The 56,493-nt window shown below is 69.9% G+C and carries 55 protein-coding genes and 3 tRNA genes (1 of these 58 only partly in view); 36 read left to right on the top strand and 22 right to left on the bottom strand.

The window, feature by feature from the left end:
- The 8 genes from dnaA (at position 1) to NFX31_RS00040 (ending at position 10,499) form a co-directional block, all read left to right on the top strand.
- A complete protein-coding gene (dnaA, locus tag NFX31_RS00005) occupies positions 1–1,401 on the top strand; it encodes a chromosomal replication initiator protein DnaA (protein ID WP_045250218.1) in 1,401 nt (466 codons plus the stop codon).
- Between the two features lie 522 nt (positions 1,402–1,923).
- Positions 1,924–3,063, top strand: a complete 1,140-nt coding sequence (gene dnaN, locus NFX31_RS00010; RefSeq protein ID WP_045250219.1) for a DNA polymerase III subunit beta — start codon at positions 1,924–1,926, stop codon at positions 3,061–3,063.
- Positions 3,063–3,515, top strand: a complete 453-nt coding sequence (locus tag NFX31_RS00015) for a GNAT family N-acetyltransferase (RefSeq protein WP_091477894.1) — start codon at positions 3,063–3,065, stop codon at positions 3,513–3,515. Before dnaN ends, NFX31_RS00015 begins: the two co-directional genes overlap by 1 nt.
- 54 nt (positions 3,516–3,569) lie before the next feature.
- Positions 3,570–4,769, top strand: coding sequence for a DNA replication/repair protein RecF (recF, locus tag NFX31_RS00020; RefSeq protein ID WP_262956393.1), 1,200 nt, complete (start codon positions 3,570–3,572; stop codon positions 4,767–4,769).
- Entirely contained in the window at positions 4,762–5,253 is a 492-nt protein-coding gene (locus tag NFX31_RS00025; protein ID WP_045250222.1) for a DciA family protein, read from the top strand. The genes recF and NFX31_RS00025 overlap by 8 nt, the downstream gene beginning before the upstream one ends.
- A 118-nt stretch (positions 5,254–5,371) precedes the next feature.
- On the top strand, positions 5,372–7,456 hold the full coding sequence (gene gyrB / locus NFX31_RS00030; protein ID WP_091477892.1) for a DNA topoisomerase (ATP-hydrolyzing) subunit B: 2,085 nt from the start codon (positions 5,372–5,374) through the stop codon (positions 7,454–7,456).
- Positions 7,457–7,521: 65 nt separating this feature from the next.
- On the top strand, positions 7,522–10,101 hold the full coding sequence (gene gyrA / locus NFX31_RS00035) for a DNA gyrase subunit A (protein ID WP_045250223.1): 2,580 nt from the start codon (positions 7,522–7,524) through the stop codon (positions 10,099–10,101).
- Positions 10,098–10,499 (top strand): DUF3566 domain-containing protein, encoded by a 402-nt coding sequence (locus tag NFX31_RS00040; RefSeq protein ID WP_045250224.1) that lies wholly within the window; start codon positions 10,098–10,100, stop codon positions 10,497–10,499. Before gyrA ends, NFX31_RS00040 begins: the two co-directional genes overlap by 4 nt.
- 81 nt (positions 10,500–10,580) lie before the next feature.
- Here NFX31_RS00040 and NFX31_RS00045 read toward each other — a convergent pair whose 3' ends face one another.
- The gene (locus NFX31_RS00045) at positions 10,581–11,294 is read right to left on the bottom strand and encodes a VIT1/CCC1 transporter family protein (protein WP_045250225.1); all 714 of its coding nucleotides are present in this window, start codon (positions 11,292–11,294) and stop codon (positions 10,581–10,583) included.
- Between the two features lie 171 nt (positions 11,295–11,465).
- Between NFX31_RS00045 and NFX31_RS00050 the strand changes: the two genes are divergently transcribed.
- The 5 genes from NFX31_RS00050 to NFX31_RS00070 all read left to right on the top strand — a co-directional run bounded on the left by NFX31_RS00050 (position 11,466) and on the right by NFX31_RS00070 (position 14,680).
- Positions 11,466–12,791: a sensor histidine kinase gene (locus NFX31_RS00050; protein ID WP_262956394.1), complete on the top strand. Its 1,326-nt coding sequence runs from the start codon at positions 11,466–11,468 to the stop codon at positions 12,789–12,791.
- Entirely contained in the window at positions 12,779–13,480 is a 702-nt protein-coding gene (locus NFX31_RS00055) for a LuxR C-terminal-related transcriptional regulator (protein WP_045250226.1), read from the top strand. Before NFX31_RS00050 ends, NFX31_RS00055 begins: the two co-directional genes overlap by 13 nt.
- The gene (locus NFX31_RS00060; protein WP_262956395.1) at positions 13,477–14,412 is read left to right on the top strand and encodes a DUF4097 domain-containing protein; all 936 of its coding nucleotides are present in this window, start codon (positions 13,477–13,479) and stop codon (positions 14,410–14,412) included. The genes NFX31_RS00055 and NFX31_RS00060 overlap by 4 nt, the downstream gene beginning before the upstream one ends.
- A 55-nt stretch (positions 14,413–14,467) precedes the next feature.
- Positions 14,468–14,541, top strand: a tRNA-Ile gene (locus NFX31_RS00065).
- A 66-nt stretch (positions 14,542–14,607) separates the two neighbouring features.
- Positions 14,608–14,680, top strand: a tRNA-Ala gene (locus tag NFX31_RS00070).
- Between the two features lie 66 nt (positions 14,681–14,746).
- Here NFX31_RS00070 and yczR read toward each other — a convergent pair.
- Complete coding sequence (gene yczR, locus NFX31_RS00075) at positions 14,747–16,171, bottom strand: MocR-like transcription factor YczR (RefSeq protein ID WP_262956396.1); 1,425 nt, start codon at positions 16,169–16,171, stop codon at positions 14,747–14,749.
- Positions 16,172–16,232: 61 nt separating this feature from the next.
- Here yczR and yczE point away from each other — a divergent pair, with 61 nt between their 5' ends.
- From yczE to NFX31_RS00090, 3 genes are all read left to right on the top strand, one after another.
- Complete coding sequence (yczE, locus tag NFX31_RS00080; protein WP_338101479.1) at positions 16,233–16,979, top strand: membrane protein YczE; 747 nt, start codon at positions 16,233–16,235, stop codon at positions 16,977–16,979.
- A gap of 34 nt (positions 16,980–17,013) precedes the next feature.
- The gene (locus tag NFX31_RS00085) at positions 17,014–17,835 is read left to right on the top strand and encodes a phosphatase PAP2 family protein (protein WP_045250228.1); all 822 of its coding nucleotides are present in this window, start codon (positions 17,014–17,016) and stop codon (positions 17,833–17,835) included.
- 348 nt (positions 17,836–18,183) lie between these two features.
- The gene (locus NFX31_RS00090) at positions 18,184–18,525 is read left to right on the top strand and encodes an avidin-fold protein (RefSeq protein ID WP_245762949.1); all 342 of its coding nucleotides are present in this window, start codon (positions 18,184–18,186) and stop codon (positions 18,523–18,525) included.
- 29 nt (positions 18,526–18,554) lie between these two features.
- Here NFX31_RS00090 and NFX31_RS00095 read toward each other — a convergent pair whose 3' ends face one another.
- Positions 18,555–19,130, bottom strand: a complete 576-nt coding sequence (locus tag NFX31_RS00095; protein WP_248700411.1) for an Lrp/AsnC family transcriptional regulator — start codon at positions 19,128–19,130, stop codon at positions 18,555–18,557.
- Between the two features lie 131 nt (positions 19,131–19,261).
- Between NFX31_RS00095 and NFX31_RS00100 the strand changes: the two genes are divergently transcribed.
- The 5 genes from NFX31_RS00100 to NFX31_RS00120 all read left to right on the top strand — a co-directional run bounded on the left by NFX31_RS00100 (position 19,262) and on the right by NFX31_RS00120 (position 24,662).
- Positions 19,262–20,851, top strand: a complete 1,590-nt coding sequence (locus tag NFX31_RS00100) for an ABC transporter substrate-binding protein (protein ID WP_262956397.1) — start codon at positions 19,262–19,264, stop codon at positions 20,849–20,851.
- Between the two features lie 79 nt (positions 20,852–20,930).
- Positions 20,931–21,998, top strand: coding sequence for an ABC transporter permease (locus NFX31_RS00105; RefSeq protein WP_248700412.1), 1,068 nt, complete (start codon positions 20,931–20,933; stop codon positions 21,996–21,998).
- A complete protein-coding gene (locus NFX31_RS00110) occupies positions 21,995–22,918 on the top strand; it encodes an ABC transporter permease (RefSeq protein ID WP_045250231.1) in 924 nt (307 codons plus the stop codon). Before NFX31_RS00105 ends, NFX31_RS00110 begins: the two co-directional genes overlap by 4 nt.
- 35 nt (positions 22,919–22,953) lie before the next feature.
- On the top strand, positions 22,954–23,811 hold the full coding sequence (locus NFX31_RS00115; protein ID WP_262956398.1) for an ABC transporter ATP-binding protein: 858 nt from the start codon (positions 22,954–22,956) through the stop codon (positions 23,809–23,811).
- Positions 23,808–24,662: an ABC transporter ATP-binding protein gene (locus NFX31_RS00120; RefSeq protein WP_262956399.1), complete on the top strand. Its 855-nt coding sequence runs from the start codon at positions 23,808–23,810 to the stop codon at positions 24,660–24,662. The genes NFX31_RS00115 and NFX31_RS00120 overlap by 4 nt, the downstream gene beginning before the upstream one ends.
- An 84-nt stretch (positions 24,663–24,746) precedes the next feature.
- Here the strand turns inward: NFX31_RS00120 and NFX31_RS00125 are convergent, their stop codons facing one another.
- The 4 genes from NFX31_RS00125 to NFX31_RS00140 form a co-directional block, all read right to left on the bottom strand.
- On the bottom strand, positions 24,747–25,868 hold the full coding sequence (locus NFX31_RS00125) for a M24 family metallopeptidase (protein WP_091477885.1): 1,122 nt from the start codon (positions 25,866–25,868) through the stop codon (positions 24,747–24,749).
- 187 nt (positions 25,869–26,055) lie between these two features.
- The gene (locus NFX31_RS00130) at positions 26,056–26,736 is read right to left on the bottom strand and encodes a DUF3349 domain-containing protein (protein ID WP_258955356.1); all 681 of its coding nucleotides are present in this window, start codon (positions 26,734–26,736) and stop codon (positions 26,056–26,058) included.
- Complete coding sequence (locus tag NFX31_RS00135; protein WP_045250235.1) at positions 26,733–27,023, bottom strand: hypothetical protein; 291 nt, start codon at positions 27,021–27,023, stop codon at positions 26,733–26,735. The genes NFX31_RS00130 and NFX31_RS00135 overlap by 4 nt, the downstream gene beginning before the upstream one ends.
- A gap of 17 nt (positions 27,024–27,040) precedes the next feature.
- Positions 27,041–28,237, bottom strand: a complete 1,197-nt coding sequence (locus NFX31_RS00140; RefSeq protein WP_262956400.1) for an inorganic phosphate transporter — start codon at positions 28,235–28,237, stop codon at positions 27,041–27,043.
- Between the two features lie 218 nt (positions 28,238–28,455).
- Here NFX31_RS00140 and NFX31_RS00145 point away from each other — a divergent pair, with 218 nt between their 5' ends.
- Positions 28,456–29,277: a cytochrome c oxidase assembly protein gene (locus NFX31_RS00145; RefSeq protein ID WP_082072250.1), complete on the top strand. Its 822-nt coding sequence runs from the start codon at positions 28,456–28,458 to the stop codon at positions 29,275–29,277.
- Positions 29,278–29,325: 48 nt separating this feature from the next.
- Here the strand turns inward: NFX31_RS00145 and NFX31_RS00150 are convergent, their stop codons facing one another.
- A complete protein-coding gene (locus NFX31_RS00150) occupies positions 29,326–29,784 on the bottom strand; it encodes a DUF1801 domain-containing protein (protein WP_045250236.1) in 459 nt (152 codons plus the stop codon).
- Positions 29,785–29,938: 154 nt separating this feature from the next.
- Here NFX31_RS00150 and NFX31_RS00155 point away from each other — a divergent pair, with 154 nt between their 5' ends.
- A complete protein-coding gene (locus NFX31_RS00155) occupies positions 29,939–31,537 on the top strand; it encodes an amidohydrolase (protein ID WP_045250237.1) in 1,599 nt (532 codons plus the stop codon).
- Between the two features lie 38 nt (positions 31,538–31,575).
- Positions 31,576–32,004: an NUDIX hydrolase gene (locus NFX31_RS00160; protein ID WP_045250238.1), complete on the top strand. Its 429-nt coding sequence runs from the start codon at positions 31,576–31,578 to the stop codon at positions 32,002–32,004.
- A gap of 2 nt (positions 32,005–32,006) precedes the next feature.
- Here the strand turns inward: NFX31_RS00160 and NFX31_RS00165 are convergent, their stop codons facing one another.
- The 3 genes from NFX31_RS00165 to NFX31_RS00175 are packed head-to-tail and all read right to left on the bottom strand — an operon-like array spanning position 32,007 to position 33,539.
- The gene (locus NFX31_RS00165) at positions 32,007–32,492 is read right to left on the bottom strand and encodes a hypothetical protein (RefSeq protein WP_045250239.1); all 486 of its coding nucleotides are present in this window, start codon (positions 32,490–32,492) and stop codon (positions 32,007–32,009) included.
- A 46-nt stretch (positions 32,493–32,538) separates the two neighbouring features.
- Entirely contained in the window at positions 32,539–33,033 is a 495-nt protein-coding gene (locus NFX31_RS00170) for an aminoacyl-tRNA deacylase (protein ID WP_248700415.1), read from the bottom strand.
- Positions 33,030–33,539 carry a DNA helicase gene (locus tag NFX31_RS00175; protein WP_262956401.1) on the bottom strand — a complete coding sequence of 170 codons (510 nt, stop codon included), beginning with the start codon at positions 33,537–33,539 and terminating at the stop codon, positions 33,030–33,032. Before NFX31_RS00175 ends, NFX31_RS00170 begins: the two co-directional genes overlap by 4 nt.
- Positions 33,540–33,669: 130 nt before the next feature.
- Between NFX31_RS00175 and NFX31_RS00180 the strand changes: the two genes are divergently transcribed.
- Together NFX31_RS00180 and NFX31_RS00185 are read left to right on the top strand one after the other, a co-directional pair.
- Entirely contained in the window at positions 33,670–34,227 is a 558-nt protein-coding gene (locus NFX31_RS00180; protein ID WP_262956402.1) for a peptidylprolyl isomerase, read from the top strand.
- Positions 34,228–34,261: 34 nt separating this feature from the next.
- Positions 34,262–35,152, top strand: a complete 891-nt coding sequence (locus NFX31_RS00185) for a rhomboid family intramembrane serine protease (RefSeq protein WP_045250242.1) — start codon at positions 34,262–34,264, stop codon at positions 35,150–35,152.
- A gap of 263 nt (positions 35,153–35,415) precedes the next feature.
- On the opposite strand, the gene NFX31_RS00190 is transcribed toward NFX31_RS00185, so the two are convergent.
- Positions 35,416–35,655 (bottom strand): cell division protein CrgA, encoded by a 240-nt coding sequence (locus NFX31_RS00190; protein ID WP_045250243.1) that lies wholly within the window; start codon positions 35,653–35,655, stop codon positions 35,416–35,418.
- Between the two features lie 71 nt (positions 35,656–35,726).
- Between NFX31_RS00190 and NFX31_RS00195 the strand changes: the two genes are divergently transcribed.
- Together NFX31_RS00195 and NFX31_RS00200 are read left to right on the top strand one after the other, a co-directional pair.
- Entirely contained in the window at positions 35,727–36,509 is a 783-nt protein-coding gene (locus NFX31_RS00195) for a class E sortase (protein ID WP_045250244.1), read from the top strand.
- On the top strand, positions 36,509–36,682 hold the full coding sequence (locus tag NFX31_RS00200) for a hypothetical protein (protein ID WP_045250245.1): 174 nt from the start codon (positions 36,509–36,511) through the stop codon (positions 36,680–36,682). The genes NFX31_RS00195 and NFX31_RS00200 overlap by 1 nt, the downstream gene beginning before the upstream one ends.
- Positions 36,683–36,716: 34 nt before the next feature.
- On the opposite strand, the gene pknB is transcribed toward NFX31_RS00200, so the two are convergent.
- From pknB to NFX31_RS00235, 7 genes are all read right to left on the bottom strand, one after another.
- Positions 36,717–38,417, bottom strand: coding sequence for a Stk1 family PASTA domain-containing Ser/Thr kinase (pknB, locus tag NFX31_RS00205; RefSeq protein WP_262957226.1), 1,701 nt, complete (start codon positions 38,415–38,417; stop codon positions 36,717–36,719).
- 65 nt (positions 38,418–38,482) lie between these two features.
- Positions 38,483–40,195, bottom strand: a complete 1,713-nt coding sequence (locus tag NFX31_RS00210) for a serine/threonine-protein kinase (protein ID WP_045250246.1) — start codon at positions 40,193–40,195, stop codon at positions 38,483–38,485.
- Positions 40,192–41,655: a peptidoglycan D,D-transpeptidase FtsI family protein gene (locus NFX31_RS00215; RefSeq protein ID WP_262956404.1), complete on the bottom strand. Its 1,464-nt coding sequence runs from the start codon at positions 41,653–41,655 to the stop codon at positions 40,192–40,194. The genes NFX31_RS00210 and NFX31_RS00215 overlap by 4 nt, the downstream gene beginning before the upstream one ends.
- Positions 41,656–41,686: 31 nt before the next feature.
- Entirely contained in the window at positions 41,687–43,075 is a 1,389-nt protein-coding gene (locus NFX31_RS00220; RefSeq protein ID WP_091477880.1) for an FtsW/RodA/SpoVE family cell cycle protein, read from the bottom strand.
- A complete protein-coding gene (locus tag NFX31_RS00225; protein ID WP_091477879.1) occupies positions 43,072–44,322 on the bottom strand; it encodes a PP2C family protein-serine/threonine phosphatase in 1,251 nt (416 codons plus the stop codon). Before NFX31_RS00225 ends, NFX31_RS00220 begins: the two co-directional genes overlap by 4 nt.
- Before the next feature lie 9 nt (positions 44,323–44,331).
- Complete coding sequence (locus tag NFX31_RS00230) at positions 44,332–44,850, bottom strand: FHA domain-containing protein FhaB/FipA (RefSeq protein ID WP_045250250.1); 519 nt, start codon at positions 44,848–44,850, stop codon at positions 44,332–44,334.
- Positions 44,843–45,541, bottom strand: a complete 699-nt coding sequence (locus tag NFX31_RS00235; protein WP_045250251.1) for an FhaA domain-containing protein — start codon at positions 45,539–45,541, stop codon at positions 44,843–44,845. Before NFX31_RS00235 ends, NFX31_RS00230 begins: the two co-directional genes overlap by 8 nt.
- A gap of 181 nt (positions 45,542–45,722) precedes the next feature.
- Between NFX31_RS00235 and NFX31_RS00240 the strand changes: the two genes are divergently transcribed.
- A tRNA-Leu gene (locus NFX31_RS00240) sits at positions 45,723–45,806 on the top strand.
- Positions 45,807–45,873: 67 nt separating this feature from the next.
- Here the strand turns inward: NFX31_RS00240 and NFX31_RS00245 are convergent.
- On the bottom strand, positions 45,874–46,071 hold the full coding sequence (locus NFX31_RS00245) for a hypothetical protein (protein ID WP_262956405.1): 198 nt from the start codon (positions 46,069–46,071) through the stop codon (positions 45,874–45,876).
- A 382-nt stretch (positions 46,072–46,453) separates the two neighbouring features.
- Here NFX31_RS00245 and NFX31_RS00250 point away from each other — a divergent pair, with 382 nt between their 5' ends.
- Positions 46,454–48,208: a lipase family protein gene (locus NFX31_RS00250; protein WP_262956406.1), complete on the top strand. Its 1,755-nt coding sequence runs from the start codon at positions 46,454–46,456 to the stop codon at positions 48,206–48,208.
- Positions 48,209–48,236: 28 nt separating this feature from the next.
- Here NFX31_RS00250 and NFX31_RS00255 read toward each other — a convergent pair whose 3' ends face one another.
- Positions 48,237–49,022 (bottom strand): DNA/RNA non-specific endonuclease, encoded by a 786-nt coding sequence (locus tag NFX31_RS00255; protein ID WP_045250253.1) that lies wholly within the window; start codon positions 49,020–49,022, stop codon positions 48,237–48,239.
- 201 nt (positions 49,023–49,223) lie between these two features.
- On the opposite strand from NFX31_RS00255, the gene NFX31_RS00260 reads away from it, so the two are divergent.
- The 6 genes from NFX31_RS00260 (at position 49,224) to NFX31_RS00285 (ending at position 56,234) form a co-directional block, all read left to right on the top strand.
- Positions 49,224–51,326: an MDR family MFS transporter gene (locus tag NFX31_RS00260; RefSeq protein WP_262956407.1), complete on the top strand. Its 2,103-nt coding sequence runs from the start codon at positions 49,224–49,226 to the stop codon at positions 51,324–51,326.
- A 46-nt stretch (positions 51,327–51,372) separates the two neighbouring features.
- Entirely contained in the window at positions 51,373–51,990 is a 618-nt protein-coding gene (locus NFX31_RS00265; RefSeq protein ID WP_052674251.1) for a TetR/AcrR family transcriptional regulator, read from the top strand.
- 191 nt (positions 51,991–52,181) lie between these two features.
- Entirely contained in the window at positions 52,182–54,257 is a 2,076-nt protein-coding gene (locus tag NFX31_RS00270) for an MDR family MFS transporter (protein WP_248700418.1), read from the top strand.
- Positions 54,258–54,314: 57 nt separating this feature from the next.
- Positions 54,315–54,923, top strand: a complete 609-nt coding sequence (locus NFX31_RS00275; protein WP_052674252.1) for a TetR/AcrR family transcriptional regulator — start codon at positions 54,315–54,317, stop codon at positions 54,921–54,923.
- The gene (locus tag NFX31_RS00280; RefSeq protein ID WP_262956408.1) at positions 54,920–55,504 is read left to right on the top strand and encodes a GNAT family N-acetyltransferase; all 585 of its coding nucleotides are present in this window, start codon (positions 54,920–54,922) and stop codon (positions 55,502–55,504) included. The genes NFX31_RS00275 and NFX31_RS00280 overlap by 4 nt, the downstream gene beginning before the upstream one ends.
- 526 nt (positions 55,505–56,030) lie before the next feature.
- Positions 56,031–56,234: a cold-shock protein gene (locus tag NFX31_RS00285; RefSeq protein WP_045250254.1), complete on the top strand. Its 204-nt coding sequence runs from the start codon at positions 56,031–56,033 to the stop codon at positions 56,232–56,234.
- A gap of 123 nt (positions 56,235–56,357) precedes the next feature.
- Here NFX31_RS00285 and NFX31_RS00290 read toward each other — a convergent pair whose 3' ends face one another.
- Positions 56,358–56,493: the 3' portion of an HAD hydrolase-like protein gene (locus tag NFX31_RS00290; protein ID WP_262956409.1), read on the bottom strand. The gene runs 539 nt beyond the window's last position; the window shows 136 of its 675 coding nt (coding positions 540–675); the start codon falls outside the window, past its right edge; it ends in the stop codon at positions 56,358–56,360.

Here is a 56,493-nt window from a genome sequence, read left to right on the forward strand (position 1 = left end):
ATGTCCGCATCCGCAGCGTCCGACGTCCCGATCTGGGACGAGCTGCTCGCCGAGCTGGCCGGCGACGAGCGCGTCACCGCCCCGCTGCAGGGATTCCTCAACCTCGCCGTCCCCGCCGGCGTGATGACCGCCACGCTCTACCTCGAGGTGCCCAACGATCTCACCGCCGGGCAGATCAACAAGCGGCTGCGCCTGCCGATCATGGAGGCCCTCGCGCGCATCGGCGACGAGGTCACGTCCTTCCGGGTCACGGTCAACCACGACATGGTGGATCAGCAGACCGTGCCGATCCCCGTGACGGACTTCGCATCGGCCCGCCAGGAGCCCGCTCGCGTCGAGTCGCCCATCGAGCAGCAGCCCACGCCGATCCGCCACGAGTCGCGCCTCAACCCGAAGTACGTCTTCGACAACTTCGTCATCGGGCAGTCCAACCGCTTCGCCCACGCGGCGGCGGTGGCCGTGGCCGAGGCGCCGGCGAAGGCCTACAACCCGCTCTTCATCTACGGCGGTCCGGGCCTCGGCAAGACCCACCTCCTGCACGCCATCGGCGACTACGCGCAGTCCCTGTACGCCGGGGTCAAGGTGCGCTACGTGTCGAGCGAGGAGTTCACGAACGACTTCATCAACTCGATCGCGAACAACCGCGGATCCGCCTTCCAGGCGCGGTACCGCGAGGTCGACATCCTCATGATCGACGACATCCAGTTCCTCCAGGGTCGCGCGGAGACCCAGGAGGCGTTCTTCCACACGTTCAACCAGTTGCACGACCACAACAAGCAGGTCGTCATCACGAGCGATGTGCCGCCGAAGCACCTCACCGGCTTCGAGGAGCGGATGCGCAGCCGCTTCGAGTGGGGCCTGATCACCGACGTGCAGGCGCCCGACCTCGAGACGCGCATCGCGATCCTCCGCAAGAAGGCGCAGAGCGAGCAGCTCCACGTGCCGGACGACGTGCTGGAGTACATCGCGACCAAGGTGTCCTCGAACATCCGCGAGCTCGAGGGCGCGCTCATCCGCGCGACCGCCTTCGCGAACCTGAACCGCTCGGCCCTCGACATCGCCACCGCCCAGACCGCGCTGCGCGACATCGTCGACCAGGACGAGGACAGCATCGTCTCGCCGACCGACATCATCACCACCACGGCGAACTACTTCAAGCTCACCGAGGACGACCTCTACGGCTCCAGCCGGTCGCAGCAGATCGCGACCGCACGCCAGATCGCCATGTATCTGTGCCGCGAGCGCACCAATCTCTCACTCCCCAAGATCGGCCAGCTCTTCGGCAACCGCGACCACACCACTGTGATGTACGCGTACAAGAAGATCAGCGAGCTCATGAAGGAGCGTCGCGCGATCTTCAACCAGGTGACCGAGATCACCGCGCAGCTCAGCCGGCGCTGAGCCCGGTCTCGGCTCGCACACCCCGGCACGGATCCCCGCTCATCGGCCCCAGGACGGCCGTGAGCGGCTTCGACGCGCCCGGAGGGCGGATTCTGGCATGCGCCCCGTCCGCGCGTCCACATGTGGATAACTTGGGGATATCTCCGCGATCGGACGGCATGGATTCCCCACATCGGACCCCGATCTGTGGATAACTCGGGGACGGCGAGGAAGCGACCCCGCCCCGAGACCCCACTGTTTCCGCAGGATCTCCACAAGTGACAGACGTGTAGTTCCCTACAGCCGCACAGCATCCCCAGACTTATCCACAGTCTCCACAGGTGTTAACACCGTTAAGAACTCCTTTCGAATCTCCGGCCATCGATCACCTCCCGGTGCCGGGCTGGGGACGGATCCGGATCCGAGGGCCCTCGACCTGGACGCGACGCTTCGTGGCATTAGCATGGGATCCCCTGGTGTGTGCCAGCGGACGGAGGGCGCCATCGGCGCGACCCTTCGGAATCAGTCGACGAAGGAGCACCGGTGAGGTTCCAGGTCAATCGCGATGTGTTCAGCGAAGCAGTGTCCTTCGTCGTCAAGCTCCTGCCGCAGCGCAACCCGCAGCCGATCTTGGCCGGTGTGCTGATCGAGGCGGGCGACGGCGGTCTCACCCTGTCGGCGTTCGACTACGAGGCGTCCGCCCGCACCACGATCGAGGCCACGGTCGACGAACCGGGCACGATCCTCGTGCACGGGCGACTGCTCTCCGACATCGCCAGCCGACTGCCCAATGCGCCCATCGAGATCTCGGTCGAGGAGGACGGCGGCATCGCCGTCCGCTGCGGATCCGCGCGCTTCACGCTCGCCGCCATGCCGGTCGAGGAGTATCCGTCGATCCCCGAGGTCTCGGGCACCAGCGGACTGGTGCCCGCGGAGGAGTTCGGCACCGCGATCGCCCAGGTCGCCTTCGCCGCGTCCCGCGACGATGTCACGCCTGTGCTCACGGGCGTCCAGCTCGAAGTCGGCGACAACACGCTGAGCCTGGTCGCCACCGACCGCTACCGCGTGTCTCTGCGCGACGTGCCGTGGGACGGCGAGGGCGGCGAGCAGACCGCACTGGTCCCGGCGCGCACGCTCCAGGAGGTCGGGAAGACCTTCGGCCACGCCGGCACGATCCAGATCTCGTTCTCCGGCGCCGGCGATCGCGAGATCATCGCCTTCACCGCGGGCAACAAGACCGTGACCTCGCTGCTGATCAAGGGAAACTTCCCCCCGGTCAGGCGACTTTTCCCGGAGCAGACCGACCACCACGCGGTCGTCAGCACCGCCGACCTCATGGAGGCGGTCCGCCGCGTCGCCCTCGTGCTGGACCGCTCGGCTCCCCTGCGATTCACGTTCGATACGTCGAGCGTCACCATGGACGCGTCGGGCGGGGAGCAGGCCCGTGCCTCCGAGTCGGTCGACGCCCACCTGAACGGCGAGGACGTGACCCTCGGCCTCAACCCGCAGTACCTGCTCGAGGCGCTCGGCGCGGTCAAGAGCGAGTTCGTGCGTGTGACGTTCACCTCCTCCGACAACGCCAACAAGCTCAGCCCGGTTCTGATCACCAGCCAGACCTCGGTCGACCAGGCGGGACTCGACTCGTTCAAGTACCTCCTGCAGCCGAACCTCCTGCTGCGCTGATGCGCCTGGACCCGATCGATCCCGCCCTCGCGGCGCGGATCGTCGCCCGGGACGAGCGTGCCGGCGACGACTGGCACGCGGAATACCCGTTCGAGGACGAGCGGGATCCGCTGCGCGCGCTCGCGGCGCGGGAATCCGCGGATCCGGTGTTCACGATGTACGTCATCCGCGATGACGAGGGCGTCGCCGTCGGAGGTTTCGGGTTCTTCGGTCCGCCCGACCAGAGCGGCACGGTCGAGTTCGGCTACGGCCTGGTGCCCTCGGCGCGGGGTCGGGGGCTCGCGACCGCGGCGGTCGCCGAAGGCCTGCGGATCGCGGCGGCGCACGGAGCTGTCCGCGCGATCGCGGACACCGAGGAGACGAACTCCGCTTCGCTCGCGGTGCTCGCCCGCTCCGGCATGACCGAGACGCGACGCGAGAACGGCTTCGTCCACGTCGCGCGCGAGCTCTGATCGCGGGCGCTCCGCCCGGTCCCGCTGTCGGAGCCCGCGGGTAAGGTTGCTCGGGTGATTGTGGAGCACCTCAGCCTCGTGGACTTCCGCAATTACGCGACCGCCGAACTCACGCTGCACCGCGGTCCGAACGTGCTCGTCGGGCGCAACGGCCAGGGCAAGACCAACCTCGCCGAGGCGATCGTCTTCCTCGCGACCCTGGGCTCCCACCGGGTCTCCTCGGACGCCCCCATGGTGCGCGACGGCCACGAGGCTGCGATCGTCCGCGCGCGGCTCGCGCACGGTGCGAGAAAAGTCCTGATCGAAGTCCAGATCAATCGGCAGGGATCGAACAAGGCGCGGGTCAACGGCGCCCCGGGACGCACCGCGGACCTCCCCCGCTACGCCCATGTCGTGCTCTTCGCTCCGGAGGATCTGCAGATCGTGCGCGGCGATCCGTCCTCGCGGCGGCGCTTCGCCGACCAGCTGCTGATCCAGCGCACCCCGCGCATGTCCGCTGTGCTCGCCGACTACGACCGGGTGCTGCGCCAGCGCACCGCGCTGCTGAAGTCGGCCCGGGCGCGCGGGATCAAGGCGGAGGCCCTCAGCACGCTCGACGTCTGGGACGACAAGCTCATCGCGCTCGGCTCCGAGATCATCGACGCGCGCTCCCGCCTCGCGGCGGACCTGCAGCCCGGCGTGGCGGACGCGTACGCCGCGATCGCCGGCGAGGATCACGATCCGCGGCTGCACTGGGCGCAGTCGATCCGCGGGGGCGACCCCGAGGAGGGGGACGACGCCGAGGATGCCGCCGGTTCCGGCACCACGGCGGAGCTGTTCCGCACCGCCCTCTCGGCGAAGCGACCGGCCGAGCTGGAGCGTGGCCTCACCCTGGTCGGTCCGCATCGCGACGATCTCGTGCTGCGGGTGCGGGACCTGCCGGTCAAGGGATACGCCTCGCACGGGGAGTCCTGGTCGATCGCACTCGCGCTGCGACTCGCCTCGGCGGAGCTGCTGCGCGCGGAGTCGCCGGCCGGGGACCCGGTGCTGATCCTCGACGACGTCTTCGCCGAGCTCGACGCCGAGCGTCGCCGGCGGCTGGCCGGGATCACCGCCGGGTACGAGCAGGTGCTGGTGACCGCCGCTGTGGAGGAGGACATCCCCGAGGTGCTGCACCGGCACGTGGTGCGCATCTCCGCCGGCACCATCACCGACGAGCGCGAGGCCGTGCCCGCCGACCCCGACCTCGACGACGCGGAGGCGCACGATGGCTGAGCACGGCGAACCCGAGATCCCGGAGACCGTCGCGACCTACCTGCGCCTGCGCGGGCTCAAGCCGAGCTCGAAGAACTGGAAGCGCAAGAAGCGGATCGTCGACGACGAGAACGCGCCGTTCACGCCGGGCCGGGATCCGGGATCGCTCGGCGACGTGCTCGCGAAGCTCACCCGCGACGCGGGCTGGGAAGCGGCGCTGAGCCGTGAGGACCTGGTGCTGCAGTGGGCGGAGCTGGCGGGGCCGGACACCGCCAAGCACTCCGAGCCGGTGTCGCTCGAGGGCGGGATGCTCACCGTCAAATGCGACTCGACGGCGTGGGCGAAGAACCTGCAGTACATGCGCGCGGTCATCATCACGGAGATCGGCCGGCGATACCCGGAGGCCGGAGTCGAGAACATCCGCTTCGTCGGACCGGACGTCCCTTCCTGGAAATGGGGCCCCAGAGTCGCTCCAGGGCGCGGTCCGCGCGATACCTACGGCTAGGACATGATCCGTCCTGCTCCACCGTCGTTAAGGCGCGCAGAAGCGCGTACAACGAGACAGGAAGGGGTCTTTCCGATAGACTGAGAGCCTAGATCTTCGATGTGGAGCCTCCCCTCAGATGACGCCTGAAACCCCCTCTGACGCGAACGAATCGACCCAGACGGGGGCTGAAGCACCCGGATCCGCGACGACTTCGAACGACTCCGGTGCTCCCGCGGCCCAGGCGGCGGAGTACGGCGCCGACTCGATCCAGATCCTCGAGGGTCTCGAGGCCGTGCGCAAGCGCCCCGGCATGTACATCGGATCCACGGGTCCGCGCGGACTCCACCACCTCGTGTACGAGATCGTGGACAACTCCGTCGACGAGGCCCTCGCCGGCTACGCCGACACGATCCTGGTCACGCTGCTCGCCGACGGCGGTGTGCGCGTGGTCGACAACGGTCGCGGCATCCCCGTCGACCCGCACTCCTCCGACCCGACCAAGTCGACGGTCGAGGTGGTGCTGACGATCCTGCACGCCGGCGGCAAGTTCGGCGGCGGGGCCTACGCGGTCTCGGGCGGACTGCACGGCGTCGGCTCCTCCGTCGTGAACGCGCTGTCCACGCGCTTCGAGGTCGAGGTCAAGCAGAAGGGCTTCGTCTGGCGGCACAGCTTCGCCGACGGCGGCGCCCCGCAGCAGCAGCTCGAGAAGGGCGAGGCCACGACCGAGACCGGAACCGCGATCACGTTCTGGCCGGACGGCACCATCTTCCAGGAGACCGTCGAGTTCGACTACGACACCCTCCGCACCCGGTTCCAGCAGATGGCGTTCCTGAACAAGGGCCTGCGCATCGAGCTGCACGACGAGCGCGAGGGCGCGACGGTCGACGAGGAGGTCGACGGCACCGTCGTGACCCGCCAGCGCGCCGACGTCTTCTTCTACGAGCGGGGACTCGTCGACTACGTCGAGTACCTGAACCACGTGCGCAAGGCCGATGTGGTCAACGACGAGATCATCGCTTTCGAGTCCGAGGACACGGCGCGCAAGATCTCCCTCGAGGTCGCGATGCAGTGGACCACCGGCTACACGGAGAACGTGTTTACCTACGCCAACACGATCAACACGCACGAGGGCGGCACCCACGAGGAGGGCTTCCGCGCCGCGCTGACGACGCTCGTCAACCGCTACGCGCGCGCCAACAACATCCTCAAGGAGAAGGACGACAACCTCACGGGCGACGATGTGCGCGAGGGACTCACGGCCGTCATCTCGATCAAGCTGGGCGAGCCGCAGTTCGAGGGCCAGACGAAGACCAAGCTGGGCAACACCGAGGCGAAGGCGTTCACGCAGAAGGTCGTCGGCGATCAGCTCGGCGACTGGTTCGACCGGAACCCGAAGCAGGCCAGGAACGTGGTGACGAAGGCCGTCGAGGCCGCGACCGCGCGCATGGCCGCACGCAAGGCGCGCGAGACCGCGCGCCGCAAGAGCGTGTTCGAGTCGGCGGCGATGCCGGACAAGCTCAAGGACTGCACCAGCAAGGATCCGTCGATCTCCGAGATCTTCCTCGTGGAGGGCGACTCGGCCGGCGGTTCGGCCGTGCAGGGGCGCGACCCGCACACCCAGGCCATCCTGGCGCTGCGCGGCAAGATCCTGAACGTCGAGCGCGCGCGTCTGGACAAGGCACTGGCCAACAAAGAGGTCCAGGCGATGATCCAGGCCTTCGGCACGGGCATCGGCGAGGACTTCGACCTCGAGAAGGCCCGCTATCACAAGATCGTGCTGATGGCCGATGCCGATGTCGACGGCCAGCACATCACGACGCTGCTGCTCACGCTGCTCTTCCGCTACATGCGCGGGCTCATCGAGGCCGGCTTCGTGTTCCTCGCGATGCCCCCGCTGTACCGCCTGAAGTGGACGAACGCGCCGCACGAGTACGTCTACTCCGACGCCGAGCGCGATGCGCTGCTGAACGACGGGCTCGCGAACGGGAAGCGGATCCCGAAGGACGCCGGCATCCAGCGCTACAAGGGTCTCGGCGAGATGAACGCCAAGGAGCTGTGGGAGACCACGATGGATCACACCACCCGCACGCTCCGTCAGATCACGATCGACGACGCCGCCGCGGCGGATGAGATCTTCAGCGTGCTGATGGGCGAGGACGTCGAGTCGCGCCGCAGCTTCATCCAGCGCAACGCCAAGGACGTGCGGTTCCTCGACATCTGATCCCTTGACGGGATCCGCGCGCCGCAGCGCGCACAGAACTTCTGGACCACTCAGGAAGAGCAGACATGGCTGACGACGAAGAGATCATCACGAACGAGGGTGCGCAGGACATCCGGGACGGCCACAACCACGGCAAGATCGACCAGGTCGACCTGCAGTCGGAGATGCAGCGGTCGTACCTCGACTACGCGATGGCGGTCATCGTCGGTCGTGCGCTCCCCGACGTGCGCGACGGCCTCAAGCCCGTGCACCGCCGTGTGATCTACGGGATGTACGACGGCGGCTTCCGTCCGGACAAGTCGTTCTCCAAGTGCGCCCGCGTGGTAGGCGAGGTGATGGGTCAGTACCACCCGCACGGCGACACCGCCATCTACGACACCCTCGTGCGCCTCGTGCAGCCGTGGTCGCTGCGCTACCCGCTCGCGCTCGGCCAGGGCAACTTCGGCTCCCCGGGCAACATGGGCGCCGCCGCGCCGCGATACACCGAGACGAAGATGGCTCCGCTCGCGCTCGAGATGGTGCGCGACATCGAAGAGGAGACCGTCGACTTCTCGCCGAACTACGACGGCCAGACCGAGGAGCCCGACGTCCTGCCGGCGCGTTTCCCGAACCTGCTCGTGAACGGGTCGATCGGCATCGCGGTGGGCATGGCCACCAACATCCCTCCGCACAACCTGCGCGAGGTGTCCGAGGCCGCGCTCTGGGCGCTGGAGAACCCCGGACTCCCCCGTGAGGAGCTGCTCGACGGGCTGATCCAGCGGATCCCCGGACCGGACTTCCCGACCGGCGCGCAGATCCTCGGCACCAAGGGGATCCACGAGGCGTACCGCACCGGGCGCGGATCCATCACGATGCGCGCGGTGGTCGGCGTCGAGGAGATCCAGGGCCGCACGTGCCTCGTGATCACCGAGCTCCCGTACCAGGTGAACCCCGACAACCTCGCCGTCAAGATCGGCGACCTCGCCCGTGAGGGCAAGATCACCGGCATCGCCGACATCCGCGACGAGTCCAGCGACCGCACCGGTCAGCGTCTCGTGATCGTGCTCAAGCGCGACGCCGTCGCCAAGGTCGTGCTGAACAACCTGTACAAGCACACCCAGCTGCAGGACAACTTCGGCGCGAACATGCTCGCGATCGTCGACGGCGTGCCCCGCACGCTCGCGCTCGACGGCTTCGTCACGCACTGGCTCGACCACCAGATCGAGGTCATCGTGCGGCGCACGAGGTACCGCCTCGCGAAGGCCGAAGCGCGCATGCACATCCTGCAGGGATACCTCAAGGCGCTCGACGCGCTCGACGAGGTCATCGCCCTGATCCGCCGTTCGCCCACCGCGCAGGAGGCGAACGAGGGTCTGCAGCAGCTGCTCGGCATCGACGAGGAGCAGGCGCAGGCCATCCTCGACATGCAGCTGCGGCGCCTGGCCGCGCTCGAGCGCCAGAAGATCATCGACGAGGCGACCGAGCTCGAGGCGCGGATCGCCGACTACAAGGAGATCATCGCCGACGAGGGGCGCCAGCGCACCATCATCCGCGAGGAGCTCACGGCGATCGTCGACCGCTTCGGCGACGAGCGCCGCACGCACATCCTGCACGGCTTCGACGGCGACGTCTCGATGGAAGACCTCATCGCCGAAGAGGAGATGGTCGTCACAGTCACCCGTGAGGGCTACATCAAGCGCACACGCAGTGACAACTACCGCTCGCAGCACCGCGGCGGCAAGGGCGTCAAGGGCGCGCAGCTGCGCGCCGACGACCTCGTCGAGCACTTCTTCGTGACGACCACGCACCACTGGCTGCTGTTCTTCACGGACAAGGGCCGCGTGTACCGCACCAAGGCGTACGAGATCCCCGAGGCCGGCCGCGATGCGAAGGGCCAGCACGTCGCGAACCTGCTCGCGCTGCAGCCGGACGAGAAGATCGCGCAGATCCTCGACATCCGCGACTACGCCGCGGCGCAGTATCTCGTGCTCGCCACCCGCGGCGGCCTGGTGAAGAAGAGCCGCCTCGGCGACTACGACACCAACCGTCAGGGCGGCGTCATCGCGATCCGCCTCCGCGAGGAGGACGAGCTGGTCAGCGCTTTCCTCGCCGACGCCACCGACGACGTGCTGCTCATCAGCCGCCACGGCATGTCGGTGCGCTTCCACGCGACCGACGAGGCGCTGCGCCCGATGGGCCGCGCCACCGAGGGCGTGAAGGGGATGCGGTTCAACGGCGACGACAGTCTGCTGTCGGCGTCGCTCGTGACGGCCGAGGGCTACGTGTTCGTCGTCACCGACGGCGGCTACGCGAAGCGCACCTCGGTCGACGAATACCGGGTGCAGGGCCGCGGCGGTCAGGGCATCAAGGTCGCGAAACTGAACGATGACCGGGGCATCCTGGCAGGGGGTCTGATCGTCCAGGAAGACGATGAGGTCCTTGTGGTTCTTGCCAGCGGCAAGGTGGTACGCTCTGCCGTGGCCGAGGTGCCGGCGAAGGGTCGCAACACCATGGGCGTGGTTTTCGCCCGGACCGATGAGGACGATCGGATCCTTGCGATCGCGCGGAACACCGAGCGAGGCCTGGCCGACAGCGAAGAGTCCGAGGACTCCGGTGCCGCCCCCGAGACCGAATCCCCCGAAGCCCCCGAAGGAACTGACGCATGAGCACGGTAGCCGACAAGCTCGCGAAGAAGTCGTCCCGGAAGACCTCCAGCAAGCAGGTGCGCCTGCGCCTGGTCTACATCGACTTCTGGTCGGCAGTGAAGCTGTCGTTCCTGGGCGCGATCGCGATCGCCATCGTCACCCTGGTCTCGTTCCTGCTGATCTACCTGGTGGTGGATGCGACGGGTCTCATGGGCAAGGCCGACGAGTTCGTGGCCGGCATCGCCGACGGCGCCAAGCTCAGCAGCCTGATCGGGCTGCCGCAGGTGCTGGCGTTCGGATCCGTCTGCGCGATCCTGAACCTCATCGTCTTCACGGTGATGGGTGCTGTCGTCGCGGGCATCTACAACTTCGCGGTGAAGGTGACGGGCGGCCTGCTCGTCGGGTTCACCTCGAACTGACACCGCCTCGACGCGAGAAGGCCCGGATCCACGGATCCGGGCCTTCGTCGTCCTCCGGGGATTCCCCGAGCGGAGTTCAGGTCACACCACCCCGGTCGTGCCGAGCAGGGTGCCGATGAGCCAGGTCGCGGCGAGAGCCAGTGCGCCGCCGATCACCAGCCGGATCGACGCGCGCGTCGGGCTCGAGCCGCCGATCCGCGCCGAGAGCGCACCGGTCGCCGCGAGGGCGATCAGCACGGCGACGAACGTGACCGGCACACGCCACGCGGGCGGCGGCAGCAGGATCGCCAGCAGCGGCAGGATCGCCCCGGCCGTGAAGGCGATCGCCGAGGAGAGCGCCGCGTGCCAGGGGTTGACGAGATCGTCCTGGTCGATGCCCAGCTCCACCTCGAGGTGCGCGGCGAGGGCGTCGTGGGCGGTGAGCTCGACGGCGACCTGATGCGCGGTCTGCTCGCTGAGCCCGCGCTGCCGGTACAGGTCGGTGAGCTCGGCGAGCTCCTGCTCCGGCATCGTGCGCAACTCCTCGCGCTCCTTGGCGATCAGGGCGTGCTCGCTGTCGCGCTGACTGCTGACGGAGACGTACTCTCCGAGCGCCATCGAGATCGCCCCGCCGATGAGGCCGGCGAGGCCTGCCACCAGCAGCGCGGCGTTGTCGGTCGTCGCACCGGCGACGCCCACGACGAGCGAGGCGACGGAGACGATGCCGTCGTTCGCGCCGAGGACGCCGGCGCGGAGCCAGTTCAGGCGCTGGCCGAGTCCCGTCCCGTGCGGTTCGTCCGGATGTGCCGTGCTCACGACAGATCCTCTCGTTCGCTCAATGCATGCATGGCATCACGTAAGCACGAGATCGTGCGCGCGTCCAACGAGGCTAGGCATGCATAACCCCGCACGCGTTACGGAAAACCCGAAACGGTTGCTCCGGATGCCTCCGTTCCCTGCCTCCGAACGCGCCCGTAGCGTGGAGTCATGCCAGCAGCGAGCGAACGGAGTGCGTCGAACGTGACCACCGCACCGTCTTACGATCCTCCCCCGGCGGGCACCGCCGCCGGCCCGGCCGCGGAATCCGTCCGCACACCCGTGCGCCTGTTCCTCACGATCCTGGAGCTGGCCGCACTCGGCTTCCTCGGATCCGGAGTCGCAGGTCTCCTCGGCGGGGCCGTGGGCATCGGGATCGGGCTCAGCGTCTTCGGCGTCGGCCTGGTGGTGCTGGTCGGTCTCGTGTACGCGCTGTTCGGGATCGGGTGGTTCGAGATCGCCCGGCTGAACGGGCTCTACGGATTCGACCTCCCGGCGCTGCGCCGGCGTCCGCGAGAGCGTCCGGGCTTCGGCGGCTGGCTGCTCTCGCTCTGGCGGCAGGCGTACAACGGCCGCATGTGGCGGGCGCTCGCGAACTTCGCGATCGCGTGCGCCCTCGGGTCGCTCGTGCTGCGGCTCATGACGTGGTTCGGCTGGTCGGCGGTCACGGCGTTCGCGCCGCTGTTCACCGGCGCCGACGTGGACACCGGCTGGGGCACGCGGTATCCCAGCGCCTGGGCGCCCCTCGTCGGCGGGGCCGGGGCGGCCGCCGCGGTCGTCGGGATCATCGGCATCGCCCTGCTCCACCGGGTGATCTCCCGCGGGATCGTCGCGACTCCGGACCGCAACCTCGATCTCAGCGAACAGGTGCGCACCACCACGGCGCAGCGGGCGGGTGCCGTGCGTGCCGCGGACGTGGAGCGCACCCGTATCGAGCGGGACCTGCATGACGGCGTGCAGCCGAGGCTCGTCTCCGTGGGCATGACCCTCGGCATGGCGCAGCAGAAGATCGACACGGATCCGGAGGCCGCGAAGGCGCTCATCGCCGAAGCGCACACCTCGACGAAGGCCGCGATCACCGAGCTGCGCCAGCTCGCCCGCGGCATCCACGCCTCGGTGCTCGACGACCGCGGGCTGGACGCCGCTCTCTCGGCGCTCGCCGGTCGCTCGCCGGTGCCCGTGGTGCTCGACGTGCGGCTCGACGGCCGCTGCTCCCGCGACGCGGAGGCGGCCGTGTACTTCGCCATCGCGGAGTCGCTGACCAACGCCGCCAAGCACTCGCGTGCGAGCGAGTGCCGGGTCGTGGTGCGGGTGCGGGACGGCGGCACGCTGTGGGCCCGCGTGGAGGACAACGGCGTCGGCGGTGCCACCGTCGTCCCCGGTGGAGGGCTCGACGGCATCGGCAACCGGGCGCTCGCGGCCGGAGGCACGATCCGCCTGGACAGCCCGGTCGGCGGTCCCACCAGCCTGGAGGTGAGCGTCCCGTGCGCATCCTGATCGTCGAGGACTCGGTTCTGCTGCGCGAAGGACTGGTCCGCCTGCTCGAGGACGCCGGTCACACGGTCGTCGCCGCCCTGCCCGATGCCACCGCGCTCGACGAGACCGTCGACGCGAGCGACCCAGAGCTGTGCATCCTCGACGTGCGGCTCCCGCCGACCTTCGTGGACGAGGGGATCCGGGCCGCTCTGGCGCTGCGCCGCCGTCTCCCGCAGCTCCCCCTGCTCGTGCTCTCGCAGTACGTGGAGGAGCGGTATGCGTCGGACCTCATCGTCGCGCAGGGATCGGCCGGACCTCTCGGCTACCTGCTCAAGGACCGCGTCGCCGACGTCTCCGAGTTCATCGAGTCGGTGCAGCGGATCGCGGCAGGATCGACCGTGCTGGATCCGGAGGTCGTCGCGCAGCTGCTCACCCGGCGCAACCAGGACGATCGGATGCGCAGCCTCACCGAGCGCGAGCGGACGGTGCTCGCGATGATCGCCGAGGGCCGGTCGAACCAGGCCATCGCCGGCACGCTCTTCCTCTCCGAGGCGAGCGTCGAGAAGCACATCACCGCCATCTTCCAGAAGCTCGGGCTCGAACCCGACGAGTCCGGCAACCGCCGGGTGCTCGCCGCGATCGCCCACCTCTCCAGCACCGGCCGGGGCGGAGCCCCTGCCGGACCGACACAGACGGGAATCAGCCGATGACGAACCTCACCCCTCCTCCCCCCGGAACGGATCCGAGCGGCACGGCGCACGCGGACCCCGACGTCCTCACGGCGACGACGGAGCCGACCGGCGCGCCGAACCCCGCGCCGGCCGCGGGGGCCCGGCCTCCGCAGGGCGCGCTCCTGGCGATCACGATCGCCGCCGCGATCATCGGCGGCGGTGCGCTCGTCGTCGCCGGCGGCACCTCGGCCTTCGCCGCGATGCAGCAGGTGGCCACGGGCGACGGCGCGGACTCGCGCAGCACCACGGCGGACGTCCGTGGCGTCACGACGCTCAAGATCGACGTCGGCCGGGGAGCCGCGACGGTCCGCTTCAGCGATGTGACGGACGCGACCATGAGCGTGACGGGCGATGGCGGAGGCGACTGGACGATGCGCCGCGACGGCGATGTGCTGCGGGTGGACCGGCCCAACACGCCCTTCGGCTGGTGGATCGGAAGCTGGTTCGGCACGGATCCGCGGATGACGCTCACCCTTCCCCGGGAGCTGGAGGGCGAGCTGACCGGCGACCTGACGCTCAACGCGGGCTCCCTGACGACCGAGGGCCGCTTCGAGACGCTCTCGACGACCGTCAACGCCGGTTCCCTCACCGTCGACGGCGGTGCTGCGTCGGTGACCACGCGCGTCAACGCAGGCTCCGCGGAGCTGCGCCTGGACGATGTGACCACGGCGGACCTGTCCCTCTCCGCCGGTGATCTGAATGCCACCATCGGCGGATCCCAGCCGGATCTGATCCGCCTCGACGTCAGCGCGGGAACCATGGACGTGACGGTGCCGTCGGGGCGTTACGACCTCTCCAAGGACACGTCGGCCGGGAGCCTCGAGGCACGGATCCAGACCGATCCGTCGTCGCCGCACCGCATCCGGTCGAGCGTGTCCGCGGGGAGCGTCGTGATCCGCGAAGGGAGCTGACCGGGCTCGATTTCGTGATCGCGCCGCCGTCGGGTAAAGTCTTGGAGGTTGATACGGGGCTATAGCTCAGGCGGTTAGAGCGCTTCACTGATAATGAAGAGGTCCCAGGTTCAAGTCCTGGTAGCCCCACCGACACATGAGCGGATCCGAGCAATCGGATCCGCTCATTCGGTCGAAACCCGTCGTCAGCGACACGGGGCCTTAGCTCAGTTGGTAGAGCGCCTGCTTTGCAAGCAGGATGTCAGGAGTTCGAATCTCCTAGGCTCCACAGTTCAGAAACGGACCCGGTGCAACCGGGTCCGTTTCCTCGTTCTGGGGCAGTGCACGCGGAGCGTCAGACGACGGCTTCCGCGAGGGCCGCGACCGGCGAGATGCGAGGGGCGCCCGCGGTCACCCGCGCCCAGGACGCGGCGAGGATGTCGACGGCGCGCTCCAGCTCCCGGGGCTCGGTGGTGAAGGGGATCCGCAGGTGCCGCTCCTGCCCTCCCTCGACGGCGAAGCGCCCGCCGGCGCTGAGGTGCAACCCGTGCGCGGCGGCGTCGATCACGAGGGCGGAGCTGAGCGGCTCCCCCAGTCCCACCCAGAGCGCCACCCCGCCGTGCACGCGAGGGACGGTCCACTCCGGCAGGGCACGGGCGAGCGCGGCGGCGAGGGCGTCCCGGCCGTCCCTCAGCAGGGACGCGCGCTGCGGCAGGATCTCGTCGAGCCGCTGCACCACCCGGGTGGCCACGGCCTGCTCGAGGTCGGGGGTGCCGAGGTCGTGCGTCGTGCGGGCGGCCCGGAGCCTGCGGATCACGTCGTCCGCCGCGCGGATCCAGCCGATCCGCAATCCGCCCCACACCGACTTCCCCAGCGAGCCCACCCGGATCGTCGCTGAGCTGCCCGTGCCGAGCGGCTGCGGGCGCGGCAGCGGGTCGATGGCGAGGTCGGCGGTGGTCTCGTCGATGAGGAGGATGGATCCGGCATCGTGCGCAGCGCGTGCGAACACCGCCCGCTCCTCGGAGCTCATCGAGCACCCCGTGGGATTCTGGAACTCGGGCATCAGGTAGGCGAGGATCGGGCGGGTGCGCGCGAACGCCTGGGTGGCGCGGTCCAGATCCCAGCCGTGCCCGGACTCGACGGGCACGCCGACGAGCCGCGCGCCCACCCGGCGGAACGTCTCCATGGCATGCGGGTAGCTCGGGGTCTCCAGCAGCACGCGATCCGCGCGCCGCAGCAGCGTCGACGCGATGAGGTTCAGGGCGTGCTGCGCACCGGTGGTGACCATGATCTGCGAGGGCTTCGTCGGGATCCCCTGCCGGCTGTAGCGATCGGCGATCGCCGACCGCAGCTCCACGTGACCGAGGATGTCGTAGCCCGCGCGGGAGACGAGCGCGGTCGCCGACGCCGCGGCTTCGGCGATCACCCCGGGCAGTCCCGGCCAGGCGGGCGGGCTCGCCTGCTGGAGATCGATCCCCTCGCGGTCGAACCAGCGGGCCGCGGTGGTGCGACCGAGCGGCCGGGTCACGCTGCCGGATCCCTGCCGGCTGACGATGTGCCCGGTGCTGCGGAGCGCGCGGTACGCGGCGGCGACCGTCGTGCGGCTCACGCCCAGGGCCACGGCGAGCTCGCGTTCGGCGGGCAGCGCCGTCTCGGGCGCGATGCGATTGTCGAGGCAGAGCAGGCGGATGGCGTCCGCGAGGGCGTCGAACGCGGGTTCGCTGGTGCGCCAGAGCCCGAGCAGATCGACGAGGGCACGGGCGGAGAGCCGGGAGTCCATGAGGCCAGCCTAGGACGATTGGACTGAACGCAACAGTCCAGTTGTGCTCGATCATGGAGACATGACAAGAAGGGTGCTGCAGCTGCTGGTCGGTCTCGTGCTTTACGGCGTGGGAGACGGCCTCATGATCATCGCCGGTCTGGGTGTGGATCCGTGGACCGTGTTCGCCCAGGGCCTGTCCCGGCACACCGGCATCGGCGTGGGCTGGATCACGAACATCGTCGGCGTGCTCGTGCTCCTGCTGTGGATCCCGCTGCGGCAGAAGCCGGGCCTCGGCACCCTCCTGAACGTGCTGCTCGTCGGCACCGCGATCCAGGCGACCGTCACCGTGATCCCGCCCGTCCACGGCCTCCTCGCGCAAGTGCTCGTGCTGCTCGCCGGCGTGGTGGTGGTCGCGCTCGCCAGCGGGCTCTACATCGGCGCCCATTTCGGACCCGGTCCCCGTGACGGTCTGATGACGGGGATGAACGCGCGGCTCGGATGGCCGATCTGGGTGTCCCGCCTGTCCGTGGAGGTCAGCGTGCTCGCGATCGGGTGGCTGCTCGGCGGCACCGTCGGGGTGGGCACGGTCGTGTTCGCGCTCGGCATCGGACCCCTCGTGCACATCGCCCTGCCCCTGCTCGACACCGCCCGCGGGCGTCACGGCGACCAGAAGACGCCGGAACCCGTCGCACCGGTGGATTCCGGGCAGACCCGGGCCGGAGCCTCGGCTCCGCGGGGCATCCTGCTGCGCGGCGGAGTCGCGACGTACGACGACGCGCGCGCCGTCCGCGACCTGCGCGCGGCGCACGACCGCAGCGAGTGGTGAGCGACCGCACAGGTGGACCCGGCAAGATGGATCCATGGCGGAGAGACGTGGGATAGGACGATTCGCCCTCGCCGCCGTGGTGCTCGCGGCCTCCTTCGTCGTCACCTACCTGTTCTTCGTGCGCACCTACGTGGGGCAGATCGTCGATGAACGGGCGTTCGTCGGCGCCTCCGCCCAGCACGACGCGGTCTACAAGTTCATGGGCATGGTCCTGGGGAACGTGCCGACCGTCGCCGTCGGCGGCGGGATCCTCGCGACGCTCGTGATCGGGCTCGTGACGCGACGCTTCCGGCATCTGGTGGTCGCGCTCGGCGCGGGCGTCGTCGCGGTGATCGCCGCGGAGCTCGCGAAGCACGTGTTCCTGGAGCGGGCCGCGACCGGTGCGACCGACCTGCTGGACAATTCATTCCCGTCTGGGCATGCGACGGTCGCCGCCGCCGCGGGGTTCGCGGTCTTCGTCGTGAGCCCGTCGCGCTGGCGGCCGCTGGCCGCGATCATCGGCGGCGCGTTCGCCGTCTTGACGGGCATCGGCCTCGTGATCGAGCAGTGGCACCGACCCAGCGATGTGGTCGCCGCGTTCATGCTCGTCGCGGTATGCGGCTGTCTGGGAGGAATCGCCTTGCTGCTGTGGGGAGTGCCGGAAGCGGATCCGCCGGCGCGATCCCTGCGGGTGCTGTGGTGGGTGGCGGGAGCCGGTGCGATCGCCTCGGCGGTCGCCTTCGTGATCATCTTCATCACCGTGCAGAACCACGGCAGCCATCTCCAGATCGCCTACGCGGGTGGCGGCACGGCTATCCTGTCGGTCGGAAGCGCATTCGCCGCAGCCGGGAATGCGCTCTTCCGCAGGATTTCCTGACGCGGCGTCCCGAGGCGTTTGCGCAGTGCGCGCGGGATGATCGCAATGACCGGATCACACTCTCCGCATCCTGCAGGAGTCCCGGTCCGAGACCCTCGGAAAACAGCCGGTGAACAGCGGGTATACCGAAGCTCCCTCCGATCGCGGACGGGTGCGCCGGACCATTTCCGCATTCGCCGAGTAATCCACATGTGGATGAACCTGTTAATAGATCTCCGGGCCCGGACGATTGTCATTCGGAGAGCGCCGCCGAGCTCCTTCCGGAGTGCGCGGACGAGCCGGACCGGGGCCGCCTGCGCTCCCGTCGGGATTGCGCGGAAGCCCGTGCGCGGGTCCATACTCGTCGTCATGCCTTCCACCCTCTCCCTCGATGGACTGCGCTTCGCCATGGTCTCCTCGACCGCGAGCGCCGTCGACTCCGACGCCCCCACCACGTTCGACTACCACCAGGACGGCAGCCTCATCTGGGGCGAGTACACGGGCGACACGGTCACCGAGGGCCGCTTCGTCGGCGAGGTGGCCGGGGCCGAGGTGCGCGTCTCGTTCGCACATGCGCTGGCGAGCGACGGCACCGTGGTGCGCGGGGACGCGGTCAGCCGGGCGGAGCAGTCGGACGACGGCCGGATCCGTCTCATCGAGGACTTCGCGGTCGACGGCGTGGATCACGTCAGCGTCTGCGTGCAGGTCTGACCCCGACGCGCCGGCGGTCCCGGGCGGGATCAGACGCGGGTGCCGCGGCTGCCGTCGGTGCGGGTGAATCGCATCAGGCCGCTGTCGACGCCGATCGCGGCGCGCTCGGGGATCTCGTCCGGGAGCACGAACGGCCGCCGGAACACCTCGCCCATCACGATCGCGGTCTCGACCTTGGTGACCTCGGGCCGATCGGCGATCGTCCCGATCACGAGCGACTGCATGCGCTCCATGTCGACGCTGCGCACCAGGAGCATCACGTCGTGCTCCCCGGTCATCACCATCGCCGACTCGACGTCGGGCATCTCCCCGATCGCCTGCAGGAACGAGGTCCACGACTGCGGCTGGATGGTGCAGAACACCAGGGCGCTCACGCCGAGCCCCAGCCGGGTGGTGTCGACCTCCGCGGTGTAGCCCGTGATGATGCCGGCGCGCGTCAGCGACTCCACGCGCGAGTAGGCGCTGGCCCGCGAGATCCCGACCTCCTGGGCGAGCGCCGCGATCGAGATCCGTCCGTTGCGACGCAGCGCGCGGAGGATGTCGTACGCGATTTCGTCGATCGCGGGCGCGGATCGTCCAGACGCGGAGGGCTGATCTTCGGTCATGCTGGACATATTGCCGTAGTGATGGAAGCGTGACAATGGATTGCTCGAAATCGTCGCGAACGGTCGGATATAGTGCCGGGAAACCCGATCCGGTCGTCTGACCTGTCCATTTTTCAATGAGGAGGAAAGCCGTGGCCCGTTCCTATCGCCACGTCGCCGCAGCGCTCATCGCCGCGGCCGCCATCGCGCTCGCCGGCTGCTCCGGCGGCAACTCCGCGAGCAACAACTCCAGCGGTTCCTCTTCGGGCGGCACGCTCGTGGTCGACACCGCGTTCTCCCTCGAGACGGGCGACCCCGGTCGCAACTACGTGCCGACCGGGAACATGGTGCTGCACGCCGTCTACGACACCCTGCTCACGTTCCAGGGAGCCGACTCGACGACCCCGAAGCCCGACCTCGCGACCATGAAGCAGAACGCGGACGCCACCGAGTTCACCTTCACGATCCAGGACGGCCGCACCTTCTCCGACGGCACCCCCGTGACCGCGGACGACGTCGTCTTCTCGCTCGACCGGGTTGCGGGCATCACCGACTCCAAGGCGAACTTCCTCATGGCCGGCATCACGGTCGCCAAGGTCGACGACAAGACCGTGAAGCTGTCGACCAAGACGCCGTCGCTGCAGCTGCCCGCGATCGTCACCAACCCGTCGCTCGCGATCCTCAACTCGAAGGTCGTCAAGAAGAACGGCGGCACCACCGACGACAAGGACGGCGCGAAGAGCTGGCTCGACGCCAACTCGGCCGGATCCGGTCCCTACAAGCTGCAGTCGCTCGACCTCACCACTCAGGTGGTGCTCGTCAAGAACGACAAGTACGACGGCGCCGACAAGCCCGCCTACGACAAGATCGTGGTGCGCAACATCTCGCAGTCCTCCACGCAGCTCACCAACCTCAAGGGCGGCGACTCGAACGTGGCGGTCGACCTCTCCGGCGACCAGGTGAAGAACCTCGGCGACGGCTTCACCGTCGACTCCGCGCCCTCCGCCGAGACGCTGTTCCTGCTGATCAACCAGGACAAGAACGTGGGCGGCGTGACCGCCAACCCCAAGTTCGCGGAGGCCGTGCGCTACGCGCTGGACTACGACAAGCTGCTCGAGCTCGCCGGATCCGGATCCGCGCAGGCCACCGGCGTCATCCCGCCCATGTTCCCCGGCGCGAACAAGTCGGGTGCGAAGCAGGACCTGGACAAGGCCAAGGCCGCCCTCGCCGCCTCCGGCTACACCGGCCAGGAGGTCAAGCTGCAGTTCCCGAACGACAACCCGGTCGGCGGTGTGGAGTTCACGCCGGTCGCCGAGCGCGTGCAGGAGCAGCTGAAGGCCGTCGGCATCAACGTGACCCTCGCCCCCGCGCCGTTCGCAACCGAAGTGCAGCCCTACGTCAAGGCCCAGGAGGCGTTCTCGCTCTGGTACTGGGGCCCCGACTACGCCGACACCTCGTCGTTCCTGCCGTTCGGCCCTGGTCAGAAGGTCGGCCTGCGCGCCGGCTGGCCCGCCGAGGCCGACACCACGATCGCGGACCTCGTGACCAAGGCGCAGAACGCGACCACGGTCGACGCCCGCAACGCCGCGTTCAGCGACTACGCGAAGGCGATGCAGGAGTCCGGCCCGTTCGTGCCGCTGATCGTGCCCGGCATCAACCTCGCCAGCTCCACCAAGGTCGCCGGTCTCGAGTACAACGTGACCTGGACGCTGGACCTGCGGACGCTGCACCCCGCCCAGTGAGCCCTGCGGGGGCCGGAACCGCATCCGGCCCCCGCAGCACCAACGCCGACACAGACCCGCAGACCCGGAAGCGCCGATCTTGTCCGAGACCCGAGCCATCGCCACCCGAAGGACGAGGCAGTCGCAGCACACCCTGCTGCGGTTCCTCGCCCGCAGGGCCGTGACGAGCGTCATCCTGCTGTTCGGGATCGTGCTGGTCACCTTCTCCCTCACCGTGATCGTGCCCGGCGACCCGGTGCGCGCCGCCCTCGGCGAGGGCGCGTCGTCGAACCCGGCGACGGTCGCGGCGTTCCGCGAGAAGTACGGCCTCGACCAGCCCGTCTGGATCCGGTTCTTCCGCTACGTCGGCAATCTGCTGCAGGGCGACCTCGGCACCTCGATGACGACCGGACGCCCGGTGTCGGCCGATCTCGCCAAGGCCGTGCCGGCGACCGGCGAGATCGCGTTCTACGCGATCATCGTCAGCCTCGCCGTCGCGATCGTCCTCGGCACGCTCGCCGCGTACCGCCGGGGCAAGGCCACCGATCAGGTGGTGCGCGTGGTCACCCTGATCGGTCTGAGCATCCCGACCTTCTGGATGGCGATCCTCTGCTACCAGCTGTTCTTCATGAACCTGCACTGGGTGTCGGGATCCGGCCGGATCTCGCCCACGATCACACCGCCGCCCCGGATCACGGGGTTCTACACGATCGACTACCTGCTCAACGGCGACTCGGTCGGCTTCTTCGACGCCACCAGCCACCTGGCTCTGCCGGTGCTCGTGCTCAGCCTCTTCACCATCGCGACGCTCACCCGCTTCGTGCGCACCTCGGTGCTCGAGGTGCTCGACATGGACTACGCGCGCGCGGCGCGGGCGAAGGGCCTGAGCGGTCGCCGCGTCGTCATCGGCTACGTCCTGCGCGGCGCGGCGCTTCCGATCCTCACCCTCGTCGGCATCGCGTTCGGCAGCCTGCTCTCCGGAACCGTGCTGGTGGAGGCCGTGTTCGCCTGGCCCGGCCTGGGCACCTACGCGTACAACGCGTCGAAGAACCTGGACCTGCTCGCCGTCACCGGCGTCGGTCTCGTGGTCGGCGTGATCTACCTCGTCATCAACCTCGTCGTCGACGTGCTCTACGGCGTCCTGGACCCGCGAGTGAGGCTGTCGTGAACCTCGTCATCCCCGAGAAGCTCGCGCCGAAACGCCGGCGCTCCTGGCTGCCGCGCGCGTGGCGCACCCCGCTCGCGCTCGTCGGCACCGTGATCGCGCTCGTCTGGATCCTCGTCGCGATCCTCGCTCCGTGGATCGCGCCGCACGACCCGCTCGCGCAGGACCTGCCCCGGCTCGCCGCCCCGAGCGGCGACGCGATCATGGGCACCGACGTGAACGGCCGCGATGTCTTCTCCCGCCTGCTGCTCGGCGCCCAGACCACGATCCCGCTCGCGCTCATGCTCGTCGTGTGCGCCATGGTCGTCGGCACCATCGTGGGCGCGGTCGCCGGCTACCTCGGCGGCTGGGTGGACGAGGTGCTGATGCGCATCACCGACATGGTGATGGCGTTCCCCACCGTCATCCTCGCGATGGTGATCGCGGCCTCGCTGGGCCCCTCGATCATGAACGCCGTGATCGCCGGAATCATCGTCGCCTGGCCTCCGTATGCCCGCATCACGCGGTCGCTCGTGCTGGGACTGCGCACCCAGAACTACGTGGTCGCCGGCCGCCTGCTCGGCTCCTCGCCGCTGCGCTCGCTGGCGCGCGACGTGCTGCCGAACATCGCGGGTCCGGTACTCGTGCTCGCCTCGCTCGACATCGGCACGGCGATCCTGCTGCTCTCCGGCCTCTCCTTCCTGGGCCTCGGTGCGCAGCCGCCCACGCCGGAGTGGGGGACGATGATCGCCGCGGCGATGCAGAACACCTCGGCCTGGTGGCTCGGACTGTTCCCCGGCCTCGCCATCCTCAGCATCGTGATGGCGTTCAACTTCATCGGCGACTCGCTGCGCGACGCCCTCGACCCGCTCGCCGCGCGCGAGCGGGAGGCGGAGGCTCCCACCGCGGTGTCGGCCGCCGCGGCGACGGGGCAGGCGGCATGAGCGCGCATGCACCGAGCGACCGAAAGGGAGTCGAAGTGAGCACCGCACTCGCGATCCGCGATCTGCGCGTCGAGCTCGGCCAGAGCAGACGCAACCGCACCGAGGTCGTCAAGGGCATCTCGCTCGACCTCGTGCCGGGTCGCATCCAGGGTCTCGCCGGAGAGTCCGGATCCGGCAAGAGCATGACCGCCATGGCGATCCTCGGTCTGCTGCCCGCAGGCGGCACCGCGTCGGGATCGATCGTGCTCGGTGCGGACACCGAGCTCGTCGGGATGACGGGCAGGGCCTATCGCACGGTGCGCGGGAAGCGGATCGGGATGGTCTTCCAGGATCCTTCGGCGAGCCTGCACCCGCAGATCACCGTCGGCTCCCAGCTGGCCGACGGCATGCGCGCGCATCTGGGGCTCTCCCGCGCCGAGGCGCGCAGGCGCGCCGCCGAGCTCCTCGCCCTGGTCCGGGTGCCGAACCCCGAGGAAGCCCTGCAGAAGTATCCGCACCAGTTCTCCGGCGGGCAGCGTCAGCGCATCGCGATCGCGATCGCCCTGGCCTGCGAGCCCGAGGTGCTGCTCGCCGACGAGCCGACCACGGCGCTCGACGTCACCGTGCAGGCCGGCATCCTGCACCTGCTGCGCGACCTCGCCACCGAGCGCGACCTGGCCGTGCTGCTCGTCACCCACGATCTCGGCGTGATGAGCGCGATCGCCGACGAGGTGGCGGTCATGCGCGGCGGGCTCATCGTCGAATCAGGGTCCCGGACGCAGATCTTCCAGGATCCGCAGCATCCCTACACGCGTGAGCTGCTGGCGGCCATGCCCGATGCGCAGGACTCGCTCGTCGACGGTCCTGTCGGCGGCGCCGACGTGCACGACGCCGATGCGGAGGAGAACCGATGAGCGATCAGAAGCCGGTATTGCACGTGGGCTCCCTCGTCGTCGAGTACGGCGGGCGCACGGCGTTCCGCGCCGTCGACGGCGTCTCGTTCGACATCGCCGCCGGCGAGGTGCTCGCTCTGGTCGGCGAGAGCGGCTGCGGCAAGTCGTCGACCGCGCGAGCGGTGATCGGCATGGAGCGCCCCGCCGGGGGCACGGTGCTGTACCGCGACCGTCCCGTGCAGCCGCTGGGTCTTCGCACCCGGCCCAAGGAGCTCACGGCGATCCAGATGGTGTTCCAGGATCCGAACTCCTCGCTGAACCCGCGCATCCGCGTGGCGCAGCAGATCGCCGAGGGGTCGCGTGCCGCCCGCGCCCGCGGCGTCGACACCGAGGCGCCCTCGCACTGGCTCGAGGCCGTCGGCCTGTCCCCCGCCCTCGAGAACCGCTACCCGTACCAGCTCTCCGGAGGTCAGCGCCAGCGCGTCGCGATCGCCCGAGCGCTCGCCGCCAAGCCCGACCTCATCGTCGCCGACGAGCCGATCTCGGCGCTCGACGCATCGGCGCAGGCCTCGGTCGCCGCGATGATGCGCGAACTCTGCGTCGCCTCGGGCGCGGCGATGCTCTTCATCTCGCACGACCTCTCGGTGGTGCGCCTGATGGCCGACCGCGTCGCCGTGATGTACCGCGGGCGCATCGTCGAGTCGGGGGCCACTCCGGTGGTGTGGGCGAACCCCGTGCACCCGTACACGGAAGCGCTGCTGGATGCGATCCCGCACCCCGACGGCGAGGGCGTGCTTCCCGCGGCCCCCGCGTCCGAGGCGCCGTCGTCCTGGCGCGTGGAGATCCCCGAGGCTCTCGACCGCGTGCGCTGAGGCGCGACACACAGACTTCCCGGCGCGGGCCTGCCCCCCTGCGCCCGCGCCGGGAGATCCAACGGCGCGGGCGCAGCGGGGGCGTCAGGAACCCGCGTTCGTCAACTCGTGCGGGGTGGTGTTGAGGTTCGTGCAGCCGTCGGCGGTGACGACGACGATGTCCTCGATGCGGGAGCCCCACTCGCCGGGGAAGTAGATCCCCGGCTCGATGCTGAACGCCATCCCCTCGCGCAGCGGCAGCGCATTGCCGGGCGCGATGTACGGCTCCTCGTGCGTCGTGACGCCGATGCCGTGGCCGGTGCGGTGCAGGAACGCGTCGGCCAGCCCCTCGGCGGCGAGCACGTCGCGGGCGGCGGCGTCGACCTGCTCCGCGGTGACGCCGGGGCGCACCGCGTCGACGGCGGCCTGCTGGGCGCGCACCAGCACGGCGATGCGTCGCGCGACCTCGGGATCCGGCGTGCCGACGGCATACGTCCGCGTGCTGTCGGAGTTGTAGCCGCTCGGCACCGCGCCGCCGATGTCCACGACCACCACGTCTCCGTCCTGGATCACGCGATCCGACACCTCGTGATGCGGATCCGCGCCGTTCGGACCCGAGGCGACGATCACGAACTCGACCGTGCGATGCCCCTCCTCGACGAGCGCCGCGGCGATCTCGGCGGCGACCTCGCGCTCGGTGCGGCCCGCCCGTAGCAGCCCGGGCACCCGGCGGTGCACGGCGTCGATGGCATCGCCGGCACGTCGCAGCTCGGCGACCTCGGCCGCGTCCTTGATCATGCGGCTCTCGCGCAGCACCGGCGTCGCGAGCTCGGGCCGCACGTCCAGGCGCACGGTGAGCGGCACGACGTGCAGGGCAGGGAGCGCGTCGGCGACGCCGAAGCGCGCGGCGGATCCGCCCATCGCGGCGGTGACCAGGGCGTACGGATCCTCGCCGTCGACCCAGTCGGACACGGCGAGCCCGAGCGAGCCCACCGCGGTGTCGCGCACCTTGGCGAGCTCCATGCGCGGAACGACGACGGTCGGCTCGCCGCTCGCCGGGATCACCAGCGCGGTGAGCCGCTCGATGGTGTCGCCCTCGACGCCGACGAGATACGCGAGGTCCGGGCCGGGGCCGACCACGATGGCGTCGAGACCCGCGTCGGCGGTCAGCGCACGAGCGCGATCGAGGCGGGCGGCATACACGGAGGCGGGGAACGGGGTGCTCACCCCTCCACGCTACGTCGCCGCGCCGGGGCCGCACCAGCGTGCCAGGAGAACATATTCCGAGAACAGGATGAACTGTCCCGGACCACGCAGTTCGGGGCGGAAACGTCTGTCCTGCCGCCCTCTGACCGCCTTCGGGACAGACATTCCCGTCACACGGCGGCGCCTGCGACACGCCGGACGGACGCGCTCAGGTCAGCGTGAATCCGGACTGCTCGAGGCGGGCGCGCACGCGCTCCACGTCGTCGTCTCCGGGCAGCTCTCCGAGCACCTTCATCATCAGCACCTGTGCGTCGACGAGGGAGATCTCGGGATCCGCGCCGCTCTGCGCCGCCACGGCCGCGCAGACCTCCTGCACCTCGTCGTCGGTGAGCCTGCGTCGCAGCAGCGCGAGGATCGGCACGCGGTCCTGGGCGGGGATCCCGTCGGGGTAGCCGGCGCCGAGCCAGCGCAGCGCCTGTGCGATGGGGCTCAGGTCGGCAGCGCCCGATCCATCCGAGACCCCGCCGCGAGAGGCGCCCGATCCGCCCGCCTCCGCGGCGGCCTCCGCGAGGATCGCACGGTCGCCGACGATGCGCTGCGCCTTGGTGCTCAGCGGAACGCCGCGTTCGGCCAGGTGGGCGGCCACGCGGCGCACCTCGTCCTCGCCGGGCGTCGCGGCCGTGATCTCGGTGATCGCCGCGCGGATCTGCGAGACACGCACGGGATCGGTCTCCTGCTGCGCGAGCGCGCCGACGACCGCCGTGAGCTCCTCGGCGGTCAGGGTGCGCTGGAGCAGGGCGAGCAGCGGCGAGTAGTCCTTGGGCGGAACGCCCTCGGGGTAGCCGGCGCGCAGCCAGTCCAGCACGCGCGCCAGGACGCCGCCGTTCACTTGCCCACTCCGAACAGGGAGATCCCGAAGTAGTGGTAGATGCTCAGCCGCGTGATGAACAGCACGCCGGCGAGCACCGCCGCGATCACAAGGGCGAACAGGATCCATCCGGCGACGGTGAGCAGGGGCCGGCGTGTGCCTGGTGCCTCGCCGTCGACCTCCCCGGTGCCGGCGGACTGGAGCCGCATCCCGATCGCGAACAGGGCCGGCAGGCCGGCGCCGAAAAGCAGGCCGACCAGCAGCACCCGGCCGGCCGAGAGCGCCATCTGCGCGATGTCGAAGTTCATCTCATCCGTCCTTCGGTTCAGGCCGTCGCGCCCTGCGAGGCGGCGTCGGGGACGACCTTGCCGTCCCATTCTGCGTTGACGTTGCGGTGGTCGACCTTCTGCCGGCGGCTGCGCACGTAGAGAAGCGCGGCCGCGGCGATCAGCAGCACGAACACGGTGAGCGCTCCGGCGAGGCCGCCGATCCCGTGTGCGAGGAAGTAGCAGAGCGCGCCGACCACGCCGGCGGCGGGCATCGTGATCAGCCATGCGGTGACCATGCGGCCCGCGATGCCCCAGCGCACCTGGGCGCCCGGACGTCCGACGCCGGATCCGAGGATCGAGCCCGTGGCGACGTGCGTCGTGGACAGGGCCATGCCCATCGAGCTGGAGGTCAGGATGATCGCCGCCGACGAGGCCTCAGCCGCGAGGCCCTGCGGCGACTCGATCTCGACCAGGCCCTTGCCGAGGGTGCGGATGATCCGCCAGCCGCCGAGGTAGGTGCCCAGGGCGATGGCGGCGCCGCATGTCACGATGATCCAGATCGGCAGGCCGTCGCTCAGGATCTGCTCGCCGGTCAGGGTGCCGTGCGCGATGAGGGCCAGCGCGATCACGCCCATGGTCTTCTGCGCATCCCCGGTGCCGTGCGCGAGGGAGACGAGGGATGCGGTGCCGATCTGACCCCATCGGAAGCCGGCCTCGCGGTGCTTGGCGTGGACCGTGCGCGTGAGGCGGTACACGAGCCAGGTGCCGACGGCGGCGACCACGCCGGCGATGACCGGCGAGAGCACGGCGGGGACGATGATCTTGCCCACGATGCCCGCCCAGTTGACGGTCGCGGCGCCCGCGATGCCGGCGCCGATGAGGCCGCCGAACAGGGCGTGCGACGAGCTCGAGGGCAGACCCAGCAGCCAGGTGAGCAGGTTCCACAGGATGCCGCCGACGAGACCCGCGAAGATGATGATCATGGCCGACTCCGGGGAGAGCCCCGGGACGAGGTCTCCGTTCGGACCCTGGATCGTCAGCACGTCCTTGGTGATGGTCGCAGCGACCTCGACCGAGAGGAAGGCGCCGACGAGGTTCAGGATCGCGGACAGAGCGACGGCGACCTTGGGCTTCAAAGCGCCGGTGGCGATGGACGTGGCCATCGCGTTGCCGGTGTCGTGGAAGCCGTTGGTGAAGTCGAAGCCGAGGGCGGTCACGACCACCAGGACGAGGATCAGCACTTCGGCGCTCATGATCGTCAGCATCCCGCGCGACGGCCGCCGCGACAGGGGTCTTCGCGCACTCGACCGCGAGAGTTCACCCCGCGTTAAGACGCTCTGGGACCGGATCCCATCCTCTGCATAGCCACCGGGCGTAACGTCGCGGCGGCCGCACCAGCAGATCGGATCCCGCCACGCCCTCCCTCCCCGTCTTCCTCAGCACCTGGAGCCTGGATCCCACCGCGCTCGCGGTGCTCGTCGTCGCGGCCGCGCTCTATCTCGGCGGCGTGGAGGTGCTGCGGCGCCGTGGGCACCGCTGGCCGCTGCGGCTGACGCTCATGTATCTGCTGCTGGGCCTCGGCTCCTACGCCGTGGTGTCGTTCGGGTTCCTCGGAACGTGGAGCCCCGCGCTGCGCTGGGCGTTCTCGACCCGGATCGCCCTGCTGCTCTTCGTCGTCCCGGTGCTGGTCACCCTCGGCCGGCCGGTGTCCCTCGCCCGCGCGGTGCTCTCGACGCGGCCCCGTGCGCGGGTCGACGGCTTCCTGCGCTCGTGGCTCGCGAAGTTCTTCGGCAACGCGATCATGGCGCCGGTGTTCACGTGCCTCGTGTTCTCGGTGCTCTTCACGCCGTTGTCGGCCGTGCTCCGCATCGATCCGATCGCCGAGGGCGTGGCGTCGGTGCTCGTGCCCGTGCTGGGACTGCTCATGGTGCTGCCGATCGCCGCGCACACCGTCGCACGCACGAGCCTGTTCATCGTGGCCGAGTTCATGTTCGCGTTCGTGGAGCTCGTGCTCGACGCGATCCCGGGCGTGCTGCTGCGGCTGGGGACCGTCGTCTTCGACCACGCCGGAACCTGGCCCGGTGCGCTGCCGCTGTGGTTCCCGAACCCGCTGCGCGATCAGCAGCTCTCCGGTGACTTCCTGTGGTTCATCGCCGAGATCGTCGACGTGCCGATCCTCGTGATCCTGATGATGCGGTGGATCCGCTCCGACCGGCGCGAGTCGCGACAGCTGGACGAGCTCAGCGACGAGGAGATGGCCGCGCTCACGGCCGCGCACCTGCGCGGAGAGTGAGCGCCGTGCCGCAGCTCGTGCGCCCAGCGCCCGGGTTCTGGAGCGGAGTCACTCCGCGGGCGCGGCGGTGCGGATGCGCTCGCCGAGGAAGGCGAGGTCCGCGGGCGTCAGCGCCGTCACGGCGTACGACACGGGCCACACCGTGCCGTCGTCGAGCTGCGCCGGCCACTCGAACTCGAACGTCGCGTAGCGCACCTTGAACTTCGCCTTGGGCTTGAAGAAGCAGACCACCTTGCCTGCGGCGTTCGCCCAGGCCGGCATGCCGTAGTAGGTCTTGGGGACGAGGTGCGGCGCGTTCTCCGCGACCAGTCGATGCAGAGCGGTGGCAAGGGATCCGTCTTCTTCGTCCATCTCCGCGATCTTGGCCTGTACGTCGGCCTCTCCCGCGGCGCGCAGCTCCTCCGGGCTCGCCTTCTTGCGTGCGACGCGCGTGCGGCTCTCCTTCGCGGCCTCCTTGACGGCGGCGCGTTCGAAGTCGGTCAGCACGGGGGCGGTGTTCTCGGTCATGGCATCCTCCTGTCGGCGGCCCGGGTATCGGGACGCTCCTCAGCCTAGGAACGCCGCGGAGACCGCGCTTCTTCAGAACTGATCGATCCGCTCGGGGCCCTGACCCAGCACGCCGCAGTATCCGCCCCGGCGGGGAACCTGCCACGATGGCCGCATGACGACGCTGTTCACGGGCCGGTTCCGGCCGCTCTCCGATGCCGCTCCCGATCTCGTCGAGGCGCTGCTCGTCGGCGATGACGGGCGGATCATCGCTCTCGGTGCGATCGACGACCTCGCCGCGCAGGATCCGTCCGCCGAGCGCATCCCGCTGGACGGCTGGGCCATGCCGGGACTCATCGAGCCGCACGGACACCCGGGGACCGCCGCCGTGCTGCTCTCGGATCGCGTGCTCGACCTCCGGCCGGTCGTCATCCCGGACGCGGAAGGGGTGATGGCGGCGCTGCGCACCGCGCTCGCCGCCTCCGAGGGCGCCCCGGTGTACGCGAACGGCTGGGACGCGCTGCTGCAGCGCGGACTCCCGGATCCGGATCTGCGCCTGCTCGACGAGCTCGCCGGAACCACGCCGCTCGTGATCGTGCACAACTCGGGCCACTCCGCGTACTTCAACTCCGCGGCGGCTCGGCGTGCGGGACTGGACCGCACGACGCCCGATCCGGTGGGGGCCTCGTTCGGCCGCGCCGCCGATGGGGAGCTGAACGGGGTGGCCCTCGAGGCAGGTGCGGTCGAGCGCGTCGCCGCGCCTCTGCTGCAGGCCGCGCAGGCCGACATCGTCGAGCTGCTCGCGGCCCACTTCGCCGATCTCTCCCGCCGCGGGATCACCACCGTCTCCGACCTCAGCTGGAACCCGGCGCTGTCTCCCGCGGTCGACGCGCTCCGCGCGAGCGGGCGCATGCCGCTCCGCCTGCGCTGGTACGAGATGTCGCGTCCGGGCGGCACGCCGGCGCCGCGCGGGCAGGGCGATGCGATGATGCGCCAGGTCGGCGTGAAGACCTGGACCGACGGATCCCCGTGGATCGGGAACATCGCCACGAGCTTCCCCTATCTCGACACCGCGGCCACCCGCGGCCTCGGGCTCGAGCCGGGGCACCGCGGCACGGCGAACTACACGGCCGCGCAGCTCCACGGGATCGCCGAGCCCTACGCCGCCGCCGGGTGGCAGCTCGCCTGCCATGCGCACGGAGACCTCGCGATCGATGAGACGCTCGACGTCTACGAGCGGCTGATCCGCACGCACGCGCTCACCGATCACCGCTTCCGCCTGGAGCACGTCGGCGCGATGACGCCCGCCCAGTTCGCGCGCGCCCGGGAGCTCGGCGTCACCGTGAGCCTCTTCGTCGATCACATCACCTACTGGGGAGAGGTGCTCGTGGACGACCTCTTCGGATCCGAGCACGGCGGAGCGTGGGCGGACGCCGGCGCCGCGTTCGCCGCAGGCCACCGTGCGACGTTCCACAACGACGGCTGGGTGACGCCCGCCGAGCCGCTGCGCAACATGGCCGTCGCAGAGACCCGGCGCACCCGTGCCGGCCGGGTGATGCCCGCGGGCACTCCTGTCGCACGGGCGCAGGCGCTCGCCGCGCACACCGGCAACGCGGCCTGGCAGCTCTTCAGCGAGCACGAGATCGGATCCCTCGCCCCCGGACTGTTCGCCGACCTGGTCGTGCTGGATCGGGATCCGCTCACCGTCCCGGCTGAGGAACTCGTCACGGCCGAGGTGCGCGAGGTGCGTCTCGGCGGACGAAGGACGACCTGACGGCGCCATACCGGCCCGCACCGCCTAGGGTGTGACTCATGGACATGCGGGTCGCGGCATACGCCGTCATCGTCGACGATGCGGACCGCGTGCTGCTGGCCCGGTGGACGGAGGGCCGGCGCGTGTCCTGGACCATGCCCGGCGGCGGGCTGGAGCCGGGCGAGGATCCGCAGGTCGCCGCCCGTCGCGAGGTGCACGAGGAGACCGGCTACAAGGTGGTCATCGAGGATCTGCTGGGCATCCACTCCCGCGTGATCCCGCCGCGACGGCGGGTGACGCCGGGGGCCACCGACCCGCTGCACACGCTGCGCATCGTGTACCGGGCGCGCATCACGGGCGGGCGGCTGAGGTTCGAGAAGAGCGGATCCACCGACATGGCCGCCTGGTACCGGCTGGACGAGATCGGCGGCCTGCAGCGCGTGCGGCTCGTCGACATCGCCCTGGGGATGGCCGGCCTGCTCGGCTGACTTCAGCGCAGCACCTCGACCAGCGCGATCCAGGAGATGACGATCGCCACCACGATCGCGAGCAGCGAGCCCGCCGCGGCGAGGACGAGGCCCGAAGACAGCCCGGACAGCAGCAGCGCACCCGCCACCGCGTAGGCGACCAGTGGCAGGAACCCGAGACCCGCCCGGGCGGCGACGCTGCCGTGCCCGCGATCCTTCCGGAGGGCCCGTGCCGCGTGCACCTGGAACGCCGCCGCGATCACGGTGACGATCAGCACGAGAGCGCCGAACCAGGCGGAGGAGAGGCCGGGGATGAGCGCGATGCCCGAGGTGACGATCGCCAGCACGAGTCCGGCGATCGCGGCGGCCAGACGCGCGGTCAGCGACCTGGCGAGCACGATCTTGTCGATGTTCACGCTCGCGGCGACGATGACGAGCCCAGCGAGGGCCGCCGTGGCCCCGAGCATCGCGACGTGGAACTCCCGCCACGTCTCCAGCGCATCCGTCATGTCCGGATGCTACTCCGGCACCGGGCTCAGGCGAGGGGGATGCGGATCACTCGGGTTCGGAGATGTCGGCGACCGTCGCGTCGTACGCGCGGATGAGCTCGTCGGCATCGACGAACAGGCTGTAGCCGTGCGCTCCGGCGCCCATCGCGATGCGGCGGCCCCGGATCGTCTCGTCGGCGAACACGGGCCATGCGGTCGTGCTGCCGATGGGCACGATGGTGCCGCGCTCGTAGCCGGTCGCGGCGAAGGCCACGTCGGGATCCGGGAGCTTCAGCCGGTTCACGCCGACCAGCGCCCGCAGCTTCGGCCAGGAGATCTTGCGACCGCCGGGGATCAGCGCGAACAGGAACGTGTCGTCGGATCTCTTGACCACGAGGGTCTTCACGATGCCGGACGGATCCAGTCCGAGCAGCGCCGCGGCTTCGTGCAGGCTCTTCGCCGCAGGGCGCGGGCGGATCTCGATGTCGAGGTCGCGCGCCGCAGCGGCGTCGCGCACGCGGGCGTGCGTCTCCTCCCCGGGCTCGGGGGCGGTGGTGCTCACGCCTCGGGGGCGTTCAGCGGGTCGTCCGCGACCCAGAGCTCGTCATCGGCGCGCAGCGCCTGCCACGCGGCGACCAGCACGCCCACCGCGGCGGCGGCGCCCAGGATGATCGCGATCACGGAACCGATGCCGGGGCCGCGCTTCGGCTCGGCGACGGTCACGAGGGCGCGGGGCGCGGGGCGCGGGGAGCCGGTGCGCTTGGCGTTGGCGATGTCCCAGGCGGTGAGAGCGGATCCGACCACGCCGCCGATCGCGGGGACGACCTTGTGGTCGACGACGTCGTGGGACATCTTGAGGCCCTTGTCGACGACGGGGACCACGCGGTGCTCGTAGACGTCCTGCACCGCGGGCAGCACCTGCTCGCGACGGAAGTTGTCGAGCTGGCGACCGGCTTCGCGGGCGACGTTCGCCGCATCGCCGGCGACGACCTGCTGGGCGGCCCACAGCTTGGCGGCCTCGCTCTGCAGCTGGCGGAGTTCCTTCTGACGCTTGCGGCTCAGGCTCACGATGCCCTCCCAATCGAAACGGGGTTCGGACTCCCCATCTTGCCAGAGATGCTCCTGTGCAACGCGTGTGCATGTGGGAAGTTCACAGGGGAATCGGAAGGTCCCGGGGATCCGATGCGAGAATGGATCCATGCCTCACGCCACTCACGTCGCCACCCTGCACACCAACCACGGAGACATCGTCGTCAACCTGTACGGCGACCACGCTCCCCGCACGGTGAAGAACTTCGTCGAACTGTCCGACGGCACGGGATCCTGGACCCACCCGGCCACCGGCAAGCCGGGCGAGGGCCCGCTGTACAAGGACGTCATCTTCCACCGCATCATCCCGAACTTCATGATCCAGGGCGGCGACCCGCTCGGTCAGGGCGTCGGCGGCCCCGGCTACACCTTCAACGACGAGATCCACGGGGAGCTCAACTTCAACGAGCCCTACGTCCTCGCCATGGCCAACGCGGGCCTCCGCCGCAACGCCATCACCGGACAGCCCGAGGGCACCAACGGCTCGCAGTTCTTCATCACGACCGACCCGACGCCCTGGCTGCAGGGCAAGCACACGATCTTCGGCGAGGTCGCCGACGACGCGTCGAAGGCCGTCGTCGACGAGATCGCCGCCGTGCGCACGGGCGCCGGCGACCGCCCCGTCGAGGACGTCGTGCTGCAGTCCGTCGACATCGTCGCGAACTGATCGCCTCTCCGCGAGTGGACTCCGGAGCGCACCGATGACGAACCCGGAGTTCCACGCGAATCCCGACAACTTCTGCTACCGGCACCCCGGGCGGCAGAGTTTCGTGCTGTGCCAGCGCTGCATGCGCACGATCTGCCCGGAGTGTCAGACGCAGGCGCCGGTGGGCGTGATCTGCCCCGAGTGCATGCAGGACCAGCGCCGGAGCCAGACCCCCGCCCAGCGTCGCGCCCACCGGCGCTGGGGCGCACGATCGATGACGGCGGTCGGCGGGCGTCCGCTCGCGACGTACTGGATCCTCGCGATCACCTCGGCCGTGAGCATCCTGGCCGAGCTCCCGGGAGTCGGGGCCGTGATCAAGAACGTGCTGTTGTTCGCGGGCGCCTATCTCTATCCGTCGCTGTCGGGGCTGCCGTTCGAGCCCTGGCGACTGCTGACTGCACTGCTCGTGCACGGCGGTTTCATCCATCTCGGCCTCAACATGCTGGCGCTGTGGATGGTGGGACAGCAGCTCGAGCCGCTGCTGGGCCGTGCGAGGTTCCTGACGCTGTATCTCGTGAGCGGTCTCGGCGGGTCCGTCGCGATGGCGCTGATCGATCCGGCCCAGCCCACGGTCGGGGCGTCCGGTGCGATCTTCGGCCTGTTCGTGGCTCTGATCGTGATCGGCCGGCACCTGGGCGGCAACATCGTCGGGGCGCTGGTCGTGCTGGCGATCAACTTCGTGTACGGCTTCATCGTGCCGGGGATCGCCTGGGAGGCGCACGTCGGCGGTGCCGTCGTGGGAGCGCTGGTGGCGCTCGTCTACGTCCGGACCAGCGGGCGTCGCAACGCGAAGTTCTGGTGGATCGGGCTCGTCGCCGTGATCGTGCTCGTGCTGCTCGTCGTGGTCGCGGTCGTCCCTCCCCTGCTGATCACCGCCGGGCGCTGAACCCCGTCACGAAAGCCCCCGCCTTCGGGCGGGGGCTTTCGTCGTCCTCGGGAGACATGTGAATAACACCCGTGTAATTCTCCCCAGGTGGGGATAGAACTGTGGATAACTCCGGGGAGCGGCTGTGCATATCCATCCCCAGAATGTGGATAACCCTCCGGATCCGTGGAGAACCCTGCGGAATGCGGTCCGGAGCCGGTCGACGGGCCGGAACGCAGGAACGCCCCGCATGAGCGGGGGCGTTCCTGCGAGGATGAGGGGCGTCAGCGCCAGCGGGTCGTCATCAGGAAGCCGATGAGCGCGATGCCGAGACCGATGAGCAGGTTCCAGGACTGCAGGCCCGGGATCGGGTACTGCATGCCGGTGATGTAGAACACCAGGATCCACACGAGTCCCAGCAGCATGAAGCCCACCATGACCGGCTTGAACCACACGGCGTTGGGGGCGGCGTCGCCCTCCACCTTCTCGACGACGGCTTCTTCGGTCTTGCGGGATCGTGCCATGCGCACAGTCTACCCAAACGACCGCAGCGCACACCGGCAGGGCGGATAGGTCGGGTGGGTAGGATCGCGACATGACCGACGCCCCACGAGCCGCCGCCCGTCGTGCTCGTGCGCGACCTCGACGCCGGGCCTCGGTCGTCAGCGTGCTCGGCGAGCTGCTGCTCACCGCGGGCGTCGTCGTGCTGCTGTACGTCGCGTGGCAGATGTGGATCGGCGACGTCATCATGAGCGCCGAGGCCAATGACAAGGGGAAGCAGATCTCCGAGACCTGGGCGAAAAGCGCCCCGCCGCCGCTGCCTCCCGTGCTCGACGACGGCTCCGGAGTCGACGCCGGACACCCGCGGTACGCGCCGCCCGTGATGACCGCACCGCAGAACGGCGTGCCCTGGGGAGCCCTCATGCGGGTGCCGAGGTTCGGCTCGGACTACGCCGTGACGATCGCCGGCGGGATCACCCGCCCGGACACGCTCGATCATGGCTGGATCGGTGTGTATCCGAGCTCGGGGATGCCGGGGCAGACCGGGAACTTCACGATGGCGGCGCACCGCACCACCTGGGGCAAGCCGTTCAACCAGCTCGACCGGCTGCGCCTGAACGACGCCATCGTGATCGAGACCGAGCAGGGCTGGTACACCTACCGGTTCCGTACGCTCGAGTACGTGACCCCCGACAGCGTGAACGTGCTGGATCCTGTGCCGCAGGCACCGGGCGCTCCCGCCAGCGGACGGTACATCACGCTCACCGCGTGCTCGCCGCTGTACTCCCTGGCGGAGCGGATCGTGGCCTACGGCGTGTTCGAGAGCTTCCAGCCGAGGGCGCTGGGCGCACCCGCCTCCCTGAAGGCGGTGAGCTGATGTACGCCGCGTTCTGGCGCATCCTCCCCGGCCCGTGGTGGGTACGGCTGATCATCGTGCTCGCCCTGCTGGCCGCCGTGCTGTACGCGCTGATGTTCTGGGTGTTCCCCTGGGTGAGCCCGCTGATCTCGCCCGGCGACGTGAGCATCGAGCCCACGCCGACCGCGACCTGACGACGTCCGCCGGCTCAGGATCCGGGATTCCTCATCACTTGCCGGTGCAGTAGCCGAGGTCGATCGTGGACTGCACGGGCACGTCGCCGGGGGGCACCGACATCGAGGCGACCGTCTTCGGATCCGTGGCCTTGCAGCCCGGGTTCTCGACGGGGTTCGCCGTGAGGCCCAGCTGCTGCAGCGCCTGGGTCGCCGAGTCCAGCGGCCAGCCGGTGAGGTCGTTGACCGTCACCACGCCGCTGGCCACCACGAGGTCCACCACGGTGCCGGGGGCGACCCTGCTGCCCGCCGCAGCGCTGGCCGACAGGACGGTGTCGTGCGAAGAGCGGGGATCGTTCTTCTGGGTGACCGAGCCGAGCTGCAGTCCGGCCTTGGACAGCGCGTCCTTCGCAGCGGAGGCGCTGAGCCCCTCCAGCGGGGGGACGCTGATCTCCGCGGCGCCGCTGGAGACGTACACGGTGACCGACTGGCCCTTGTCCATGTTGCTGCCGGCCGCCGGGTCGGTGCTGATGACCTTGCCCTTGTCGACACCGGCGTCCGCCTGGTCGATGCGGATGGCGCGCAGATCGTTCTTCTGGAGCAGCGCGACCGCGGCATCGTACGTCTGACCGGCGACGTTGGGAACCGTGCGACCCGCACCGGGCACGTCGGTGGTCGGCCTGATCGCCAGCACCCAGATCAGCACGGAGGCGAGCAGCACCACGAGCAGGGCGACGCCGGCCCACACCCACGCGACCGGCGGTCCGGACTGCGTGCGCGTCATGGTGGTGTCGGACGAGAGCTGACGCAGCGTGCGCGCCGTCTCCTGCGCGTGCCGGGGGCTCGGGCCGTAGAGCTCGCTCGTGAGCGAGGAGAGCTGCTTCTTCGTGGGCACGACGCCGGTCGCCGCCTCGTCGAGGGCGGTGCGGAACGAGGCCGCGTCGGGGAAGCGCTGGAACGGATCCTTCGCCATCGCGCGGAGCACGATCGGTTCCAGGGCGCGGATGCGCTCCAGCTCGCGCTCCGGGTGCTCCTCGTCGCGCACTTCGCTCGGGGGCAGGGGCGTCTCGCTGACGTGCTGGTAGGCGACGGCGACGGGCGACTCGCCGCGGAACGGCTGGCGTCCGGCGAGCATCTCGTACAGGACGACGCCGGTCGAGTACAGGTCGGTGCGCGCGTCGACCTGCTCGCCCTTGGCCTGCTCCGGCGAGAAGTAGGCGGCGGTGCCGATGATCTGCGTGGTCTCGGCGACGGTGGAGGAGGAGTCGGACACGGCGCGCGCGATCCCGAAGTCCATGACCTTCACGGTGCCGGCGGGGGTGATCTTGACGTTGCCCGGCTTGATGTCGCGGTGCACGACGCCGGCGCGGTGGGAGTACTCCAGCGCCTCGAGGATGCCGTCCGCGTACCGCACCGCATCGGCCGCGGGCACGGGCCCGCGCGCGATGACGTCCTTCAGCAGCTCGCCGGGGACGAGCTCCATGACGATGAACGGCACGGGCTCCGCAGGGCTGCCGCCGGCCTCCGGGGTCGTGTCCTCCCCCGCGTCGAACACGCGCACGATCGACGGGTGCGACATGCGCGACGCGGCCTGCGCCTCCATCCGGAACCGGGTGCGGAACGCGGTGTCGCGGGCGAGCTCGCGGTCCAGGATCTTGATCGCGACCTCGCGCCCGAGGGTCAGGTCGTACCCCCGGTGCACATGGGCCATGCCGCCCCGGCCGATGAGGTCATCGACGCGGTAGCGACCGGCCATGACGCGCGTGGTCGTCGTCACGGAGGACCCCCCTCGTTCTCGTGATTCTGATGCGGTGCCCGTGCTCAGGGCGTGGGCAGGATGGTGGGCGGCGAAGTCGGAACCGGCTGGATGTGCGACGTGCGCGAATCCGAGTCGGGACTCTGCTGGTCGCCGCACCTCACCGAGTACTTCGCCGTGAAGTCGCCGGTCTGGCTCAGTCGCACCTCGGCGCTCGTCGTCCCCGCCGGGAACTCGGGACCGCCGGACATGAAGGACCCGCCGTCGATCGTCACGATGTACCCGGTGATCGACGTGCCGCTCGGGCACACGTAGTCGGCGCCCCAGGACACCGTGATCGTGCCTCCGGCGACCATGTCGCCCGTGAAGGTGGGAGCGGATCCCGGCTTCGGCGGCTGAGTGCGATCGGCGTAGAACGTCAGCGTGATCGAGGAGCCCTGCGGGACCTTGCCCGTCGGGTTGACGTTGTAGACCTTGCCGACCTGATCGGCGGCCGGTGCCGGATCGCCGGGCGTGCAGGTGGCCTGCAGGCCGGCGTCGTGGGCCTTCGCGGCCGCGGCATCGCACGCGAGACCGACGAGACCCAGCGCGTCGACGTCGACCCGCGGGGTCGAGGTGGGCGTAGGCGTCTTGCTCGGGGAGGGCTGCGACGACGCCGTGGTCGATGACACGGGCTCGGGCGCCTTCTGGTTGGCCAGGAGCGCCCAGATGGTGCCGCCGAGCACGATGAGCAGCAGCGCGATCAGCGCGATCAGCGGCCAGGTCCACGGGCTGCGCTTCTTCTTCTCCGGGGCCTGCTCGGCCTCGGTCGGGATCTGCGCCGTGGTGGGCATGATCGTGGTCGCACCCTGCGTGGCACCCAGCAGCTGGGTCGCGGCGTCGTCGCCCGCGGCTGCCGCGGCACCCACGCCGACCACACCGGCGATGACGGCGGGCACGGCGATCGCCGCGGAGTTCAGGTCGCCGCGGCGGAGAGCCTGTGCCGCGCGGGCCACGGTCGCTGCGGAGCTGGGCCGGTCGGCCGGCTTCTTCGCGATCATCGCCATGACGAGGTTCTGCACCGGCTGCGGCACCGTGGCGGGCAGCGGCGGCGGGGTGTCGTTGATCTGCGCCATGGCGATCGCGACCTGCGACTCGCCCGTGAAGGGACGCTTGCCGGCGAGGCACTCGTAGGCGACGATCCCGAGTGAGTAGATGTCGGTGGCGGGCGAGGCTGCGTGGCCCGACGCCTGCTCCGGCGAGAGGTACTGCACCGTCCCCATCACCTGACCGGTGGCCGTCAGCGGCACCTGGTCGGCGATGCGGGCGATGCCGAAATCGGTGATCTTGACGCGGCCGTCCGGCGTGATCAGCAGGTTTCCGGGCTTGATGTCGCGGTGCACCAGGCCGGCGGCGTGCGCCGCCTGCAGGGCGGAGGCCGTCTGGGCGACGATGTCGAGCGTCTTGTCCGCGCTCAGCGAGCCCTCGCGCTCGATGATGGTCGACAGGGCCTCTCCGGGCACGAGCTCCATGACGAGGTAGGCGGAGCCGTTCTCCTCGCCGTAGTCGAAGACGCTGGCGATGCCCTCGTGGTTCACCAGGGCCGCGTGCCGGGCCTCGGCGCGGAAGCGCTCGAGGAAGCCCGGGTCCCCCATGTACTCGTCCTTGAGGATCTTGATCGCGACGGTCCGTCCGATGACGTGGTCGGTCGCCTCCCAGACCTCGCCCATACCGCCGATGGCGATCCGAGACTGCAGCTCGTACCGACCGCCGAAATGCACACCCTGCGTCGGCCTCATCTGTTCAGCACCGCCTCCATGACCTTCTTCGCAATCGGTGACGCGATCGTGTCACCGGATCCGGACTGTCCCTGCCCACCGCCGTCTTCGACGACGACCGCAACGGCGATCTCCGGGTTCGAAGCGGGCGCGAAGCCGGTGAACCACAGCGTGTAAGGGTCCGTGTCACCGTTCTCCGCTGTGCCCGTCTTACCGGCCACGTCGACTCCGTCTATTCTTGCACCCTGGGCCGCGCCGCTTGAGACCGACGCCTGCATGGCGGCGGTGATCGCCGCCGCCTGGTCGCGGGTCATCGCCTGGCGGAACTGGCTGTTCTCGAACTGCTTCTGCACGGACAGGTCGTCGCCGACCACCTGGTCCACCATGCGCGGGTTCATCACGAGGCCGTCGTTCGCGATCCCTGCCGAGACCATCGCCATCTGCAGGGGCGTCGCCCGCACGTCGCCCTGGCCGAAGCCGGTGAGGCCGGTCTTGTCGGCGGAGAGGGACTTCGGGTACGTCGAGGCGGCCGACTGCAGGGGCAGCGAGAACTCCTGGTCGAAGCCGAACTTCTCGGCCGCCGCGCGGATCGCGTCGTCGCCGAGCTGCACGGCGAGCTCGGCCATCGGGATGTTGCAGCTGTACCGGATCGCGTCGGCGAGGCTCACGGTCTGTCCGTCGCCGCCGGGGCAGATCCCGCCCCAGGCGTTGTGCACCGCGGTGCTGGTGCCGGGGAGCGTGAAGGCCGCCGGGTTCGGGAACGTCGACTGCATGGTGAACTTGCCCGAGTCCAGGGCGGCGCTGGCCACCACGAGCTTGAACGTCGACCCGGGCGGGTTCATGTTGCCGCCGATCGCGCGGTTCGACAGGGGCTTGTTCGGATCGGCCACGAGCGCGTCGTACGCGGCGTTCGCGGCCTTGGAGTCATGCACTGCGAGGCTGTTGGTGTCGAAGCCGGGCGTCGAGACCATCGCCAGGATCCGTCCGGTCTTCGGCTCGATCGCCACGACGGAACCCCGATAGCCCTGCAGCGCGTCGTAGGCGGCCTTCTGCGCGACGGGGTCGAGCGTGAGCACCACGTTCGAGCCCTTCTGCGGCTGCCCGGAGATGATGCGCTCGATCGACGAAAGGAACTGCGAGCCGCCCGTGCCGCTGAGCTCGCCGTTCATCGCCTTCTCGATGCCGGTCGCGCTGCCGAGCGCCGGGTTGTAGTAGCCCGTGACGGCGGACCACATCTGCGGATCCGTGTAGACCCGCTGGAAGGAGTACATGTCGCCGGAGGGGACCGAGGTGGCGATCGGGGCGCCGCCCGCGATGATCGACCCCCGCTGGATCTCGTAGCTGTCCAGCCGGGTGCGGCGGTTCGCGTCGTTCTGGGCGAGCGCGTCGGCCTGCACGACCTGGATCCAGCTCACCGAGCCGAACAGCGCCAGGAACATGACGAGGACGAGGATGCTGATGCGCCGGAGCTCTTTGGTCATGCGACACCTCCTGCGACGATCGGAGAAGCGGTCATCCGATCACCACCCTGGGCTGACGGCGCACGCCGTCCGAGATCCGCAGGAGCAGGCCGACGATGAGCCAGTTGGCGATGAGCGAGGATCCGCCCGCGGCGAGGAACGGCGTGGTGAGGCCGGTCAGCGGGATGACCCGGGTGACGCCGCCCACCATGATGAACACCTGCAGGCCGATCGTGAACGAGACGCCCACGGCGAGCAGCTTGCCGAAGTCGTCCTGCCCGGCCACGCCGATCCGCAGACCGCGGCTCACGAACACCATGTAGAGGCAGAGCAGGGCGAACAGCCCGATCAGGCCGATCTCCTCGCCCAGGCTCGTGATGATGAAGTCGCTCTCCGCGACCGGGGTGATCTCGGGGCGGCCCTGTCCGAGACCCGTGCCGATCAGCCCGCCGTGCGCGAGGCCGAAGATGCCCTGCGTGAGCTGGTAGCTCTGGTCTTCCATGAGGTCGGGGTCGAAGGCGTGGATCCAGGTGTTGAAGCGGTTCTGCACGTAGGTGAGGAACTGCGACACGACCGCGATGCCGATCACCACGCCGGCGAGGCCGATGAGCACCCAGCTCGTCTTGCCCGTGGCCACGTAGAGCATCACGATGAACATCCCGAAGATGAGCACACCGGTGCCGAGGTCGTGCTGGGCGACGATGATGGCGAGCGAGATGAGCCAGACCACGATGACCGGCCCGAGTTCGCGCATGCGCGGCCAGGTGATGCCGGCGAACCGCTTGCCCACCGACGACAGGCTCTCGCGGGTGCGCACGAGATAGCCGGCGAAGAAGATCGCCAGGAAGATCTTCGAGAGCTCGCCGGGCTGGAAGCCGAGCCCGCCGATCGAGATCCACACGTCGGCGTTCGCGTCGGCCCGCAGGCCGGGGATGAACGGGAGCACGAGCAGCACGAGCCCGGCCAGGCCCGAGAGGTAGGTGTACCTGTACAGCACGCGGTAGTTGCGCAGGAAGATCACCAGCGCGATGGCGCCGATCACTGAGATCGCCATCCACATGAGCTGCTTGTTCGAGGAGGCGTTCCACCCGGTGGCGTGGTTGGCGATGTCGATGCGGTAGATCTCCGCGATGCCCACTCCGGTCAGCAGCGTCGCGATGGGGAGGACGAACGGATCCGCGTCGCTCGCGACGAAGCGCAGCACCACGTGCAGGGCGAAGACGAGCACGGCGAGTCCGCCGCCGATCAGCAGGATCATCGGATCGATGCGGTGCAGTGCGCCCAGCTGCACGAGGGTGAGCGCCGATCCCGCGACGACCACCGCGAACAGCAGCAGCCAGAACTCGCGGTTGCGCTGCGTCTGCGGGCCGCGGATGCGGCGCAGCGCGCGCAGGACGGCCGTGTCGGCGGCGACGTCGGAGGCGGGTGCGGTGGCGGTCATGGCGTCTTCCCCGTCTTCGCGGCCGCGCGCAGGCTCTCCACCGTCGTGCGGGCCGCCGTGAGCGTGTTGGCGCTTGTGGTCTCCTTGACGGCGGACTGGTAGAACGCGGGCAGATCCGACACCTTGATCCCGGTGTCCTCGTACACGTGCGAGAGCGGGATCGGGCCGAGATCCTGCTGGATCCCCTGGAAGATCGCCACGTTGCCGGACTCGGGGGCGACGCCCACGAAGTACCGTGTCTGCGTCCAGGCGTAGGCGCCGAAGAGCGCGGCGGCCATGAGCGCGATGACGACGATCAGGCCCGTGATCCAGCCGATCCGCCGGCGCACCGCACGGCGGTGGTCCTCCTCGATGAGCTCCTCGAGGTAGTCGGCCGCCGGCTCGAAGTGCGTGGGCTCGTTCGCGGCCTGGCGCACGGGGTGCAGCCAGCTCGGACGGGCGGGGCGCGCGGCCGGGACGACGACGCCCTGCGGGTTGGCGGCCGCGCCGACAATGGTCGCCGAGCCGGAGCGCACCGGGTGCTGGCCGCCGACGTCGACGATCACGATCGTGACGTTGTCGGGTGCTCCGCCGTCGAGCGCGTGCTTGAGCAGTCCGTCCGCGGTGCGTCCCGGCGCCATGCCGAGTCGCAGCGTCTTCTGCATGTGCGCCTCGTCGACCACGCCGCTGAGCCCGTCGGAGCAGAGCAGCCAGCGGTCGCCCGGCAGGGTGGGCATGACGAACATGTCCAGCTCAGGATCCGCATCCATGTCGCTCAGCACGCGCATGAGCACCGAGCGGCGCGGATGGTAGCGGGCCTCCTCCGGCGTGATGCGCCCCGAGTCGACCAGCCGCTGCACGAAGGTGTGGTCGGTGGTGATCTGGGTCAGCGTCTCGTCGCGGTAGAGATAGATGCGCGAGTCGCCGATATGGCCGATGACGGCGTAGTCGTCGACCATGATGATCGCGTCGAGCGTGGTGCCGAGGCCGGCGAGCTCCGGCCGGTCCTTCACGGCACGGATCATGTCTCCCGCCGCCGTCGTGGCCGCCGCCTGCAGCGAGGCCTCCGCGTCCATGGTGGAGGGGTAGGCGTGATCCAGGTTCTGCAGCCGGTGGATCGCGATGCTGCTCGCGACGTCGCCGCCCGCGTGACCGCCCATTCCGTCCGCGACGACGAACAGGTTGGCCCCGGCGTAACCGGAGTCCTGGTTGTTGGAGCGGACCTTCCCGGTGTGGGAGATCGCGGCGCTCGAGCCCTCGAAGACCATGGCCGCCGGTTACGCCCGCAGCTCGAACGTCGTGGCGCCGACCTTGATGGGGGCGCCGACGGGAACCGAGACCGGGGCGCCGACGCGCTGGCCGTCGAGGAACGTGCCGTTCGTGGAGTCGAGATCCTGGAGCATCCACTGCTCGCCCCACAGCATCAGGCGCGCGTGGTGGCTGGACGTGTAGTCGTCGCGGATGACCAGGCCGGACTCGCTCGAGCGACCGATCGACATCGGCTCGGATCCGAGGGGCACCTCCAGGCCCGCCTTCGGGCCGGACGTGATCACGAGCTTGCTCACGGTGGACGTGGTGGCCGGTCCTCCCGGCCTGCTCCGCGGCGCGGCCTTGGGCTTCGCCGGCGGCGCGGCCGGCTTGGCGGGAGCGCTCGCGGCGGCCTGCTCGGCCTGCGGCATCTTGCGCACGCGCACGCCGAACAGGTCGGCGCGCAGGGAGTACACCACGGCGAACACGAAGAACCACATCAGCACCAGGAAGCCGATGCGCAGGAGCAGCAGGGTCAGTTCACTCATGCCGGAGGCTCCCCGCCGACGACGAGACGGGCACGACCTGGAACGTCAGATCGGTGCGGCCGATCGTGATGACCATGCCGCTCTCGAGCTGCGCCTCGCGCACGCGCTGACCGTTCAGCTTGGTGCCGTTGGTGGAGCCGAGGTCGCGGAGCATCGCGTGATCGCCGTCCCAGAGCACCTCGGCGTGCTTGCGACTGGATCCGGCGTCTCCGATCGTGATGTCCGCGTCGCTGCCGCGGCCGATGACGGTGCGGGCCTTGGTGAGCGGATAGCGGGATCCGCCGGTCGCGATCTCGGCCTGCCAGGTGACGCGGCCGGCGCTCGAGGTCGAGCTCGACTCGACGCGCACCGTGCCGGTCGCGAGCTTGTCGTCGGCCTCGAGGGCGATGTTCACAGGCCCGGCGAAGCTGTAGCCCTGGGCGTTGGCGTGGTCCCTGACCAGGACGTGCAGCTCGTCGATGAGGGCGGATCCGAGGCCGTGCATGGCCGTGGCGTCGTCGCCGCTGAGATGCACGAGGAAGGTGCTGGGGACGATGATGCGGTCGCGGCTGACGACCGCCGCCTTCGTATCCATCTCACGGCGCAGGGCCGACGCGATCTCCACGGGCTGGATGCCGCTGCGGAAGGTCTTCGCGAACGCGCTGTTCACAGCACGCTCGAGACCCTTCTCAAAGCTGTCTAGTAGTCCCACTGGGCTCCCATGGCTCACCGATCGGTAGGGCCATGTTAGCGACACGGCCTGAATGAACCCCCGGCGGGCCGCGATCCGCAGGAAACCCTGAAGCGTCCGGAGGCCCGTGCCGGGCCGCGGGTGGTTCGACCCCCTCCCGCGTCGTGATATTCTCGGGAGGTTGGTTCGCGAGAGTCGACATGCGCGAGTGGCGGAATAGGTAGACGCGCTGGCTTCAGGTGCCAGTGCCGGCAACGGCGTGGGGGTTCAAGTCCCCCCTCGCGCACAGAACGAAGAAGGCCCGGATCGAGAGATCCGGGCCTTCTCGTCTCCATGGGTGGTGCGCGTGCCGGTCAGGCGACTTCGGCGGCGAAACGTCGCAGCACGCGGTCGACCTCGATCACGCGCAGGCTGAGCCGGGCTCCGGGCGCGCTCTGCGCACCGCGCACAAGACCCGCCGCGTCGGCATGCTCCACGAGAACGCCGAACGGGAGCGTCTTCGTCACCGTCGCGGTGATCACATCACCGATGCGAGGGAGCTTCTCGTCCATGCATCCACCTCCCTTCCCTGAATCGGGCGAAGGAGGAGGGGCGGATCACGGGCCGGTCGGGCATTCCTTCCGTGTCGTGCCGCGCAACGCGTCCGGCACCATCCCGATCTTCACGAGGCGATTCTAGATCGCCGCGCGCGCTGTCGCGACGGGTCCGCAGCGGGACGGCTTCACAGGGTCGGCGCGCCACCAGTATGTTGGCCTCAGCGCGGCTCCGGTGAGGAACGCGCCGGATGCGGATCGAGGCCCCGCGGCCCGCGATCCGCGAGGCGAAGGGGGCACCGTGGCCGCAGGCGGGATCGCAGACGCGCCGGATCCGAACGGGGCCGGAGGAGGTCGTTCGCGCCGCCTCGCTTCCCGCCTGAGCACTCCGATCCGGATCGTGCTCGGAATCGCGCTCGTCGCCGTCGGCGTCGTCTTCCTGCTCGTCTCGATGACGGTGCAGACCATCGCGATCGTCACGGGGATCGGGATCCTGCTCGCGGGCGTCGCGGTGCTCGTCACCGCGGGGGAGGGCCGCGCGCCCGACCGCGGCGAAGCGCCCCCGTCGCGCCCGGCCGCCGTGATCGTGGTGCGCGTGCTCGGCGTACTGCTCGCGCTGCTCGGCGCCGGCATGGCGCTGTGGCCGGCCGCGGGCGCGCCGCTCCTCTCTCTTCTGCTCACGATCGCGCTGGTGGCGTTCGCCGTGGCGATCGGCGTGCGCGCCTTCCAGCCCGGCGCGGATCAGCGCGTCACCGGCGTCATCGCGGCCGTCGCGACGCTCGCGGTCGCCGCGATCACCGTGTTCTGGCCTGTGCTGACGCTGGTGGTGTTCCGCCTCGGCGTCGGCGCGTGGTTCGTCTTCATCGGCCTGCAGCTGATCGTGCGGGCCCTGTGGCGACGCTCCCCCGGCCGTCGCGACCCCGGCCGTCGTCGCAGCGTGCGGTGGCTCCGGACGATCGGCGCGACCGTGGCGCTCGTGCTGGCGATCGCCGTCGCCGCGGGGAGCGGCGCCCTGCTCGGCGGCACTCCCCTGCCGGTGCCCGACGCCTTCTACACGCCGCCCGCCGATGTGCCGTCGCAGCCCGGAACGCTGATCCGGTCCGAGCGGATGACCGTGGGCGTGCCCGCGGGGGCCAAGGCGTGGCGGATCCTGTACACGACCACGAACCCCGACGGATCGCCGGCGGTCTCGAGCGGCACGGTGCTCGCCCCCGCCGATCCCGGGCCGGATCCGCTGCCCCTGCTCACGGTCGCCCACGGCACCGTCGGAGTGGTCTCCGGCTGCGCCCCCTCCCTCAGCGCCGAGCCGTTCGCCGACGGCGCGGGCACCGCCATGGTCGACATGGTCGTGAAGCACGGGTGGGTCGCCGTGACGAGCGACTACATCGGCCTGGGAACGAACGGCCCGCACCCCTACCTCGTCGGCGATGCGGAGGCCCGCAACGTGTGGGACGCGTCGAAGGCCGTGCGGGGCTTCAGTGCGCTGAAGGTCTCGACCGACACCGTGATCTGGGGCCACTCGCAGGGTGGCCAGGGCTCGCTGTGGACCGGGCAGATCGCCGCGTCGTATGCGCCGGAGTTCACGGTCAAGGGAGTCGCGGCGTTCGCCCCGGCCTCGAACCTGTATGCGCTCGCCGAGGCCATCAAGTCCGAGACCGCGGGCAAGACGGTGTCCGCGTACATCGCGGCGACCTGGGACAAGGTGTATCCCGACCTCGAGGTCGAGAAGCACCTCACCCCCGGATCCGCAGGGCCCGTCGAGCGCATCGGCGGCCTGTGCTTCAACGGGCGCGACGGTCTCGCCGCGATCCTGCGCGGCAGCCAGGTGCCGAACCAGATCTTCCCGGACGCGCTGCTCGACGGCCCCTTCGGCGACCGGCTCGAGGAGCAGGAGCCCACCGGGCCGTTCCCCGCTCCGCTCCTCGTCGCGCAGGGCCTTGCGGATCCGCTCGTGAAGCCGGCGATCCAGGACGCCTGGGTGCGGTCGCGCTGCGATGCCGGCATCCCCGTCGACTACCGCACCTACCCCGGCCTCGGGCACGTCGAACTCGTCGGGCCGGACTCGCCGCTCACCCCGCAGCTGGAGCAGTGGACGCTCGACCGCTGGAACGACAAGGCCCCCACCCCGGACTGCGACCACCTGCCGGCGGGCTGAGCGGGCGCCTCGCCCGCCGATCGCCGGATCAGAGCACGATGTCGCCGGCGCCCTGCAGCAGGCGCCACTCCCCGGGCCGCACGGCGCGGGTCGTCAGCACGTCGGCGCCCGCCAGCGCGCCGACGTCGACGCCGGTGAGAGCGGCGATGTCGGCGACGGGCACCTGGAAGGTGCGGAACCCTCCGAGCGGCGCCGGGGCGAGCAGGCCATCGGCGGTGTCGACCAGGTCCGTCTGATCGAGCACGAATCCGGCCGCCGCGAGCGAGCCGGCCGAGACCCAGGCCGCGATCTTCCAGAAGCGCAGCGGGATCCGGATGCCGCGGTACGGCGGGTCGTCGTCGGCGAGCACGGGCGCGGTGAACACGGAGAGGCGCTGCTCGGTCGCCTCGGCGTAGGACATCACGTGATCCTCCAGCCCGAGCCACAGCTCGGGCCCCTGATTGAAGCGGGCGGCCTGCGGCGCCGCGTTCGGATAGACGAAGGTGGCCTCCATCGCCGCCCGTGCCTCATCCGTCTCTCCCCAGCCCGGGTCCCGACGGCGCACCAGATGGCCGCGATCCAGATCGTTGCGCGCGTAGACGGCGGGCCCGGTCTGCTCGTCCTCGGCCGCACGCGGGTCGAGCCGCCACTCGCCGGTGCGCGGCAGATCGCGCATCGTCCGCCCGTCGATGTTCACCCCGGTCGCCGCCGCGAGCCGGCGGACGGGATCCAGCAGCACCGTGAACCGCGGATACGCGAGCTCTCGCACCGCCTGTGCCGGGAGCGGGAGGGGAAGGGGAACAGAGAGGAACCCGGGCTCGTAGCCGTCCGTCATGCCTCCATCGTCCCGGACGCCTCCGACATCCGCACCCCTCCTCCCCCTCCCGGCGCGCGGATCCGGATCCCTGCGCGCAGGAAAGCTTGCAAGGGTGTAACATTGCAGGGTTGCAAGTTTAGCGCCGGTGCCCGCGTCGATCGATGACGTCCGCGGACGGATCCGCAGCGCTCCATCCCCCGCTCTCCTGGAAGGACCTCCATGGCAACCGCCACCGACACCGTCACGACGGTCGAAGCGCCCCCCGCCTCGAAGCCGGCGCCGATCATGACGCACAAGCAGATCATGCTGGTGATCTACGGCCTGATGAGCGGCATGTTCCTGTCGTCGCTCGCGCAGACCGTGTTCGGCACGGCGATCCGCACGATCGGCGACGACCTGCACGGACTCGACCAGCAGGCCTGGGTGACCACGGCGTTCCTCATCACGTCGACCATCGCCGTGCCGATCTACGGCAAGCTCAGCGACATCTTCGGCCGTCGCCCGCTGTTCATCCTCGGAATCGTCGTCTTCATCCTGGGATCCACGCTCTCGGCGTTCTCGACCTCGATGATGATGCTCGCCGCGTTCCGCGCGTTCCAGGGCATCGGCGCGGGCGCGCTCATGGCGCTGCCGCTCGCGATCATGGGCGACATCCTCGCCCCGCGCGAGCGTGCGAAGTACCAGGGCTACTTCTTCGCCGTGTTCGGCATCGCGACCGTGATCGGCCCGCTCGTGGGCGGCCTCTTCGCGGGAGCGAAGGAGATCCTCTGGATCGACGGCTGGCGCTGGACCTTCCTCATCAACATCCCCCTGGGCCTGTTCGCCCTGTTCATGGTCATCACGTTCCTGCACCTGCCGAAGGTGGGCAAGTACAAGGGCCCGCGGATCGACTGGTGGGGCGCCGCCGCCGTCATCGTGGCGCTCGTGCCGCTGCTGATCGTCGTCGAGCAGGGCCGCACGTGGGGCTGGGACTCGGTCGCGTCGATCTCCTGCTACGTCATCGGCGGGCTCGGCCTCGTGGCGTTCATCGTGATCGAGGCGCTCATGAAGGACGACGCGATCATCCCGCTGAAGCTCTTCCGCTCCGGCACGTTCTCGATGGCGACGGTGCTGGGCTTCCTCGTCGGCTTCGCGATGTTCGGCGCCATGATGACGATCCCGCTGTACATGCAGATCGTGGTGGGCATGAACCCGACCGAGTCCGGTCTGTCGATGCTGCCGCTCATCGTCGGCCTGATGATCGCCTCTCTCGCCTCGGGGCAGATCACGGCGCGCACCGGCAAGTACCGCATCTTCCCCGTGCTGGGCACCCTGTTCACCGCCGTCGGCTTCTTCTCCCTCACCCTCATCCGGTACGAGACGCCGCTGTGGCAGATCTTCGTCGGCATGTTCGTGCTGGGCCTGGGTCTCGGCCAGCTCATGCAGCCGCTCACGCTGGCGAGCCAGAACTCGGTCGACCCGCACGAGATGGGCGTCGCCTCCAGCGCCGCCACGTTCTTCCGCCAGATCGGCGGAACGCTGGGCACCGCCGTGATGCTCTCCGTGCTGTTCTCGATGCTGCCCGCGAACATCCTGCACGCCACCGAGGACAAGGCGAACCTGACGGCCGCGCTCGACACGGCGCTGGATCCCGCACAGGCAGGCAAGGCCGAGAACGCGGCCATCATGAAGCAGCAGTGGAGCCCGATCGTCGGACCCCTGACGAAGAACATCCAGGCGCAGCTCGACAAGGGCGTGGCGGAGGGCGACGCGAAGGCGAAGGCCGCGGCCGACGAGGCCGTGACCGCTGCGGTGACCGCGGGTGTGGACCAGGCCGTCGCCGCGGGTCAGCTGCCCGCCGCGGCCGCTCCGGCCGTCATCGCGGAGAAGGTGGCCGAGGCGACGCCCGCGGCCGAGGCCGCCGCGCACGAGAAGGTGCTCACGGCGGTCGCCGAGAAGGCGCACGCGACCGTGAACGGCGACACCGTGTCCGTCGACTGGGCCGACCGCGATCAGCGCACGTACTGGGTGGACCAGCTCGTGCCCACGCTGCAGGACGAGATCAAGAAGAAGGCCGACGACGCGTCGGGATCCTCCTCCACGTCCGTGAACGACACGTCCTTCCTCACCGGGGCGGACGCGACGCTCAGCAAGCCGTTCATGATCGGCTTCATCCAGGGACTCGTGACGCTGTACTGGGTCGGTCTGGGCGTGATCCTGCTGGCGTTCGTGCTGACCTGGTTCTTCAAGGTGCCGCCGCTGCGGGCGCGCTCCGCTCTGCAGGAGCAGGCGGACAAGGCCGGCCTCACCGAGACCGGCACGATCAGGACGCATTCGGCGTGAGCACGTCGGGGCGGGTGCGCACCCGCCCCGGCCTCAGGAGGCAGAGATGAGCGACATCGACGTTCCGGCTCCGGCGGACCCGCACGCGGAGGCGTGCGGGCGCCGTGAGCGCAAGAAGCAGCAGACCCGCCAGGCGCTGCACGAGGCTGCATTGCGGCTGGTGGACGAGCAGGGACTCGACGGTACCACCGTCGAGCAGATCTGCGAGGCCGTGGACGTCTCGCCCCGCACCTTCTTCAACTACTTCCCGTCCAAGGCCGCGGCCGCGCTCGACCTGCCCGACTCCGGGATCTCCCCCGAGGGTGCGGCGGCCTTCCGTGCCGCCGAGGGCGAGCTGGTGCCCGCGCTGTGCGAGCTCATCGGCGCGTCGATGGACGACGCGCAGCAGCGCCGGCGGATGAAGGCGCTGGTGGTGCGCCGTCCCGAGCTGATGCCGGCCTTCGCGCAGTGGATGGGCGGGGTGCGGGAGCAGTACTTCGCGCTGGTGCGCGAGCGCGCCGACGACGCCGACGCGCTCGCCGCAGTGGCCCTCACGATGGCGGCGCTCAGCGTGATCGTGCACGACGGCACCGCCGGAGGCGAGCGTCCGGGCGCGGCGCGGCTGCTCGAGGGCGTCGAGCAGCTGGTGGCCGCGCGGGACGTGCGGCTGCGCGACGCGGCCTGACCCCTTCGCTCGGCGACATCCCTCTCGCCCGCCGCACGGATCCAGCAAGCTCATAGCAAAACTGCGTTTGCGCAACCTTTCCGGTCGTGTAATCTTGCAGGGCTGCAACATTCTTGCCGCCAACGTCGGCGCTCGAGGCGACGGGTGTCGACGACGAGCGCCGGCGTCCTCGATCCACTCGAAGGGCCTTCATGTCCACCGCAACAGCAACCGCCGGGGCGACGCGCGCAGAGCGCGCGCAGAACGCCCCGATCATGACGCACAGGCAGATCCTGCTCGTCATCTACGGCCTCATGGCCGGCATGTTCCTGTCGTCGCTCGACCAGACGATCGTGGGAACCGCGATCCGCACGATCGGCGACGACCTGCACGGTCTCGACCAGCAGGCCTGGGTCACCACGGCCTACCTGATCACCTCGACGATCTCCGTTCCGATCTACGGCAAGCTCAGCGACATCTTCGGCCGTCGCCCGCTGTTCATCTTCGGCATCTCGGTGTTCATCCTCGGCTCGATCCTGGCGACGTTCTCGTCGTCGATGCTGATGCTGGCCGCCTTCCGCGGCGTGCAGGGCATCGGCGCGGGTGCGCTGATGTCGCTGCCGCTCGCGATCATGGCCGACATCCTCGCCCCGCGCGAGCGCGCCAAGTACCAGGGATACTTCTTCGCCGTCTTCGGCATCTCCTCGCTGATCGGTCCGCTGGTCGGCGGCCTCTTCGCGGGTGCGCACGAGATCCTCTGGATCTCCGGCTGGCGCTGGGTGTTCCTCATCAACCTGCCGATCGGCCTGATCGCCCTCGGCATGGTGATCGCGTTCCTGCACCTGCCCAAGGTCGCCAAGCACCGCAACCCCCGCATCGACTGGTGGGGCGCCACCGCGGTGATCGTCGCGCTCGTGCCGCTGCTGCTCGTGGCCGAACAGGGCCGCGAGTGGGGCTGGGCCTCGTTCGGCTCGATCGCCTGCTACGTGATCGGCGGGCTCGGCGTGATCGCGTTCGTGCTGATCGAGATCGCGATGAAGGACGACGCGATCATCCCGATCCGGCTCTTCCACTCCCGCCCGTTCTCCTGGGCGACCGGCATCGGCGTGCTCGTCGGCTTCGGCATGTTCGGCGCGATGATGACCATCCCGCTCTACATGCAGATCGTCGGCGGACTCACCCCGACCGAGTCCGGATTCGCGATGCTGCCGATGGTCGTGGGCCTCATGGGCTCGTCGATGGCGGCCGGCCAGATCACCTCCCGCACCGGCAAGTACGGCATCTTCCCGCGCACCGGCACGCTGATCATGGCGCTGGGCTTCCTGCTCCTGACCTTCGTGTCCTCGAACACGCCGGTGTGGTTCATGATGATCGGCATGTTCGTGGTCGGCCTCGGTCTCGGCCAGCTCATGCAGTCGCTCGTCATGGCGAGCCAGAACGCCGTCGAGGCCCGCGACATGGGCGTGGCCACGAGCGCCGCGACCTTCTTCCGCCAGATCGGCGGAACGCTGGGCACCGCGATCATGCTCTCGATCCTGTTCACGCTGCTGCCGACGAACATCGTGCACAGCATGGCCGACAAGCCCACGCTGACGGCCGGACTGAACGCGGCGCTGGATCCTGCCATCGCAGGAAAGGATCAGAACAAGGCCGTCGTCAAGCAGCTGTGGACTCCGATCACGGGCCCGCTCGAGCAAGGCGTGCAGACGAAGCTCGACCAGGGAGCGACCGAGGCCAAGGCAGCCGCAGGCAAGGCCGTGACCGACGCGGTGACCGCGGGTGTGAACCAGGCCGTCGCCGCAGGGCAGCTGCCGGCTGCGGCGGCGCAGTCCGTGATCGACCAGAAGGTCGCTGAGGCGACGCCCGCCGCCGAGGCGAAGGCGCTGCAGACCGTCGCCGAAAAGGCGCACGCCACGGTGAAGGACGGCAAGGTGGTCGTGGACTGGTCCGACAAGGATCAGCGCTCCTACTGGGTGGACCAGCTCGTGCCGGGCGTGGTGAAGCAGATCGACAAGGGCACGTCGAAGGCCTCGAGCGGATCCAGCTCGTCGGTCAGCGACACCTCGTTCCTGAACGGCGCGGATCCGGTGCTCACCAAGCCGTTCATGGTCGGCTTCACGCAGGCCATCGACGTCATCTACTGGGTCGGGTTCGGCGTGCTCATGCTCGCCTTCGTGCTGACCTGGTTCTTTAAGGCGCCGCCGCTGCGCACGCGCTCGGCGCTGCAGGAGCAGGCCGATGCCGCCGGTGTCAGCGAGACCGGTACGATCAGGGTCCAGAGCGCCTGAGCGATGCAGCCGGGGCGGGCACATGTCCGCCCCGGCTCCGCGCATGAGGAGAAGAAGATGAGCATCGCGAACACCGTCGGCGAAGGCCGGCGCGAGCGCAAGAAGCAGCAGACCCGTCAGGCGCTGCACGAAGCTGCCCTGCGGCTCGTCGAGGAGCAGGGCCTGGACGGCACGACGATCGAGCAGATCTGCGAGGCGGTCGACGTCTCGCCGCGCACCTTCTTCAACTACTTCCCGTCCAAGGCCGCCGCGGCGCTGAAGCTGCCGGAGTCGGGGGTCGAGCCCGACGTCGAGGCGCGCTTCCTGAGCGCCCAGGGCGAGCTCGTGCCGGCTCTGTGCGAAGTCGTCGGGTCGTCGATGGACGTGGGGATGGATCGTCAGCGGATCAAGCAGCTCCTCATGCGCCGCCCCGAGCTGCTGCCCGCTTTCTCGCAGTGGATGGGCTCCGTGCGCGATCAGCTCATCGCGCTCGCCGAACGCCGCGCCGCCGACCACGACGAGGCCATGCGGGCCGTGTCGCTCGTGCTCGCCGCGATGAACGTGCTGGTGCACACCCGCACCACCCCCGATCGCCCGGGCGCTGAGCGGCTCCTGCAGGCGCTGGACGGGCTTGTCGACGTGCGATCCGCCCGTCTGTCGGACCCGGAGCCTACGCTGGACGCGTGAGCTCCTCCTCCTTCGACCGGCTCGACCTTCCCCTGCGCACCGACCGCCTCGTCATCCGCGCCAGCACGGCGGACGATGCCGACGCCGTGTGGCGCTATCGTCGCCTCGACGACGTGAGCCGGTGGCTGACCACCGCCCCGACCGACGCGGAGGCGTTCGGCGCGCACTTCGCGGATCCGGAGCGGCTCGCGGTCACGCTGCTCGTGGAGCTGCCGGGCACCGGTGTGATCGGCGACATCATGCTCCGCGTCGAGGACGCGTGGGCGCAGGCCGAGGTGCGGGCGCTCGCCGCGGGCGTCCAGGCCGAGCTCGGCTGGGCGATGGATCCCGCGCACCAGGGCAAGGGGTACGCGACGGAGGCGGTGCGCGCGGTGATGGCCGCCTGCTTCACGACGCTGGGCCTGCGCCGGGTCCACGCCGGCTGCTTCGCCGCGAACGAGCCGTCGTGGCGCATGATGGAGCGCCTGGGCATGCGGCGCGAAGAGCACAGCCGGGGCACTGCGCTGCACCGGAGCGGCGAATGGATGGACGGCATGAACTACGGAATTCTGGCCGAGGAATGGCGCTCACTGACCGTTTGAGAGCGCATTCCGATCGGCACGCGCAACGGCCTGGACACTGCAGGTGCGCTCCCCTAGTGTGGACCGCGCGCATGTGATGACGGTCGCTCCCGCCTGACGTCCCCAGCGAAGGCGGTAGGTCTTCCCCAGAGACCGGCGACCAATGCGTGCATTGGCCCCCTCGGCGCATCCAGTCCCCAATGGATACCCCGGGGGGGCCGCTTCGTCCCCAGTATTCCGATGTACTGCGATGATAGCCCCGCAACGGAGACTTTGTCCCCCTTTTGGGGGACAAAGTTGCCGATCATGGGTTATGCTTGATGCAGACGCACCCTCCGGTCGTCCTGGGTCCCCATCGCTCCCCCCGCGGTGGGGACCCGCTCCATTTCCCGGCCGGGCGCCGGATCCGCGGTCGGAACCGCCTCGCGGCGTCGTGCAACATTTATGTCACCTTGTCACCCGGGGTGTTGCTATGAGGCGCGTCTCGGATAGCGTTAGCCTTGTCGGCGCGTTTGCTCCGACGTAAGCCCAAGCAAGAAGGCAGTACATGACTCAGGGCACGGTTAAGTGGTTCAACTCGGAGAAGGGCTTCGGCTTCATCTCCCCCGACGACGGTGGAGCTGACGTGTTCGCGCACTACTCCGCCATTGCATCCTCCGGCTACCGCTCTCTCGACGAGAACCAGCGCGTCGAGTTCGATGTGGCGCAGGGCCCCAAGGGCCTGCAGGCCGAGAACATCCGTCCGCTCTGAGCGACACGGACTCCTGACTCCCCCGGGGCTTCGGCTCCGGGGGAGTTTCTCTTCGTGCTCCCGAGCCTGCCCGGCGCCGGGGGAGGGAGAACGCCGCTCCGGCGCTCCCGCCGCCCGGAGCGCTCAGTCCCGCGGCAGCAGGAGCCGCAGCAGCTCGTCGGGCGTCGCGACCTCGGCGATGGAGCCGGCGGACTCCCCCGGCTCGCCGAAGCCCCAGGTGACGAAGATCACCGGGATGCCCAGCGGCGTCGCGCCCTCG

Source organism: Microbacterium azadirachtae, assembly GCF_025583665.1.
GTDB classification, from domain to species: Bacteria; Actinomycetota; Actinomycetes; order Actinomycetales; family Microbacteriaceae; genus Microbacterium; species Microbacterium azadirachtae.

Coding starts and splice junctions, on each gene's coding strand:
- NFX31_RS00160 (WP_045250238.1), top strand. CDS start 31,576: ATGGACATGCGGGTCGCGGCATACGCCGTCATCGTCGACGATGCGGAC.
- NFX31_RS00060 (WP_262956395.1), top strand. CDS start 13,477: ATGACGAACCTCACCCCTCCTCCCCCCGGAACGGATCCGAGCGGCACG.
- NFX31_RS00200 (WP_045250245.1), top strand. CDS start 36,509: ATGTACGCCGCGTTCTGGCGCATCCTCCCCGGCCCGTGGTGGGTACGG.
- NFX31_RS00215 (WP_262956404.1), bottom strand. CDS start 41,655: ATGACCAAAGAGCTCCGGCGCATCAGCATCCTCGTCCTCGTCATGTTC.
- NFX31_RS00015 (WP_091477894.1), top strand. CDS start 3,063: ATGCGCCTGGACCCGATCGATCCCGCCCTCGCGGCGCGGATCGTCGCC.
- gyrA (WP_045250223.1), top strand. CDS start 7,522: ATGGCTGACGACGAAGAGATCATCACGAACGAGGGTGCGCAGGACATC.
- NFX31_RS00190 (WP_045250243.1), bottom strand. CDS start 35,655: ATGGCACGATCCCGCAAGACCGAAGAAGCCGTCGTCGAGAAGGTGGAG.
- NFX31_RS00150 (WP_045250236.1), bottom strand. CDS start 29,784: ATGACCGAGAACACCGCCCCCGTGCTGACCGACTTCGAACGCGCCGCC.
- NFX31_RS00195 (WP_045250244.1), top strand. CDS start 35,727: ATGACCGACGCCCCACGAGCCGCCGCCCGTCGTGCTCGTGCGCGACCT.
- dnaA (WP_045250218.1), top strand. CDS start 1: ATGTCCGCATCCGCAGCGTCCGACGTCCCGATCTGGGACGAGCTGCTC.
- NFX31_RS00230 (WP_045250250.1), bottom strand. CDS start 44,850: ATGAGTGAACTGACCCTGCTGCTCCTGCGCATCGGCTTCCTGGTGCTG.
- NFX31_RS00255 (WP_045250253.1), bottom strand. CDS start 49,022: ATGACGGACGGCTACGAGCCCGGGTTCCTCTCTGTTCCCCTTCCCCTC.
- NFX31_RS00245 (WP_262956405.1), bottom strand. CDS start 46,071: ATGGACGAGAAGCTCCCTCGCATCGGTGATGTGATCACCGCGACGGTG.
- NFX31_RS00275 (WP_052674252.1), top strand. CDS start 54,315: ATGAGCATCGCGAACACCGTCGGCGAAGGCCGGCGCGAGCGCAAGAAG.
- NFX31_RS00090 (WP_245762949.1), top strand. CDS start 18,184: ATGCCTTCCACCCTCTCCCTCGATGGACTGCGCTTCGCCATGGTCTCC.
- NFX31_RS00050 (WP_262956394.1), top strand. CDS start 11,466: ATGCCAGCAGCGAGCGAACGGAGTGCGTCGAACGTGACCACCGCACCG.
- NFX31_RS00165 (WP_045250239.1), bottom strand. CDS start 32,492: ATGACGGATGCGCTGGAGACGTGGCGGGAGTTCCACGTCGCGATGCTC.
- NFX31_RS00095 (WP_248700411.1), bottom strand. CDS start 19,130: ATGACCGAAGATCAGCCCTCCGCGTCTGGACGATCCGCGCCCGCGATC.
- gyrB (WP_091477892.1), top strand. CDS start 5,372: ATGACGCCTGAAACCCCCTCTGACGCGAACGAATCGACCCAGACGGGG.
- NFX31_RS00180 (WP_262956402.1), top strand. CDS start 33,670: ATGCCTCACGCCACTCACGTCGCCACCCTGCACACCAACCACGGAGAC.
- NFX31_RS00135 (WP_045250235.1), bottom strand. CDS start 27,023: ATGAACTTCGACATCGCGCAGATGGCGCTCTCGGCCGGCCGGGTGCTG.
- NFX31_RS00120 (WP_262956399.1), top strand. CDS start 23,808: ATGAGCGATCAGAAGCCGGTATTGCACGTGGGCTCCCTCGTCGTCGAG.
- NFX31_RS00270 (WP_248700418.1), top strand. CDS start 52,182: ATGTCCACCGCAACAGCAACCGCCGGGGCGACGCGCGCAGAGCGCGCG.
- NFX31_RS00185 (WP_045250242.1), top strand. CDS start 34,262: ATGACGAACCCGGAGTTCCACGCGAATCCCGACAACTTCTGCTACCGG.
- NFX31_RS00040 (WP_045250224.1), top strand. CDS start 10,098: ATGAGCACGGTAGCCGACAAGCTCGCGAAGAAGTCGTCCCGGAAGACC.
- NFX31_RS00220 (WP_091477880.1), bottom strand. CDS start 43,075: ATGACCGCCACCGCACCCGCCTCCGACGTCGCCGCCGACACGGCCGTC.
- NFX31_RS00285 (WP_045250254.1), top strand. CDS start 56,031: ATGACTCAGGGCACGGTTAAGTGGTTCAACTCGGAGAAGGGCTTCGGC.
- pknB (WP_262957226.1), bottom strand. CDS start 38,417: ATGGCCGGTCGCTACCGCGTCGATGACCTCATCGGCCGGGGCGGCATG.
- NFX31_RS00140 (WP_262956400.1), bottom strand. CDS start 28,237: ATGAGCGCCGAAGTGCTGATCCTCGTCCTGGTGGTCGTGACCGCCCTC.
- NFX31_RS00265 (WP_052674251.1), top strand. CDS start 51,373: ATGAGCGACATCGACGTTCCGGCTCCGGCGGACCCGCACGCGGAGGCG.
- yczR (WP_262956396.1), bottom strand. CDS start 16,171: ATGGACTCCCGGCTCTCCGCCCGTGCCCTCGTCGATCTGCTCGGGCTC.
- NFX31_RS00225 (WP_091477879.1), bottom strand. CDS start 44,322: ATGGTCTTCGAGGGCTCGAGCGCCGCGATCTCCCACACCGGGAAGGTC.
- NFX31_RS00210 (WP_045250246.1), bottom strand. CDS start 40,195: ATGAGGCCGACGCAGGGTGTGCATTTCGGCGGTCGGTACGAGCTGCAG.
- NFX31_RS00155 (WP_045250237.1), top strand. CDS start 29,939: ATGACGACGCTGTTCACGGGCCGGTTCCGGCCGCTCTCCGATGCCGCT.
- NFX31_RS00260 (WP_262956407.1), top strand. CDS start 49,224: ATGGCAACCGCCACCGACACCGTCACGACGGTCGAAGCGCCCCCCGCC.
- NFX31_RS00085 (WP_045250228.1), top strand. CDS start 17,014: ATGGCGGAGAGACGTGGGATAGGACGATTCGCCCTCGCCGCCGTGGTG.
- NFX31_RS00025 (WP_045250222.1), top strand. CDS start 4,762: ATGGCTGAGCACGGCGAACCCGAGATCCCGGAGACCGTCGCGACCTAC.
- yczE (WP_338101479.1), top strand. CDS start 16,233: ATGACAAGAAGGGTGCTGCAGCTGCTGGTCGGTCTCGTGCTTTACGGC.